The 43,483-nt window shown below is 65.3% G+C and carries 38 protein-coding genes and 1 riboswitch; of the genes, 16 read left to right on the top strand and 22 right to left on the bottom strand.

Annotated elements, in window-relative coordinates; genetic code table 11:
• The 3 genes from AC2FL1_RS17620 to AC2FL1_RS17610 all read right to left on the bottom strand — a co-directional run.
• Positions 1–433, bottom strand: a 433-nt coding sequence (locus AC2FL1_RS17620) for a pyridoxal-phosphate dependent enzyme (protein ID WP_496877795.1), incomplete at its 3' end; no start/stop codon positions are given.
• Positions 433–1,716 (bottom strand): D-amino acid dehydrogenase, encoded by a 1,284-nt coding sequence (locus AC2FL1_RS17615; protein ID WP_496877794.1) that lies wholly within the window; start codon positions 1,714–1,716, stop codon positions 433–435. The genes AC2FL1_RS17615 and AC2FL1_RS17620, both read right to left, overlap by 1 nt.
• Before the next feature lie 98 nt (positions 1,717–1,814).
• Positions 1,815–1,899: riboswitch (glycine riboswitch) on the bottom strand.
• Between the two features lie 49 nt (positions 1,900–1,948).
• Positions 1,949–2,437 carry a MarR family winged helix-turn-helix transcriptional regulator gene (locus tag AC2FL1_RS17610; protein ID WP_496830146.1) on the bottom strand — a complete coding sequence of 163 codons (489 nt, stop codon included), beginning with the start codon at positions 2,435–2,437 and terminating at the stop codon, positions 1,949–1,951.
• Positions 2,438–2,630: 193 nt separating this feature from the next.
• Between AC2FL1_RS17610 and AC2FL1_RS17605 the strand changes: the two genes are divergently transcribed.
• From AC2FL1_RS17605 to AC2FL1_RS17590, 4 genes are all read left to right on the top strand, one after another.
• On the top strand, positions 2,631–3,773 hold the full coding sequence (locus AC2FL1_RS17605) for a M20 metallopeptidase family protein (protein WP_496877798.1): 1,143 nt from the start codon (positions 2,631–2,633) through the stop codon (positions 3,771–3,773).
• 28 nt (positions 3,774–3,801) lie between these two features.
• The gene (locus AC2FL1_RS17600) at positions 3,802–4,854 is read left to right on the top strand and encodes a TRAP transporter substrate-binding protein (RefSeq protein ID WP_496877793.1); all 1,053 of its coding nucleotides are present in this window, start codon (positions 3,802–3,804) and stop codon (positions 4,852–4,854) included.
• 101 nt (positions 4,855–4,955) lie between these two features.
• Positions 4,956–5,411, top strand: coding sequence for a TRAP transporter small permease (locus AC2FL1_RS17595; RefSeq protein ID WP_496877792.1), 456 nt, complete (start codon positions 4,956–4,958; stop codon positions 5,409–5,411).
• Entirely contained in the window at positions 5,408–6,700 is a 1,293-nt protein-coding gene (locus tag AC2FL1_RS17590) for a TRAP transporter large permease (protein WP_496877791.1), read from the top strand. The genes AC2FL1_RS17595 and AC2FL1_RS17590 overlap by 4 nt, the downstream gene beginning before the upstream one ends.
• Before the next feature lie 75 nt (positions 6,701–6,775).
• On the opposite strand, the gene AC2FL1_RS17585 is transcribed toward AC2FL1_RS17590, so the two are convergent.
• Genes AC2FL1_RS17585 through AC2FL1_RS17575 form a run of 3 tightly spaced genes read right to left on the bottom strand, consistent with a single transcriptional unit; the run spans position 6,776 to position 9,052 of the window.
• Positions 6,776–7,735: a glutathione S-transferase family protein gene (locus AC2FL1_RS17585; protein WP_496877790.1), complete on the bottom strand. Its 960-nt coding sequence runs from the start codon at positions 7,733–7,735 to the stop codon at positions 6,776–6,778.
• Between the two features lie 12 nt (positions 7,736–7,747).
• Positions 7,748–8,569, bottom strand: coding sequence for a 4,5-DOPA-extradiol-dioxygenase (gene ygiD, locus AC2FL1_RS17580; RefSeq protein ID WP_496877789.1), 822 nt, complete (start codon positions 8,567–8,569; stop codon positions 7,748–7,750).
• 60 nt (positions 8,570–8,629) lie between these two features.
• Complete coding sequence (locus tag AC2FL1_RS17575) at positions 8,630–9,052, bottom strand: DoxX family protein (RefSeq protein ID WP_496877788.1); 423 nt, start codon at positions 9,050–9,052, stop codon at positions 8,630–8,632.
• Positions 9,053–9,178: 126 nt separating this feature from the next.
• On the opposite strand from AC2FL1_RS17575, the gene AC2FL1_RS17570 reads away from it, so the two are divergent.
• The gene (locus AC2FL1_RS17570; protein WP_496877797.1) at positions 9,179–10,072 is read left to right on the top strand and encodes a LysR family transcriptional regulator; all 894 of its coding nucleotides are present in this window, start codon (positions 9,179–9,181) and stop codon (positions 10,070–10,072) included.
• A gap of 336 nt (positions 10,073–10,408) precedes the next feature.
• On the opposite strand, the gene AC2FL1_RS17565 is transcribed toward AC2FL1_RS17570, so the two are convergent.
• From AC2FL1_RS17565 to AC2FL1_RS17505, 13 genes are all read right to left on the bottom strand, one after another.
• Positions 10,409–10,918 (bottom strand): anthrone oxygenase family protein, encoded by a 510-nt coding sequence (locus tag AC2FL1_RS17565; protein ID WP_234145934.1) that lies wholly within the window; start codon positions 10,916–10,918, stop codon positions 10,409–10,411.
• Positions 10,919–10,986: 68 nt separating this feature from the next.
• Positions 10,987–11,397: a DUF4345 domain-containing protein gene (locus AC2FL1_RS17560; RefSeq protein WP_496830126.1), complete on the bottom strand. Its 411-nt coding sequence runs from the start codon at positions 11,395–11,397 to the stop codon at positions 10,987–10,989.
• A 33-nt stretch (positions 11,398–11,430) separates the two neighbouring features.
• A complete protein-coding gene (locus tag AC2FL1_RS17555) occupies positions 11,431–12,258 on the bottom strand; it encodes an NAD(P)H-binding protein (protein ID WP_496877787.1) in 828 nt (275 codons plus the stop codon).
• A gap of 103 nt (positions 12,259–12,361) precedes the next feature.
• Positions 12,362–13,516 (bottom strand): AraC family transcriptional regulator, encoded by a 1,155-nt coding sequence (locus AC2FL1_RS17550; protein ID WP_496877786.1) that lies wholly within the window; start codon positions 13,514–13,516, stop codon positions 12,362–12,364.
• 30 nt (positions 13,517–13,546) lie between these two features.
• Complete coding sequence (locus tag AC2FL1_RS17545) at positions 13,547–13,843, bottom strand: glyoxalase superfamily protein (RefSeq protein WP_496877796.1); 297 nt, start codon at positions 13,841–13,843, stop codon at positions 13,547–13,549.
• A 58-nt stretch (positions 13,844–13,901) separates the two neighbouring features.
• Positions 13,902–15,290: an MATE family efflux transporter gene (locus tag AC2FL1_RS17540; protein WP_496877785.1), complete on the bottom strand. Its 1,389-nt coding sequence runs from the start codon at positions 15,288–15,290 to the stop codon at positions 13,902–13,904.
• A 451-nt stretch (positions 15,291–15,741) separates the two neighbouring features.
• A complete protein-coding gene (locus tag AC2FL1_RS17535) occupies positions 15,742–16,884 on the bottom strand; it encodes a glycosyltransferase (RefSeq protein WP_496877784.1) in 1,143 nt (380 codons plus the stop codon).
• A complete protein-coding gene (locus tag AC2FL1_RS17530) occupies positions 16,881–18,278 on the bottom strand; it encodes an O-antigen ligase family protein (protein WP_496877783.1) in 1,398 nt (465 codons plus the stop codon). Before AC2FL1_RS17530 ends, AC2FL1_RS17535 begins: the two co-directional genes overlap by 4 nt.
• Complete coding sequence (locus AC2FL1_RS17525) at positions 18,275–20,059, bottom strand: GumC domain-containing protein (RefSeq protein WP_496877782.1); 1,785 nt, start codon at positions 20,057–20,059, stop codon at positions 18,275–18,277. The genes AC2FL1_RS17530 and AC2FL1_RS17525 overlap by 4 nt, the downstream gene beginning before the upstream one ends.
• Positions 20,047–21,015 (bottom strand): sulfotransferase family protein, encoded by a 969-nt coding sequence (locus AC2FL1_RS17520; RefSeq protein WP_496877781.1) that lies wholly within the window; start codon positions 21,013–21,015, stop codon positions 20,047–20,049. The genes AC2FL1_RS17525 and AC2FL1_RS17520 overlap by 13 nt, the downstream gene beginning before the upstream one ends.
• The gene (locus AC2FL1_RS17515; RefSeq protein ID WP_496877780.1) at positions 21,012–22,247 is read right to left on the bottom strand and encodes a glycosyltransferase family 4 protein; all 1,236 of its coding nucleotides are present in this window, start codon (positions 22,245–22,247) and stop codon (positions 21,012–21,014) included. Before AC2FL1_RS17515 ends, AC2FL1_RS17520 begins: the two co-directional genes overlap by 4 nt.
• A complete protein-coding gene (locus AC2FL1_RS17510; RefSeq protein WP_496877779.1) occupies positions 22,244–23,527 on the bottom strand; it encodes a polysaccharide deacetylase family protein in 1,284 nt (427 codons plus the stop codon). Before AC2FL1_RS17510 ends, AC2FL1_RS17515 begins: the two co-directional genes overlap by 4 nt.
• Positions 23,528–23,536: 9 nt before the next feature.
• A complete protein-coding gene (locus AC2FL1_RS17505) occupies positions 23,537–24,739 on the bottom strand; it encodes a sugar transferase (protein ID WP_496830105.1) in 1,203 nt (400 codons plus the stop codon).
• Between the two features lie 233 nt (positions 24,740–24,972).
• Here AC2FL1_RS17505 and AC2FL1_RS17500 point away from each other — a divergent pair, with 233 nt between their 5' ends.
• Both AC2FL1_RS17500 and AC2FL1_RS17495 read left to right on the top strand, forming a co-directional pair.
• Entirely contained in the window at positions 24,973–26,115 is a 1,143-nt protein-coding gene (locus AC2FL1_RS17500; RefSeq protein WP_496877778.1) for a glycosyltransferase, read from the top strand.
• A gap of 42 nt (positions 26,116–26,157) precedes the next feature.
• Complete coding sequence (locus AC2FL1_RS17495; protein ID WP_496877777.1) at positions 26,158–26,853, top strand: hypothetical protein; 696 nt, start codon at positions 26,158–26,160, stop codon at positions 26,851–26,853.
• Here the strand turns inward: AC2FL1_RS17495 and AC2FL1_RS17490 are convergent.
• Together AC2FL1_RS17490 and AC2FL1_RS17485 are read right to left on the bottom strand one after the other, a co-directional pair.
• Entirely contained in the window at positions 26,850–27,899 is a 1,050-nt protein-coding gene (locus tag AC2FL1_RS17490) for a GNAT family N-acetyltransferase (RefSeq protein WP_496877776.1), read from the bottom strand. The genes AC2FL1_RS17495 and AC2FL1_RS17490 overlap by 4 nt on opposite strands.
• Positions 27,896–28,969, bottom strand: coding sequence for a GNAT family N-acetyltransferase (locus AC2FL1_RS17485; RefSeq protein ID WP_496877775.1), 1,074 nt, complete (start codon positions 28,967–28,969; stop codon positions 27,896–27,898). The genes AC2FL1_RS17490 and AC2FL1_RS17485 overlap by 4 nt, the downstream gene beginning before the upstream one ends.
• Before the next feature lie 203 nt (positions 28,970–29,172).
• Between AC2FL1_RS17485 and murJ the strand changes: the two genes are divergently transcribed.
• The 8 genes from murJ (at position 29,173) to AC2FL1_RS17445 (ending at position 40,552) form a co-directional block, all read left to right on the top strand.
• Positions 29,173–30,696, top strand: a complete 1,524-nt coding sequence (murJ, locus tag AC2FL1_RS17480) for a murein biosynthesis integral membrane protein MurJ (protein ID WP_496877774.1) — start codon at positions 29,173–29,175, stop codon at positions 30,694–30,696.
• A gap of 243 nt (positions 30,697–30,939) precedes the next feature.
• Positions 30,940–31,575: a DUF4956 domain-containing protein gene (locus tag AC2FL1_RS17475; protein WP_496877773.1), complete on the top strand. Its 636-nt coding sequence runs from the start codon at positions 30,940–30,942 to the stop codon at positions 31,573–31,575.
• Between the two features lie 5 nt (positions 31,576–31,580).
• Positions 31,581–33,815 carry a hypothetical protein gene (locus tag AC2FL1_RS17470; RefSeq protein ID WP_496877772.1) on the top strand — a complete coding sequence of 745 codons (2,235 nt, stop codon included), beginning with the start codon at positions 31,581–31,583 and terminating at the stop codon, positions 33,813–33,815.
• Positions 33,812–34,408, top strand: coding sequence for a VTC domain-containing protein (locus AC2FL1_RS17465; protein WP_496830089.1), 597 nt, complete (start codon positions 33,812–33,814; stop codon positions 34,406–34,408). Before AC2FL1_RS17470 ends, AC2FL1_RS17465 begins: the two co-directional genes overlap by 4 nt.
• Before the next feature lie 144 nt (positions 34,409–34,552).
• A complete protein-coding gene (locus AC2FL1_RS17460) occupies positions 34,553–35,539 on the top strand; it encodes an efflux RND transporter periplasmic adaptor subunit (protein WP_496877771.1) in 987 nt (328 codons plus the stop codon).
• Positions 35,532–38,738, top strand: coding sequence for an efflux RND transporter permease subunit (locus AC2FL1_RS17455; RefSeq protein WP_496877770.1), 3,207 nt, complete (start codon positions 35,532–35,534; stop codon positions 38,736–38,738). The genes AC2FL1_RS17460 and AC2FL1_RS17455 overlap by 8 nt, the downstream gene beginning before the upstream one ends.
• A 75-nt stretch (positions 38,739–38,813) precedes the next feature.
• Positions 38,814–39,596: a quinoprotein dehydrogenase-associated SoxYZ-like carrier gene (locus AC2FL1_RS17450; protein ID WP_496830084.1), complete on the top strand. Its 783-nt coding sequence runs from the start codon at positions 38,814–38,816 to the stop codon at positions 39,594–39,596.
• Entirely contained in the window at positions 39,596–40,552 is a 957-nt protein-coding gene (locus AC2FL1_RS17445; protein WP_496877769.1) for a quinoprotein relay system zinc metallohydrolase 1, read from the top strand. Before AC2FL1_RS17450 ends, AC2FL1_RS17445 begins: the two co-directional genes overlap by 1 nt.
• An 11-nt stretch (positions 40,553–40,563) precedes the next feature.
• Here AC2FL1_RS17445 and AC2FL1_RS17440 read toward each other — a convergent pair whose 3' ends face one another.
• Positions 40,564–41,151, bottom strand: coding sequence for a PQQ-dependent catabolism-associated CXXCW motif protein (locus tag AC2FL1_RS17440; protein ID WP_496830080.1), 588 nt, complete (start codon positions 41,149–41,151; stop codon positions 40,564–40,566).
• 173 nt (positions 41,152–41,324) lie between these two features.
• On the opposite strand from AC2FL1_RS17440, the gene AC2FL1_RS17435 reads away from it, so the two are divergent.
• Entirely contained in the window at positions 41,325–43,391 is a 2,067-nt protein-coding gene (locus AC2FL1_RS17435) for a 4Fe-4S binding protein (RefSeq protein WP_496877768.1), read from the top strand.
• Positions 43,392–43,483: the final 92 nt, after the last annotated feature.

Below are 43,483 nucleotides of genomic sequence, written 5' to 3'. Positions count from 1 at the left end.
CGAAATCACCACCCGTCGCGGCCTGCACCTCGGCAAAACGCGCCTCGCGCGAGGTCGTCGAGGGCTCACATTCGGTGATCACGCCGCCATAGCGACGCACCGTGTCTTTCTTGGCCTGCGGCGCGGTGCGCGGCATGACCACGTTGCAGGGAATGCCCCGCAGCATGGCCGCGTAGGACAGGCACGAGGCATGGTTGCCGCTGGAATGCGTCGCGACGCCTTTGGCCGCCTGCGACTCGTCCAGCCCGAACACTGCATTTGCAGCCCCGCGCACCTTGAACGCGCCGGGCTCCTGAAAGTTCTCGCATTTGAAGAACAGCTGGCACCCCGCCAACTCGCTCAGATAATCCGACACCCGCACCGGCGTAAGCCGGATATAAGGCGCAATCCGATCATGCGCACAAAGCATGTCATCGTAGGTCGGGATATACATCATACCGCTCCTCGCACTTGCAGCGCAGCCCTTGCACCCGGGATCACCGTGCCTGCACTGTTGACAGTCCGCGACCCCGCGACCTTTTCGGCCACCATTTCGGCGGTAACCGCGGACAGCGTCCAGCCAAGATGCCCGTGCCCGGTATTGTAGAACACCCGGTCGCGGGCGCTCTGCCCCACCTTGGGCATCATGTTCGGCATCATCGGTCGCAGTCCTGCCCATGGGATGGCGTGTTCGGTGCTCACACCGGGGAAGAACCGTTCGCACCACTTCACCAGCGGGCGTACCCGGTCGTCCCGAATGTCGAGGTTGTAGCCGTTGAACTCCGCCGAGCCGGCGATGCGGAAACGGTCCTTGCCCAGGCGGCTGGTCACGACCTTCGCCTCGTCATCGAGCAAGCTGATCCAGGGAGCAGACTGCTGGCTTTCCTCGTCATCGAGGCGAACGGTGATCGAATAGCCTTTGACCGGATAGACGTTCACCCGGTCGCCAAGCTGCTCCGCGATAGCCCGGCTTTCGACACCCGCACAAACGACGATGGCATCGAAGGTTTCGGTCTGACTTTCGTTGTTCCGGCTCCAGGTCAGGCGGACCTCGTTCTTGTCGACCTTCAGCGCGTCGACATCGGTGCCGAAGCGTAAAACCGCCCCACCCCGTTCGATGGATTTGGCAAGACCCGTCGTGTAGCGGTGAATGTCGCCGGTGAAATCGCTTTCGGTGTAGTAACCACCGTAGAAATCCCCGCTGAGCGCCGGTTCGATCTGGCGAACCTCTTCGGGCGCCACCGCGCGGCGCTCCAAACCACCCTCAGCCAGCAGCTTGTTGACCTCGGTCGCGTGGTCGAATTCGGCCTTGTCGGTGTAGATATGCAGGATGCCTCGGTTTTCGCAGTCGAAGTCGAAACCATGCCGCTCGGCCTTCTCACGAAGAAGCCCGCGCGCAGCAATCGCCATACGGGTCGTCTCGACGGTGTTCGCCCGGTATTGCGGGATCGACGCCACGAACTCGGCCATCCAGCTATACTTGTGCCAGCTCGGCTTGGGGTTAACGAGAAGTGGCGCGCCCCGGGTCATCATCCACTTCATGCCCTTGAAGACCGTCGACCAACGATTCCAGGTTTCGGCATTCGATGCCGACAACTGTCCGCCATTGGCGAACGACGTCTGCATCGCGGCATAACGATTGCGATCGAACAAGGTGACATCATAGCCCCTGTCCATCAGGCTTGATGCTGTAGTTACGCCAGTAATTCCGGCGCCGATTACGGCAATTCTGGTCATGGCATCCTCCCGCGACCCAAGGTTTCGTCCTGCCGGATGACAGGTCCAATCCCCTCTGTCGCGAGATGCGGAGGCTCCACAGCGCGCTTCAGATCGCCGCGCTTGTCACAGTCCTTTTGCCTGAGAGGTTCCGGGGGGTTGCTCCTTCGGCGCCGAGTTATCGGCCTCTCCTGTGACAGCTTGGTAGGCTGAAAAAGGTCTAAACCGCATTTAGTTTCACGTCAAGACTATTTTAAAGTGCATCTTTTTGCAGTTCTTTGGCGAGAGCATCTCGGTAGTCTTCCGAGGTCACCCAGGCCCCAAGACGAGCAAGGATTTCGTTGAACGCCCGCATCTCCTGAGCAGAGAGCGGGTCCGTCAGGATCACCTCTAGCCGATCAGACAAACGGCGCGCCACTTGGCGAACCTCCTTGCCCTTTGGCGTTGTGGAGAGCAGGAACACCCGCGCGTCCTCGCTTGAATTTTCTCGCTCGATCAGACCGGCGCCGATCAAATTCTGGATGATTCTCGAGGTCAAACTTCTGTCAAAACCAGTTATTTTCGCGATTTCTGCGAAAGTCGTGCCCGGCCGATCATCGATCAAACGCAACACACGCAGATCGCGGATCCGGCATCCCGTCTCTCTCAGGAAAATCTCGTCGTTTGCCTGGATCGCTTCTTGGGCGACGATGTTCAATCTGTATGTCAGGCGCTCGTTCTTGAAAGTCTTGTCGGTCTGCACGATCCGCTTCTCCTGTAGTCGATACCAAAAAAGTATCACGTCTTACCCTGATTTCCACACGAAATAGTCTTAACAAGAAACCATCTTGCCGGAAAAGTATCTCCGCGCAATATTCTCACATTGAGATAACTTGGAGCCCGCGAAGATGTTTCCCACCTGGTAAGAGACTCACCGCAAAACGTCGCAAGACTGGCTGCAGACCCTGCATCGCCACCCCGAAATCGGCTTCGAGGAAGTGCGGACGGCGGCCTTTGTCGCAGCACGGCTGACCGAGCTCGGTTACAGTGTAGCAACTGGCATCGGCGGCACGGGCGTCGTCGGGACCTTGTATGGTCAAGATGCGTCACCTGCTGCACCCGGACGTTGCATCGCCTTTCGGGCAGAACTTGATGCCCTTCCGATGCAGGAGAAAGCCACGGTCGGCTACGCGTCCGAAGTTCCTGCCCGGTTTCACGGCTGCGGGCATGACGGACACATGGTCACCGCACTGACCGCCGCCGCCTATCTCGCGACGCATCGGGACTTCGACGGCACAATTCGCTTCATCTTTCAGCCTGCCGAGGAACTCCTGACCGGTGCACGCGCGATGATCGCAGACGGCCTGTTCGAGCGGTTCCCCTGCGACGAGATCTACGCCTTGCACAACTCGCCGGACCTTCCCGCCGGTCAGCTCGGCGTGCCGGCGACAGCGGCGCTGTCGTCTGCGGACAACATTGATATCACGATCCAGGCGCAAGGTGCGCACGGGTCGATGCCGCATACCGGGCAGGATGCCGTCGCAGCCGCCGCCCACCTGATCTCGTCCGTTCAGCAGGCCGCTACTCGGAATTTTGATGCACGCCAAACCGGGGTGATGTCCTTTGGTCTGATCAAAGGCGGTACGGCACGCAACATCCTGCCCGATACCGTTCGGATCGAAGGGACCATGCGCACGACGGCGACCGAGGTGCGCGATACGCTGGCCGATTTGCTGCAGGACGCGGTGCGCGCGACCGAGCTTCTCTTTGGCGTTCTCATCGAGATCGACGTGACCAGCATGGTGCCCGTCACGCTGAATAATCCCGTCTGCGTCGCCGCCGCCGTGGCTGCCGCAACGCGGGTCGTTGGAACGGGTCGGGTCACCGAGAACGCCCGCAGTCTCATGGCATCCGAGGACTTCTCCGAACTCTCGGGGCTCGTGCCCGGTGCCTGCTTCTTCATAGGTCAGGGCGGCTATGCCCCTCACCACCCGGAATTCGTCTTCGACCCGGAAATCATCCCTGTCGGAGCCGCCATCTTTGCCGACCTGGCAAAGCACCGCACGAGCGCAACGCTCAACTCTCACCAACTGACCTGAACCAGATATCATCCTAGGGAGGATCCAGATGATCACCTTCACCAAGTCCATGCTCACCTGCGCTGTCGCCGCAACCGCAATGATGGCGGGCACGATGGCAAGTTCCGAGACGCTCACCATGTCGTCCTGGGTGCCGCCGACCCACTTTGTGCACACCGACTTCCTTGTGCCCTTCACCGAGAAGGTCGCCGAAGTCACGGAAGGTCGCGTCAACGTCGTGATCCTGCCCGCGCCGCTGGCTAGCCCGCCGCAGCACTGGGAACTGGCACGCAACGGCGTGGCCGACATCACCTGGGGCAACTTCACCTATGAGCCCGAGCGCTTCGTTTCGATGTGGTTTGCCGAGTTCCCGAATGCCGGGACCAATGCCGAAGCTCAAAGCCGGGCACTGTGGCAAACCTATGACGCCTATCTCGCCGACAACGCTGCTTTCGACGGTGTGAAGATGCTCGCGGTTGGCATGTTCGGCGGCGGCCAACTGCACCATGGCTCCAAGACCGTGACCTCGCCCGAGGATTTGGCCAACGTCAAGTTCCGCATGGGCGGGCCGATCCAGGAGAAACTGTTGACCTCGCTGGGCTCGGTTCCGGTGGCCGCACCCGCTACCAAGGCCTACGAGATGCTGGAAAGCGGCGTCATCGACGGATCGCTTCACACCATGGAATCGGTAGTCAACTTCCGCCTCGAAGACAGTCTCGAGCATCACACCATCTTCCCGAACGGCTTCTATGACGCGACCTTCTTCGTCATCATGAACGGCGCCAAATGGGATGGGTTGGCTGACCAGGACAAAGCCGCGATCGAAGGCATCATCGGCGAAGAACTCTCCGCCGCATGGGGCAAGAACTTCGACCTGCAGAACCCCGCCGCCACCGAAAAGCTGGGCGCGGCCGGTCATGAGATCGTGGAAGCCTCGCCCGAACTGATCGCGGCGGTGGATACCATCTACGACACGATGGTTGCTGACTGGGTGGAGGCCGCCAAGGCCGCTGGCGTTGCCGACCCGCAGGCCATGCTGTCCTTTTACAACGACACGTATGAGGCGCTTGCAACCGAATTCGCAGCGTCTGCATCGAACTAAACCGCGCAACGGGGACCGGTTTGCCGGTCCCCGCCTTTTTGGGAGGAGACAGGATCATGCTGTCCATGACATGGAAAGTCCGCCGGGGAGTTGAAACAGTCATGGCACTGTTCCTTCTGGCAATGGTCGCACTGACCTTCGCAGACGTCATAGGCCGCCGCATCGTCGGCAAGCCGATCTACGGGGCCAATGACATCACAGAGCATCTGATGGCACTGGTTGTTTTTGCCGGCCTTCCGCTGGTGACCGCTGCTGGGGCGCACCTGACAATCGACCTGCTCGACAAGCTTGTGAACAAGCCCTGGATGGCGTGGTGGCGCGTCCTGATCAGTGTGTTGGTGACCACAGTGCTGGCTCTTGTCGCCCGGCTCTTTGTCAAGCACGGACTGAACGCGTCGCGCATCTCGGAAGTCAGCCAGGCTCTCCGTGTCCCACGTGGCCCGCTCTATTTCTACATGGCCGCAAGCTGCGCCCTCTCGGCGCTGGCCGCCCTGGCCATCGCCTTCACCGGGCCGATGGTCGATCCCGAAGACACCCATGAGGAGGAAGCGCTATGATCGTCGGTTCCATTGCAATACTTGCGGCCATTATGCTGGCCTTTCTGCGGGTTCCCCTCGCCTTTTCCCTGCTCGCCGTCTCTGTGGCCGGGATTGGTTTTTCCATCAACTGGAACATCGCGCTGCAACTCTTGCCATTGACGATTTCCGATGCGGTTCTGTCCTACGATCTGGCCGTCGTGCCGATGTTCATCCTGATGGGAAACGTGATCTCCAAGACAGGCATCGCCCACGATCTGTTCCGCGCGGCCTATGCCTTTGTCGGCCATGTGCGCGGAGGGCTGGCGCTCTCGACCATGGTCGCCTGTTCGGGGTTCTCGGCGGTCTGCGGCTCAAGCTACGCCACGGCGGCCACCATGGCCAAGGTCGCCTATCCCAGCATGAAGAAGTACAAGTATTCTGATGAGCTGGCCTCCGGCACCATTGCCGCTGGCGGCACGCTGGGCATCCTGATCCCGCCCTCGATCATCATGGTGGTCTACGGCATCCTGACCCAGACCAATATCGGGGACCTGTTCATCGCCGGTGTGATCCCCGGTCTGCTGGGCCTCGCACTTTATATGGCCGCGATCCGGTTCGTTGCTGGCCGCAATCCCAGCCACGCCCCTCAAGGCGAAAAGACCCCGTGGCCCGAAAAGCTGAAAGCGTTGTCCGGCATTTGGCCTTTCGTTCTGCTCTTCGGTCTCATCATCGGCGGCCTCTATGCCAAGCTCTTCACGCCGACCGAAGCGGCCGGCATGGGCGCGGGCCTTGCGATCCTGATTGCAACCTTTCACGGGCGGCTGACCTGGGCCGTGCTGCGCAGGGTGATCATCGACACGGCCTATACGTCGGTGTCGCTCTACACGGTCCTGTTCGGCGCGCTGATGCTGTCCAAACTGCTGACCTTGTCGGGGCTGGCGGCCGGTGTCTTGGCATTGGTGCAATCCACAGGGTTGGAAGGCTATGCCCTGATCTTCGCGATCATGCTCGTGTTCATGGTGCTGGGCTGCGTGATGGACTCCATGGCGATCATCCTGATCTTCGTGCCGCTTTTCGCGCCCATCGTCGTTGCTCAAGGGTTCGACCTTGTCTGGTTCGGGATCATCGTGATCGTGGTGACCGAGATCGCACTGGTCACGCCACCCGTCGGGATGAACGTGTTCGTGCTCAAGGCGGTCCTGCCCGATGTCCCGGTGGTTCGGATCTTCAAGGGACTTGTCCCCTTCATCGCGGTCGATGTCGTACGCCTTGCCGTGCTGGTCGCCTTCCCCGCAATCACGCTCTGGCTGGGAAGCACCGTCGGATAGAGGCCGACCAGGCACAAAAACGAAGAGCGGCGGGCGAAGGAGATCCTTGCCCGCCGCTTTTTTCGTGCCGCATCTTCAGGGGCGCAGCAGGTCCGCAAGGTGATCCGGCGCCATCGGCACGATCCCCGTGGGATTGAGCGCCTTTATCGAATAGTAGCCTTGCAGGATGTGGTCGATGTCCACTGTCTCTCGCACACCAGACAGGTCGAGCATCCGCGCGAGGTAGCCCGACAGACGCGGGTAATCCCTGACCTGTCGCCGGTTGGTCTTGAACAGGCCATGATAGGCGGCGTCGAACCGGATCAGTGTCACAAAGGCGCGAATGTCCGTTTCAGTCAAGCTGTCCCCGAACAGGTAGTCGCAAGTCAACCGCTCCTCAATCTCGCCCAGCATGGCGAACACACCCTCCAGCGCCTCTTCATAGGCGGGCTGGGATGATGCGAACCCCGCCTTGTAGACGCCGTTGTTGAGCAAGTCGTAGAGGCGCGGATTCAGAGCGTCGATCTCGGCTGCCAGATGCGCGGGATAGAGTCGCAGATCTGAGGGCACGAGATGTTCGAACGCGCGATCGAACATGCGCAGGATATCGGCACTTTCATTGTTTACCATCACGTTCCGCTTGATGTCCCAAAGCACCGGAACCGTTGCACGTCCGGTGAAGTTCGGATCGGCACGGGTGTAGATCTCGTGCATGTAGCGCGCGCCGAAGAGCGGATCCTCGTCAGCGCCGGCAAAACCACCGAAACTCCATCCCTGATCCGTCAGGGTCGGGTTCACCACGGTCACCGGGATCATGTCCTCCAGGCCCTTGAGCTTGCGCGCGATCAGCGTTCGCGACGCCCAAGGACAGATCAGCGCGACATAAAGCCGATAGCGGCCAGGTTCGGCCTTGAACCCTTCCTCGCCTGTCGGGCCGGGCGCACCGTCCGACGTGATCCAGTTGCGAAAGCTGGAGGTCTGGCGCACGAAGCGGCCGTCCTTGTCGGCTTTTTGCACCGGCTGCCAGTTCTCCATCCATTTGCCGTCCACAAGCATGTGCCGGTCTCCTCAGGTTGCGTGAAAGATGAAGGACCGCATCGAGACCGATCCGAGATCGATGGCATCGGTCATGAAGGTCAATTCGTCGCGCGCATCTGACGCGCCGGCGATGGTCAGGGCTGGTAAGTAATGATCCACGGTCGGATGAGCTGCGGTGAGAAGAGCGCCCAGCCCGTCCGCATCCGCGAGCGCGCGGAAATCCCGGTCCACGAGACGATCGGCAAAAAGCGCATCAAACGCCTGCGCGAAATCCTGTGGCGTGCCACCCGGGCGCATGGCGCGCAGGTTGTGGACGACATTACCCGAGCCGAGGATCAGGATGCCCCGGTCCCGCAGGTCCGACAGAGCCCGACCGACCTCGAGTTGGTGTTCCAGCCCCCGTCCCATGTCGATCGAGACCTGAAAGACCGGAACATCCGCATCGGGATAAAGAAACTTCAGGACAGCCCAGGCACCGTGGTCGAGGCCCCAGGTATCATCCCCGGCGGCGCGGTGGCTGCTCAGAAGCGATATCACTTCGCGCGCCAGATCGGGCCGGCCGGGTGCCGGGTACTGCTGTTGAAAAAGCGCCTCGGGGAACCCGTAAAAATCATGGATCGTGCGCGGCATGGCCGAGACATCCACAAGGGTCGTTCCATTGGTCATCCAATGCGCCGAGACGACGAGGATCGCCTTGGGTCGGGGCAGGCTCTGGCCAAGCAGCGCCCAGGATCGGCTGAACGGCCCGTCTTCGATCGCATGCATCGGGCTGCCATGCCCGAGAAAAACGACCGGCATCCGGTCGGAGGGCGCAAATCGATCCTTGAGGTCTTGTAGGCTGTGAATACGCATGATGGGCCGCTTTCGAGTGTGTCCGAGCGGCCCAAGGGCCGCCCGGGAGTGATGGGAAGATCAGGCGAACTGGCCCAGTGCCCGCTGCAGCGCCGGGACTTTCAGGGCGAAGGTACCGCTGCCGAGCGTTGCAATCGCACCCTGCACGACTGCCCAGAAGATCGGGAACTCCCAACCGCCGCCTTCGGACGAGAACAGCCAGCCATTGCCGGCATGAACCCAAGTAGCGCCCAGAAGCACCGGGATCAGTGCCAGTGAGACAAGCCGCGTGCCGATGCCGAGGACCAGGGCGATCCCGCCGATGATCTCGGCAGCGATCGTGAAATAGGCCAGAAGCCCGGGCAGGCCGAGGCTCTCGAAGAAGCCGACGGTTCCGGCGACGGTGAAGACGCTGATCTTCAGCCAGCCATGGGCGAGAAAGAGCGAACCGCTGGTGACGCGAAGTGCGAAGGCAGCATAGTCAGAATTCGTGTGCGTGGTCATATCCGTGTCCTTTTGTTGAAAGCCGCCCGGAGACAGCTTGTCTGTGAAGGAACATAGGCCTTGCAGATAACCCTCAAAATGGCGAATATAGTAAATTACTTTCCACAATTTGTTCGTAATGGCCACATGGACCTTTTTGATCAACTCCGCGCTTTTGTCGCTACCGCACAGTCCGGCTCCTTCACCGGGGCGGCAGCACAGCTGGGCATGTCGAACCGATTGACCTCGAAATATGTGGCCGAACTCGAGCAGCGTCTCGGTGTGCGGCTCTTTCAGCGCACAACCCGCAAAGTTGGCCTGACCCCGGCCGGGTCCGATCTTCTGTCCCGAGCCCCCGCCCTGCTGGACGATCTTGACGAATTGCTCTCCGATATCTCGGACTCCTCGAAGGGGTTGACGGGCGTTGTAAGAATTTCCGCTCCGATCACGTTCGGCGAGGTCTACATCGCGGGAATGCTGGCGCGGTTCTCTGAACTTCACCCCGGGATCATCATCGATCTCAGGCTGAGCGATGCCTTCAGCGATCTTGCCGCAGAGGGGATCGATCTGGCCTTTCGGATTGGACGCTTTGACATAGCCTCTCTCAAGGTCCGACGACTGGGCACGTTCCAGAGCCTGCCTGTCGCCAGTCCGGCCTATGTCGCACGGGCCGGCCTCCCTGAGACCCCAAACGATCTTTCAGAACACAGCTGCATCGTCGATACCAACCGCCGGAATCCCAAGCGTTGGGCCTTCGAACATAATGGCACTCAGGTCGCGGCTCAGATCGAGGGCCGATTTCACGTCAATTCAGCAAGTGCCGCGGTCGATCTGGCACGCCGCGGTCTCGGGGTCGCCTATGTGCCAGGTTTCGCCTTGCGCGGTGCGCTCGATAGCGGCGATTTGGTCAGGCTGTTTGAAAACCATACCGGGGAACGCGGCGACGTCGCTGCCGTCTACCTTGAAGGGCGCACACTGCCTCGAAAGGTGCGCGCGCTGATCGATTTTGCGCTTGCCGATTTTGGAAATGCCGGCGCGTAACGGTCGCCGTGGCCTGGAAAGGGCCCCCGGCGTGGCGGACGTTTCAGTCCGGAGCAGCGGCAGGGCACGGTCATACACCCGTCCCCACGAAATCCGCCTTCATCCGGGCGCGTCAGACCGCGTTGATCCGGCAGGCGGGGCCCGACGGTGACAAGGTCGATGGCTATCGCAAGCTCGTCGACGGTCTGCGTGAGCAAGGGAAACAGGCTTCCGAGAACCGCGTGGTCCGGCTGGCTGGCCCGGCAGGTCTTTCTGCCCATATCGCCAAGAGCATGCCGGAAGCGCGAAGGAAGACCGGGCGGGAGGTCTGGCCGACCCCGCCCTGTCCGATCTGCGTCAGGTCGGCCGTGCCTGGCCTTGTGTCATCCACAGGAGTCCAAAAAGCATGAGAGCCGCACCCAGCGCCGCCGCGCCGGTTCGCACCGAGTTCCAGAAGGTCCAGCGCGGCAGGTAGGTCTGCTGCCAGTACTCCCGCGTCGCGCCCTGCGACAAGTCCATCCCGGCCAGCGCCTCGTTCAGCGGCACGTTGAAGGCGACCGTGACGCCGAAGCAACCGACAAGATAGACCAGCGCGGCGAGCAGGATCAGCGTCGCCGCCGGGCCATCGAGCCCGAACCAGGCATACCCGGCGAGGAAGACAGATATGCCGGCCATGCCGAGGAACAGAGCCATGAACAACCAGCGAAAGACCTCGCGGTTGATGACCTGCATGGCCTCCACGCCGCCGACGCCACCGGTAAGGGCGAGCGAGCGCATGATGAAGTCTGAAAAGGCGAGGAAGACGCCCGCGACCAGCGCATAGGCGAGGATCGCGAATTGCATCAGGACGAAGACGACAGGGGTCATCGGGCAATTCCTTTCTTGGCAATGGATGCGGCGGGACAGATGGCTGTCGCACCGCATCAAGGTGTCGGTCAGCGGGTAGCGAAACCGGTGATTGCGGGATCAGCACTTCGTCGAAACGCGAACAGGCAGAACCCGGCGATCGCGAGTTCCAGGACCAGAGCGCCCAGAATGCCGCCCGAGGGTACCCCGTCGACGACAAGGCCCAGAACACGGCCCGCCGGGAAGGCAAGAAAGACAGTCAGCGCGGCGGTCACGGCGGCTTGCCGCAGCGCCGGTCTCACGATGCCGGCCAGCATCACGGCTCCGAAGGCGGCGAGAGCGGCTCCGGGCGCGCGCAACTCGCTCAGCAGGCTGGGCTCTTGCCCCAGAACGATCCCGTAGCCTGCATAGAAGGCATGCGGTGCAACGAGGATGAAAGCGCCGATGCCCAGAGAAGTGATGCCAGAAACGCCGAGTGCGATTTTTTGAACAGGTGTCATTGGGTTTTCTCCGAATTGGGCTGACGACGAGGCTCAGGCCACGACCATCCACGCGTCCGCCTTGGCAGCGGAACGCGCGAACTCGGCGAAATCGCGGGGCGGACGGCCGAGGGCCTGCATGACGCCGTCGGCGGTGTGGGCGTTGCGGCCGTCGAGCGTCTCGCGGGCGATCGCGGTGAAGACATCGGCGACGAAATCGCCACCCGCGGCCGCGACATTCGCGTGGAAATCCTCGAAGCTTATCGGGATATGGCGGATCCTCTGCCCAGTGGCCTCGCTCAACACCCCGGCCATCTCGGCGAAAGTCATCAACCGGGGACCCGTAACTTCGTAGAGCCGCCCCTTGTGGCCCTCTTCGGTCAACGCCGCGACCGCCACATCGGCAATGTCCTCGATATCGATGATCGGCTCCGCGATATCGCCGCCCGGCATCGGCAATACGCCGGCCAGAACCGGATCGCGCAGATACCCTTCGGAGAAGTTCTGCGCGAACCAGGCGGCACGAACGATGGTGAAGTCCACGCCGGACTGGCGCACGACCTCTTCGCCCAGCCGGGCGTGGTGTTCGCCACGGCCCGAGAGCAGGACCAGATGCTCGACGCCGACGTCTTTCGCTGTCTCGACGAGGGACTCGAGCTTTTCGACCGCGCCGGGGAACGCAAGATCGGGGAAGTAGGTTACATAGGCTGCCCGGGCACCGGTCAGCGCGGGGGCCCAGGTTTCAGGCGCTTCCCAGTCGAAGGGAGTGCCGGAACTGCGAGAGCCGCGGCGGACGGGAAGGCCCTTGGCTTCCAGCTTTGCGGCGACGCGGGATCCGGTCTTGCCGGTGGCACCGATGACGAGGATGGGTTGGTGTTGCATGGGTTTCTCCCTGGTTCGAGTTGACGGACCAAGGGATAGGCAATCGCAGTCGACCCGTATTGACCGGGGTCGCCAACGTCTTGACCGACGCCGCCAGGGCCGGTCAGCGGCCGACGCGTTTCTTGCGGTAGCTCGCAGGTGTCATGCCGACCCAGCGTTTGAAGGCGCGGGTGAAGGAACTCTGTTCGGCGAACCCCGTCAGAAACGCGATCTCGGCCAGCGAGTGCCGATCGTCACGCAAGAGCCCTTCGGCCAGGTCGCGCCGGGTCTCTTCGGTCAGGGTCTGAAAGCTCATGCCGTGCTCGGAAAGCCGCCGGTGGAACGACCGGGCGCTGAGCCCGAGATCGCGCGCAATCTCCGCCATTTTCGGCGCGCCCGCGCTCAGCGCCTGCGCGATGGCCTCCTTTGTCCGCGTAACCAGCGGGACCTCGTCGGCGATCTCAGAGAGTTCGCGTTCGAGATGATCCGCGAGGTAGCGGGAAATGCCCACATCCCCGAGGATGTTCGGCTGCGCCAGCGTCTCGCGGGAAAAAAGGATGGCGTCGAGTTCCGCATCGAACCGGACTGGACCGCCGAACCAGTCCTCATGGGCGGCGACAGACCGTGGCGCGGGATGCCGGATCAGCACCTCGAGCGGCGCAACCGGCACCGGGCTGACCTGCCGGGCAATCGACACGGAACTCGCAAGCGTCGCTTCGTTCGACAACCGCATTCCCAAACGGCGCGCGCCCTCGCGATGCAGGATGAAGAGCGTGCCGCGCGGATCCGGGCGCAGCTCGTACTCCACAACGCTGGTCCAGAGCCGCGCATACCGTTCGACCCGCGCATAAGAAGCGCCCAGCGTCGTTGCCGCCTTGAATGCGAGGCCGAGCGCACCGTATTCATCAAGCCGCATCGACGCGCCTACCCGCAGCGGCAGATCGGTGACATCGACCTCCGCCGCGATCCGTTCCAGCAGGCCATAATAAATGCCGTCCGGGATCATCGCTTTCGGGTCCCATGCGCCTTCAGGATCTATGCCCGCGCCGCGCAGGAACGCCGCGCCGTCGATCGCGTCGCCAGCCGCGGCGACCACCTTGCGCGCGAAGAGAGAGGTTACATAGCCCATGGCGCCCATCCTAAGGTGGATTTGCGGAGGGGCAAAGCACCTAGGACTGGCAGAAAGCTTGGGGTCGTTATCCTGACCGGCAAACCCCGCGATCCTGTCCGACCAGACCGGGATGAGCGGCGACAGCAGGAGCGCGGCCCAGCCGGCCATCGACATCCCCCCAACAGCGAGAAGATCAGGTCATGGTTCATGGCATGCCCTGTCGGTACCGGTGCGGGCACAATCCAGCAAGACGTGAGCTGTGCCGTCCGAGATCCGCTCCTTCGAGCGCCGCCCCGGACCGACCTCAACCCGGATCTGCGTGAGCAGGTTGGAGAAGCGGTCGAAGCCAACGACGTCCACCGCTTCGTCAAGGTCGCACACCAGCCGGACCCTTCCGGGCCGGAGCGCCTGGGACACAAGCACCAATGCGTCGAAAGACTGTGACAGGCAGCACCCGGTCACCCGCCCGCCGCCCCCCGGTCTTTCCGCGGTCAGTGCAGCACCTCGGCATACAAGGTGTTCCAGTCTCGCGTGATCGTTGACAAGTCGCGTGTCATGCCCGCACCTCCCGACCCGTGCTGAAAAGACCCCAGCGCAGGGACTGCGCCCGTGCGATCTGCGCCAGTACGAGTCCCGTCAGCCCGACGAGCAGGACCTCCGCTACCGGTGCCGCGAACCAGATGCCCGGCTCTCCCAACGCGCCCGCCAGCGCAAATGTAAGCGGCACGGCGAAAAGATAGGGTTTGGAAAGCCCCAGTATCGCCGCGCGACCCGCGTCGCCGATAGCCTGGAAATGCATGGCGATCATCATCAGCGGCCCCGCGGCAAAGAACCCGGCCGAAATCACCGGCAAGATGCGCGCGACCTCCGCCACGACTCGCGGATCCGAAACGAAGGCCGATCCGATCGGAGTGGCAAAAGCTGTCATGCCGATCTGTAGCGACAGGCAATAACCGAAAGCCGCGAGGACCGCTGTCCTAAGGCTCGTGTCGCTGCGACGTAAGGCGCCCGCCCCATAATTGTTGCCCGTAATCGTCTGCATCGCATGGGCAAGGCCAAGGAGCGGCAGGAAGGCAAAGGTGATCAGCCGCGTGACGATCCCGTAGGCCGAAACACTCGCATCGTAATCCGGGGCCTCCACCCATTGCAGCGCGGCGATGATCGCCCCCGATCCCAAGGCGAACCCGAGGAAATTGAGGCTTTGCGGCGCGCCGAGCGCGAGAATGTCCCGCCATCCCGACAGCGGCGAATGGTGCCAGAGCGCAGAGGGTCGCAACCCGGTGTCGCCAAAGACCCGGAATGTGAGGATAATGGCTAGCGCCAGGGCCTGTGCAATCGCGGTGCCATAGGCAGAGCCCGCCACACCCATGTCGCAAAGCCCGATCAGGACGTAGTTGAAGCCCATGTTTGCAAGCGACACGAGCAGGCTCATCGCGGCCATGAACATCACCAGCCCTTCATTGCGCAGGGCATCGGAATTGACCGAAAGCACAAAGATCAACGGCGCAGCAAAGACACTGATGCGCAGGTAGATCAGCCCCATCTCGGCCAGATCCTCTGACCCGCCGGCGGCCAAGACCGAGACCGGCTTGCCAAAAGTCAGGAAGAGCGCGATCAGGATCAGACCGATAAAGACAGCGAGCCCGTGCGCCGCCGAGAACGTGGCGCGCGCCGCGTCAACGCGCCAGGCGCCGAACTGCAGGGCAAGGATGCTCGACATGCCCGAGGAGACCAGCGTGGCCAGCGCGACGATCAGCATGTAGAGCGGAAACATCAGCGTGACCGCGGCCAGCGCCTCCGGTCCCGCGAAATGCCCGAGGAAGAGGGCATCGACGACGGCGAGCGCGCCGTTCACGCCCATGACAAAGATGATGGGAAGCGCCGTGCGTGCGTAGATCAGGCCAAGCGGCCCTTCGAGAAATGAGTTGGTCTGGGACGACATGACCCCGTTTTCCTTCCGGCTCAGGTCGCGCAAGGATTGGACGGGGCCCGCATTACCATCCGCGCGACAGGTGCCGAGGATGACGAAGATCGTGTCTGCTACAGAACTTCACCGTGACAAATGTCGGCGGGCGGCAGGCGTCTGTTGCCTGAGAGCCGTGTAGATTGGCCGTCGCACTCTTGTCAAGCGGAACGGTTTCCACGCCCCAAGCGCGCGCCCTGACCACGGTTGACCACCCCCAGTGCAGTCCGGTGGAACGCCAGCGCACCCCAGGCGTCGGCCCCTTGCCTCCTGTCTCGGCCTCTGTTTTGCAAGACGCGCCAAGATCGTTTCGAGCAAGCCAAGGAACACAGGCACCTGTTCAAGAGGTGCCGCGGCCCGCAGATGCCCTCTGGCATCCGCGCGACCTCTGGACACGCCTGACGCGGTTCCGGCGCCCCGATTCCGCGCGCTATCCGCGCACCGGCGCCCATTTGGTCGAACGGACACCCATCGCATAGCGCAGCAGCGCCCAGAAGATCGCCGCGTGCCCCATCACGAACAGCACCGCCACCGACGCGCCCGGAAGCCGCCGGCCCCAGCGGGTCGTCACCGCGGCCAGCGCAACGGCACAAAGCGCGACCTGCGCGCCGAACATCGCCACATAGAACGCGCCCTGATCCAATAGGGCGACATTGGCCAGCAGCAGCAGTGGCAGAAGCCCCGCCACCAGACGGCGCAGCACCTTGTGGCAGAAGAGTTGCACCGCATAGAGCCCGGTCCGGCCCGGATTCATCAGCCCCGCATAATGCATCAATCCACGCCAGCCGCGCTCGGTCGAGCGCACCCGCCGCCCGAATTCTCCGCGCAGGTTCGAGGTCACCGCCTCGCGCGCCACCGCACCCGGCGCATAGGCCAGCCGGTATCCGCGCGCCACCACGCCCAGCGAGATCGCCAGATCGTCGGCCATGTCCGCCGGCACCACCCCGACCAGCCCCCGCCGCACCGCGTAAAGCGTCCCCTGCGCCGAGACCGTGCCCGCGATCCGGTCCTCGGCCTGTTTGAGCGCATTGTCATAGCGCCAGTAAAGCCGTTCGGCCCGCGCCAACAGCCCGTCGCGACCCTTGATCCCCAGTTGTCCGATACTGCCCCCGACCCCGGGGTCGACAAAGGGTGCCAACAGGCGGATCAGCGCATCCTCATCCAGCAGGCTGTTTGCATCCGAAAAGATCACGATCTCCCACTCGGGGATCATCGCCAGCCCGTGATTGAGCGCTGCCGCCTTGCCACCATGCTGCGACAACCCGATCACCTGGATATCAGCGTCACCCTCAGCCGCCGCTGCGGCCTCGGTCAGGGTGGCATCCTCGGACCCGTCCGAAACCACCAGTACCCGCACCCGGTGACCGTCCCGGCGCTGCGCCCTGAGCGAGCGGATCTTGGCGCCGATATCGCGCGCCTCGTTGCGCGCTGCGATCAGAACCGTGGCCGACTGCGTCACCGGCGGGTGCACCGGGCGGTCACGTACCAACCGCGCCAATCCGATCCAGAGCAGGCCATAACCAACCAGCGAAAACAGGATCAGCCCCAGGCAGGTCCAGAACAGCACCGTCATGCCGCCTGCCCCGCATCCACCCGCCAGCCACCCGCCAGCTGTGCCGCGCGCGCGCAGAGCGCGGCGAGGATCCAGGTGTATTTGATGTCCTCGTTGGGCATGAACAGGCTGGCGAACATGAACACCGCCATCGCGACGCCCAGTGCCTGGGCCAGCACCTGTGTCTCGGTCACCGGTTGCAGCCCGGCCTTCAGCGCCGCCCAGGCCGCGCTCAGCAGCGCGCCCAGGAACAGAGCGATGCCCACGATACCGGTTTCCACCGCCACCTCGAGATAGGCGTTGTGAAGCTGGCGCGCCTCGGCCTCGCGCCCGGGATACCAGCGGAAGGCGTCGCTGGCATAATTGACCGGATAGGCCCCCGGCCCCAGCCCGGTCACCGGATGTTCGGCCCAAAGCGCAAGGCCGATCTGGTTATAGCTGAGCCGCCGCAGCAGCGACCGGTCCGATGTATCGCCCTCGCCCAGGAAATCGCCCAGCACGCCGAACCGCTCGACCAGCGTATCGGGCGCGTTCAGCACCGCGACCACCAGTGCCGCCAGCGCCCCCAGCGCCACGACGGGGAACAGCCGGTGATGCCGCATGCGAAAGCCGATCAGCCCGATCCCCATGGCCACGGCAATCGCCCCCGAGCGCGCGCCCATCATCGGTAGCGCCACCAGGCACAGCAGCGAGATCGAAACCCACAACCGCCGCCCGCGCCGGTCATAGAGCGCCATCACCAGCGCCAGCATCAGGCTGACCGCCATCAGATGTGACGAGGTGGTGGGGTTATAGGCCGAGGCCCCGGCGGACCGCACCGCCCCCAGCCAGGCGGCCACATCAGCCTCGTCAGCATAGGGCAAAAGCCGCAGTCCGAACACGGTCTCGAGGATGACAAAGACCGCCGAAATCGCGCCGCTGGCCGCAATCACCAGCACCATACGCCGCAGATGCAGATGCGAGGTGACCGTCAGGCCAAGGATCGGCACCAGCAGCAGGGTCTGCAGGAACCCCTTGGTATGGTCATAGGAATAGGCCTGCCAATCCGAGGCCAGATACGAGACACACAGCCAGATGGCGAACAGCAGGGTGAACATCGCCGTGGGCGACAGCCGCAACCGCCCCTGCATCAGCGGATGGCGCCGCACCGTCAGCAAGAGCGACAGCAGAACCAGCGCGGTGACCGCCTTGAACAGCGAGATTGGCAGTCTCTGATCGACCAGCAGCGCGATCCCGTCGAGCTGGGCCAGCGCCACAAGCAGGTAGGCGCCCAGCACGGTGTTGCCCAGCACGGCAAACCCGCCCAGCGCCGCGGCCAGCAGGCCCGCGGCCATGGCCGGGCCGGACAGCGCGGCCGCGGCGGCCATCACTGCTCCGCCAAAACCCAGCGCCAGCTGCCGCGGCGCCGGGGTCATCCCACGCGCCCCCGGATATCGACATAGGCCACCGCCACCGGCAGAGACCGCGACAGGTTGCGCAACTGGTCGAGATAGTCGCGCAGCTCGGCCGCCGACAGCTCGTCCCGGCCCAGCGTGATCAGCACCGCCGCACTGGGCGGCATGTTGCCCGGTCGTACCGCCCGGCGCAGCAGCCCGGTATGAACCTGGTCGCTATAGGGATAGCTCTGCATCACCCGGCGGCCCACCGCCTCGGCGCGGCGCGGATCCGACACGTCGAGGACCGCCACCATGTCGTCGGTATCCAGCGCATCCCAGTCCAGATAGGGCCGTGACAGCTCGGATGCGGTGGCGCCCTTTTCCTCGGCCGCCGGTGCGCCCGTCAGCTCGGCCGCGCCCAGCGCCGCCGGAGACAGCACCCGCAGCCCGGACACGCCAGACAGATCGGTCTGGGTGCGCAGACGGGTCGCCATGTAATCGCGGCTGAGCACGAGCATCATCGCCAGCAGGAAGCCCGACATCGCCCCCATCACGGTCCGGTTCACCACCTTGGGCTCCTCCGGCAGCACCGGCGGCGTTGCCAGATCGACGATGCGCAGGGTCTCGATGCTTTCGGCCTCGCTGATGCGGACCTCCAACAGGCGCGCGTCGATATCGTTCAGCTGCCCCCGGGTGCGCTCGATTTCCGAGTTCAGCCCCTCGAACCGAGTCTCAAGCTTGGCCAGCGCCGCGATCCGCTGTTCCAGCCGGGCGACGATCTTGTCGCTTTCGACCACGGCGGCGTCCAGTTCCACCTCGCGCAGGCGCGACAGGTTCAGCTCTTCCTTGGTGGTCTGGGTCAGCCCGTCATGCCGGTTGAGCGGCCGGTCCGGCAGAAAGGCACGCAACTGCGCCTGAATGGCCAGCAGGCTGCGGCGGTCGGCATCGCGTTGGGCGGATTCGGCAAACAGGCGGGCCAGCAATTCGCGCCGCTCGGTCTCGATCTCGACCACGCCCGAGGCAGTACGCAGCGCGTTGCGCTCGTCGATCAGGTCGGACAGGCGGCGCTCGGTCGCCAATTTCTGCGTCTCGAGGAAGCTTGCCAACTCGCCGGTGGTGGCGGCCACCTGTTCGCGGCTGCGGGCGCGATAAACGCGCGCCAGCACATTGGCCAGTTCGGCCGCAATCTTCGGATCTTCCCAGGCCACCGAGATTTCCATCACGAACGAGCTTTCGACCATCTTCAGTTCGATCGCGTCCTGGATCTCGGTCACCAGATCCTTTTCACCCGCCGCTGCCCCGGCACTGCCGGAATTGAGCCAACGCAGACCGGCCTCGACATTTTGCTTGGCGTTCTTCGCAAAGGCCAGCAGCGCCGGGATCTGCTGCTCTTCGGGCGCGCCCCCCGCGGCGCCGAACACCTCAAGCCGGGCGCGCTCGGCGATCTCGCGGCTCTTGAGATATTCGATATGGCTGCGGGTGATCACATTAGCGCTGTCCAGCGAGGACGAGCGTACATAGACCTGCGAATAGCGCAGTTCAGCGTCGGTGGGCTGGGCGGTCACCTTGGCCGAGGCGCGGTAGACCGGCGAGAAATTCAGCTTGTAGACCGCATAGGCACAGGACAGCGCCGCGCAGGCCAGCATCAGCAGCAGGATCAGCCGGCGGCTCTGCCGCATCAATTCGGCCACGTGACGGATGGCGGCACCCGCCTCGTTCTGGCGCGGTGCCTCGCCACCCCCCTCGCGCGGGCCGGACGGGTCGGCGGGCCGGTTGCGGGCGGGGCTGGGCAGGTCGTGGATCAACTCTAGTCGCGACATGGCGAGGGGCTCTCCTGCAATGGGGCCGCCGCCTCGGCGCCAAGCGGCGCCGCGAACGAGGGTCCGGAACGAGTGGTTGGCGGCGGCACGAGGCCGCTCCATACCCAGCGGGGAAATTCGGGACGACGCCCGGAGGCGCCGGTACGCAGACGATCAAGCAGCCAGAGCGGCACCAGCGCCGACAGCGCCTCGGCCACCGCGATAGCGGCATGGTCGGCACGGGTCAGCCCGCCCGCCGCACCGGGCGCGGCAAAGCTGCTGTTGGGCGCGTATTCCGGCGCAAGGCCTGGCGCGGGCGGCAAGCCCAGCGCATCGACCATCGCCGCCACCGATGCGGCGCCACCCGCGACGAAGCCGCGATAGTCGAGCACGCTCACCCGCTCGGGGAACTGGCGTGCGAACCGGCGCAGAACCCGCCGGTGATAGGCATTGGACAGCGCCCCGCGCAGCACCGCGGGCAACCGGGCCAGCCCCGTGCGCGGCACCCGGCCATAGGCCCAGAGCCGCGAGCGCACCAGACCGGCGCTGTCACGGTGGATCGCAACAAAGCGCGCATCGGGATAGGCCGCCGCGATCCGGGCCGCTTCGTGTAAGTGATGGGGCGATTTCTCGACCCAGGCCAGCGCACCCTGCTGGCGGGAATGGGCAGTCATCGCCTGGCGAAAGAACACCTCCGGATCGCCTACTCGCTCCAACCGGTGCCTGTCCTCGTCCGTCAGGTCCAGCAGGCGGCCATAGTCGCTGTCCAGAAACGCCGCCACAGCCTGCGCCCGGGCGCTGGCATTGGTCCAGTCCCAGGCATGGGCGAAATGAGAAAAGAACACGCTCTCGTGAATGCCCCTATGGCGCGGATCGGTCACCCCGGCCACATCCGGATGCGCCGCCAGCAGGTTGCCGATCAGCGTGGTGCCCGAACGTTGCAGGCCCAGAACAAAGATGGGGCGCGGTGCGGTCATGGCGTTACCGTGCGGGCGCCCTGCGGCGCCTGCCCCTTGCCGGCAGCGGCGAACAGTTCCAGCTGGCGCCGGGCATTGACCCGCAGGTCGAACTCGCGCTCGACCAGCGCCCGCCCCTGCCAGGCCAGTTTGCTGGCCGCCTCGGGCGCGTCATGCACCTCCGTCAGGGCCGCCGTCAGCCCCGCCACATCGCCCGGCTCGGTCAGCCAGCCGGTCTCGCCGGGCCGGATCAGTTCGGGAATGCCCGAGACATTGGTCGAGATGGCGGGACGGGCATAGGCCAGCGCCTCGATCATCACATTGGGAATGCCCTCGGTCCGGCCATTGGGCCCGATGATCGAGGGCGCGACACATACCGATGCGGCGCGGTAGAACCCGTCGATCTCGCCGAATGGCCGCTGGCCGAGAAAATGCACCCGGTCATCCAGGCCCAGCCCGGCGCTCAGCGCCTCGAGCTTGGCGCGATCCGGCCCGTCGCCCACGATGTCGAGCTGCCAATCCGGCCGGTCGAAACCGGCCAGCGCCTTGAGCAGCACGTCGACGCCCTTGCGCTGTTGCAGCGAGCCGACATAGAGGATGCGAAACCCGTATTCGGGAGGCGGCGAGGCGCTGGGGGTGATCGCCGAGACATCGACGCTGGAATGGATGACGGCCACATCCTGCTGACGGATGCCCGGCACATGCTCGGCCAGGAAGCGGCTGGCATAGGTGCTGACCGCCCGCACCAGCGCGGCATCAGCGAATTTTTGTTCCAACAGACGCTGACTGCGAAAGATGTCATGCGCCCGGCAGCTGATCGAATAGGGCACGCCGGAGACGCGGTGGGCGATCCAGGCGGCGGTGGCGGGATGGCCGGCAAATTCCGCATGGATGTGATCAGCGCCCCAGTTGCGCAGCTCTTGCCCCAGTCGCAGCGCCGCAGGCAGCAATGCCAGCGACTTGGCGGCAAACTTCACTTCGCGCCCCTGATGCAGCGCGATGCTGCCCGCCAGCTGCGCCGCAGCCAGCGGATGCGACGCCAGCGCCGCAAGCGAGCGTGGCGCGAACAGCGGTACATGCCGCGCGCGGCGTCCCGCCTCGGCCCCGAAATCGTGCAAGATCTGATCGGTGCGCCAGGGCGCCAGGTGATACAAGCGCAGGTCCACCCCGGCCTCGAGAAATGTCATCAGGTCGCGCAGGATGAAGGTTTCGGTTGTCTTGGGAAATTCGGTAACGATAACGGCCAGTTTCATGACATCCCCTCCTGCAAGGCGCCCGATCCGGCGCCACGGCCCCGGACACGCGTCCGGGCCAGCAGCCGCACTGCGCGGCGCAGCGCGCCCACTGCGCCCAACACGACAACCCATCCCACGTAACCCTGAAAACAGCGGATCTGCGCCCGCACCGCCAGATCGTCGATCCAGCCGCAGCGGAAGCCCGCGTAATCTTCGCCGATATGAACCCGCGACAAGGTCGCCGCCGGGTCCGATGCGGCGTTGCGCGCCTGCCCCGCCGTGGTCGCAATGAACCCCGCCTCGCGCGCCAAAGCCCGAGCGCGGTCGCTGGTCTGGTTCTGCGGCCAGCAGAACAGCACCGGCGCGCGGCCCATCTCGCGGGTGATCACCGCGCGGCTGGTGGCCAGCACCGCGCGCACACGCGCGTCATAGGCGGCATCGCTTTCCTGACCGGTATCCGACGACCAGCCCCGCGCGGCAAGCGCCGGCGCGCTGACCGGCACGGCGCTGCCCAACGGCACCGGCCGGTTGCGGCGCAGGTACCAGTCGTGCTTGTCCCCCGGCATCCGCGCCCATTGCATCCACGACAACCGCCCCGCATTCTCGGGCGTCAGATGGTCAACCGTCTCGGGTCCCGTTGCGATGCGGCCATGATCGGTGCCATGTGCCTCGATGCGAAACGTGCCTTCGGCCTCGAGCGCGCGCAGCTCGTCCCAGCTGAGGTAACCGTCCCAGCGCAGCGGGCCGTCCTGCCCCATCATCGGGCGCAAGGGCTGCGGCGGCGCGATGAAATCGGTGGACACGAACAGCGCGGCACAGGCGCCGTGGCGGCGCAGGATCGGCGCGGCGGCGACCCAATTGTCCAGATAACCGTCGTCGAAATGCAGCGCCATCCAGTTGCCCGGCACCGGCCGCCCCGCCAGCCGCGCCCGCACCAGCGTCTCGCTGTCGACGATCTGCATCCCCATGCGACGGAACAGGCGCAGCTGCCGGTCGAGCGAGGCCGGCCGGATCGAAATCTCGGAGCGCCAGGGCAACCAGGCCGCGTTATCGCTGACACTGTGATAGGTCAGCACCGGAACCCCCGGCTCCAGCCGCCAGAAGCGCGCCGCCGCGAGGAAACCTGCGCCACCCGCCAGCAGCCCGAGCAGCCCGGCCGCCGGGACCCCGGCCAGCGCCACCAACCCGCCGCCCGCGAGACCGCAGAGCAGCGTCACCGCCAGCATCCGTAGCAACAGGCGCCGGCGCGTGGCACGGCGGGCGGTCGTATGCGGGGTCAGGGACCGGGCATCGGACATCACCGCACCTCAGGTCGACAGAACGGTCTCGTCGAGCAGATAACGCTCGATCCGATACCGCTGATAGGGGGTACTAGCCGCATAAGAGGCATGGCACAGGAAACCCGACTTGCCGACGCCCAGCGGAAAGACCGACTTCACCTCGGCCTTGATCTCGATCCGCAGGTGCCGCCCCGAGGCCAGCTTGCGGTCGACGGTCAGAGCATAGCTTCTGCGGCGCGGCGGCAGAGGGCTGACGAATTGCACGATCTGGTCCGAGATGCCGACCACGCCGGCAGTCACGACCTCGCCCTCCATTTCGAATTGCGCCACCGTATTGCGCGGCCGGTGAAAACCCGAGCGCAGGAAATTGAACTGCATCGCCGGACTGCCTAGGTTCAGCGCCATATCCAGAACGCCGCGCCCGGCCCGGCGTATCACGGTCAGTCCCACATGCAGGACAAATCCCAGCGTCGCCCAGTAATTCATCGGCGCCCGGCAGCAGAGCGAGTTGAACCGCCCGCGCAACCGCTTGCCCGCCGAATGCGGCAGCAGCGCCTGCGACATGCCCACAAGGCCCGGCTTGACGTTGAAACGCAGGCCGAACCCGGCTGCTTCGCGCATGTAGAGATCAAGGAGGTCGGGCCTGACCGGACGCGGTCCGAAAAAGACCATGTCGCCTTTGACGATGTTGATCAGCTGCGGCAGCTCGTCCAGGCGGGATTTGCGCAGGTAAGAACCGATATTGGTTTCCAGCAAGGTACGACGCGGCAGGGTCGTTTGGCTGGTCTGGGCAGCGGCGGCGGACAACAGAGTTCTGAATTTCAAAATCTTGAATGGCTTGCGATCCTTGCCTAATCGCACCCCGGAGTAGAACACCGGTCGCCCGGACGACACTAGAACCAGGACCGAAAGAACCAGCATCGCGGGCGCAACCGCGAACAACGCCAGTCCCGCAAGCACTTGGTTCAACGCCGCGTCGAAGCGCGGGTAACGCGGCACATAACCCGACCTGACATTCGCCGGAGACATCAGCCCGCGCAGCGGGGCCGCATCCGCCGGCGACTTCTCTCCCTGCCCAGGCAGCGGGACCACTGTGCCCTCGCGCAGGGATTGCCCAGTCGATGCCTCGCGTAACACCTTTGCCGGCATTGGAGCGATGGCATCGAACAGCCGCGCCCCCCCGTCGACACCGGCAAGATCTGGGTCGATCTCATAGATGTCTATCTTCATCTGCCAAACCCCTCATACCCGTCTCGCTTGCCCGAAAATGGGCTCCCCCTTCGAAACGGTCACAATGTCGCCACCTTATCGACACATTAACCTTGAACATAACAGGCGGTTGGAAACAGTCTGTTTCCGAGACAGTTCAGCTCGATGGCCCTTATTGTTTTGCCTTAATATGAGAATGTTAGCCGCCTCAGACCGCGACTGTCACCCGAATACAATTCCGGGGCGACACGATTATGGATAATTCCCGTGCGATGCTTCCCCAGCTTGCCATTCTGCTGCCCCATTTGCGGCCCGGTGGCATCGAAACATCGACCGTCGCGCTGATCCGGCAACTACAGGGACACCGATTCCGAATCCGCCTGATCCTGGGCAGCCGCACCGGTGCGCTACTGGATCAGATCCCCGACACGGTCGAGACGATCGACCTGGGCGGGCGGCGTGCCATGGCCTCGCTCTGGGCGCTGCGCGCGGCGCTGGCAGGAACGGACGCGGTCTATTCCGGCACCAATGCGCGCAACATCTCGGCCCTGCTGGCGGCACGGCTGCTTCCGGCCCGCCGCCGCCCGGCGGTGATCATCAGCGAACACAGCTCTCCCGAAGCCTATATGGCGATGGCCCGCCATCCCGGCCCGCGCCGCTGGCTGATGCGGCGGCTCTATCCGCTGGCCGATCTGCTGGTGGCCCCGACCGAGGGGCTGGGCGCCGACTGGCTGGCGGCGCTGGAACTGGACCGGCCGGCGGTGGCGACCCTGCCCAACCCGGTCCTGTCGCCCGAGGCGCTGGCGCTGTCCACGCAAGTGGTACAAGGCGACGGCCCGCCCCGTGATCCGGCGCAAGTGCTGGCGGTCGGTCGCTTGCATCCGGCCAAGGGGCATGCCGACCTGATCCGCGCCTTTGCCCACGCCCTGCGGACCCGGCCCGAGTTGCGGCTGACCATCCTCGGCGAGGGCGAGGCCCGGCCCGAGCTGGAGGCGCTGGTCACGGCGATGGACTTGCAGGACCGGGTCACCCTGCCCGGCTACAGCCCGGACGTGGCGCGGCATATGGCGCGCGCCGGATTATTCGTGCTGCCCTCGCATCGCGAGGGGTTCGGCAATGTGGTGGTCGAGGCACTGGCCCAGGGTACGCCGGTGCTGGCCACAGATTGTGACGGGCCAAGGCGGCTGCTCGGCCAGGCCGGGGCGGCTGGCCGGATCGTTCCCATCGGCGATACCGACGCCATGGCATTGGGCATTACCGAGATGGCGGGCCAAGACGAGGCCCTGAGCGCGGCGCTGGCCGCCGCGCCTGCGCAGGCCGGGTTGTATGCACATGCTGCTGCTGCGCGTATCTTTGCCGACCGGATCGCCCCCCTTGCAGTGCGACCTCCGGAATGACAGCCTTGGGCCACCAGAGCCGAGGCCCCGATGCACCCGTTGTTGAGATCGCTTGTTCCACTGCTGATCGCCGCCGCCACGGCGCACGCGGCCCCGCTGGCGGAGCATCACGCGAGCGCGCCGGAACTGATGGCCCGGCCCGACCTGCGCCTGCAACAGCAGAACGGCACCCTTACCCCCGCCCCCGACCCCGTCGGCACCCGCCAGGTGGTCCGCGCGCAGGCCGGCGCGAAACAGGCGGGCAAGGTGGGCAAGGCGGCGCTGATCCTGCCCTTTGACCCGCTTGGCCCCGGTGCCCGTATCCGGGTCACGGCCGAGCTGTTCCTGCCGACCGGCAACCCGGCGAACTCGATCCACCTGTTCGACCTGGAATGCAAGTTCTGCGGCCAGTCCGGCAATCCCGGGCTGCGGCTCTACCTGCGCCATGGCCGCCTGCGGGTGGACCGCAAGAAGATCGGCGGCGGCCATGCCTGGACCGACGACAGCGCGCCGACGCTGACTACGGGCCTCTGGCACCAGGTCACCTGGGACCTGAGCCTGGGAACCGATGCGGAGCCCGGCAGATCTCAGGTTTATCTGGACGGGCAAAAGGTTCTCGACAACCGGGGCCGCACCCTGCCCGATGTACCCGCCGAGCGCGCCGCCATCGACCGCTTGCAGATCGGCATTACCGCCAATTCCAACCCCGAGACCGTCATCCTCTATCTGGGCGCCGTCACGCTGGAACGCTGGCCCTAGCCGCGCAGATACTCGACCCCGTCGAGCGCCCGGGCCAGCAGCGGACGCAGAACGAACCGGTACATCCGGGGCAGCACCGCGTGGCATTGGGGAAACCCGTCCTTGAACCGCTCGCGTCCCTCGGCCCCGGCATCGCTGCGGGGCACGCGCGGGTCGTCGCGCCCGGCAAGATCCAGCCAGCGCGGCCCGCCCGGCTCGGCGCCGCCCGCCCAGCGCCGGATCGCGTACCAATAGACAAGGTAGGATCGCGGCAGACGCGCGTCGGGATCGGCCCAGCCGTTGGACATGTTGAGCACACGCGGCCCGTCGCGCAACAGGGAGAAAGCCCCGACCGGGGCGCCCTCGGCCTCGACCAGTATCAGCGCGCCGCCATGGAGGGCGATCCAGTCGCGCTGTGCCTCGAGCCCCGGCAGCCCGCGCGTGGTCAGATCGCGGGCGCGGGCGAAGGCCTCGGTCCAGTCACGGACCCGCGCCATCTCGGCCCCGTCCGCGACCGGGCGCAGGGTCAAGCCCAGCTTGTCGAGCTTGCGCAGGTTGCGCCTTGCGTGGGCACTGCAGGCGGCAAAGATCTCCTCGGGTGCGGGCGAAAGGTCGATCAGGCCGGTGCAACTGTGCAGCCGTTGCCGCGCCGGCGGGGCCACCTGCCCACCCAGCCGCGCCAGCAGGCGTTCGACGGTCTCGGCCTCGGCATCCTCCCATCGCGGGTTCATGGCGATGGTGATCAGGCCCGCATTGCGCAGGGCGGGCAGAAGCGCCGCCAACACCGGCTCCAGATCGGCGGGGGCGGCCACCACCGGACCGCGCCGGAACGCGCCCAGCGCCAAACCGCCCGGCACCCGGCTGAGCCGCAGCACACCATAGGCGGCCAACCCGCCCGCGTCGCGCGTGACCAGAACATGCCGATAGCTGTGACGCCCGCCCTCGTCCTGCATGAGGCCCGGCCAGTCGGGGTCCTGCAGATAGCTGTAGCCGGGGCTGGCATCGCAAAAGGTCCTGACCGCTGCGTGCTGTCCGGGCGTCAGATCGCGGCTCAGCACGACCTTCACGACACCACCCCGCGCCGGCCCTTCTGCCAGCCGCTGGCCTTGCGCCGCAACCGCCGGACCCCGCGCGCGGCAAAGAAGGCCGCCAGCGTCGGATCGCCGCGCCGGTGGATCAAGAGCCGTTCCAGCGGGCGCTCGTCGGTCGAGACCTCGCGTACCAATCCGTTGCAGCGGGTAAAGTCAAAGCGTGCCGCTCCCCCCTCGAACGCGTCGTGGACACTTTGCATGACCGAGTTTCGACCCACCGCAAGTTCGGCGTATTCCTCGTTGAAATCATTGGCCATTCCGTAATGAACATTGTCATGCACCATCACGAAGCGCCCCGAGATCGCCACATCGCCCACCTGTCGGGCGGCAAGATAGCAGGCCTCGGGCCCCAGCCGGTCAAAGAGTTTCTCGAGAAACGCCACCCCCTCGGGCGCGGCCCCGTAACCGGTGCCGGTCAGCCCCTTCCACGAGGCGCGCGAGGCCGCCAGATAGGCGTCGAGTGCCGCGCGCCCGTCCCGGTCCGAGCGCAGGTCACGCACCTTCATCTCGGCCAGCTTGCGTTCGCTGCGCCGGAACACCTGCCGGGTCTTGGACTTGAGCCCGGCCAGATAGGTCTCGAAATCGGGATCAGCCGTCACGCTGCAGGCGCTCATGGTGGCCTTGCGCCGTACCGCAAGGCCCGCCAGCCGGGCCGCGCGTTCCAGCATCTCGGCATCCGGGGTCTCCAGCGGCTCCAGCCGCCAGAAGCTGAGCCAGTCGGGCCGCAACAGCGCCGCCAGCGCCGCGTCGGCATCAGGCAGGTCGGGGTGCAGCAGCCATTGCGCCATGCCCGCCCGTCCCTCGCCCATGGCGGCCACCGCGCGGGCCTGCCCGGTGCGGAACATCGGCAAGGCGCCCACCAGCTTCCCCTTGTGGCGCAACAGCGAGACCACCAGCGGGCGGCCCCGGCCATATGTCTCGGCCCAGCTGAGAAGAAAGGCGTGGCTGGCAAAGACGCCGCCACCGCTGGCTTTGGCCAGCGCGTGCCACTCACCTTCGATCGCGGCGAACCCGGCCGGATCGGTAATGCGTTCATACGCGTACATCCGTCCCCCCCGACGGTTTCCGCCCAAACCCACAGCACAATGTGCCGGACGGAACGAATGATTCATGTTGCATGCAAGGCTGGAAAGCATTCAACCTTAATCTCGATGATTTGCACCGAAACACTTTGTTTCCCGGCGGACGCGACCGCCGCCCGTCTGTCCGGGCGCGGCCCGGCCCCCGGCAGAAAGGCCTGACCCCTATCATGTCCGCCGCGCGCCTGCTGGCCAATATCGTGCTGATGACCGGACTGAAGCTGGTGGGGCTCCTGCTCAGCGTTCTGCTGATCGTGCTGCAAACCGCCGCCTTTGGCACCACCCCGGCAGCAGATGCCTATTTCACCGTACGCCGTTTCGTACTGTCGGCCATCGCCATGGCCTTTGAGGCGACCAACCAGCTGGCGGTGCCTGAATTCGTGCGCGAGGTGCAGAGCGGCGGTCATGCCGGCATGCGACGGGCGCTCTTGCGTTTCGGCATCCCCATCGTGGGGTTGCTCAGCCTGATCGCGCTGGCGCTGTGGGTCTTTGCCGAACCCGTGGTGCGGCTGCTGGCGCCGGGTTTCGATGACGACCGGCTGGCACAGGCGGCCGAGCTGTTGGGAGTGGTCGCGCTCTGCCTGCCGCTGACCGGGATCGCCGCGCTTGCGGGCGCTTTCAACTTTGCCCGCCGCCGGTTTGGCCTGACCACGCTGGCGCGGCTGCTGCCACGCGTGACCTTGTTGCCGGTGCTCCTGGTGATGGGCGCGGCGGTGACGCCGCTGTCGCTGTCATGGGCGCTGGTCATCGGGGTCGCGCTGATGGCGCTGATGATCGTGGTTCAGGGCCTGCGCGACCTGCGCCGGATGGACCGTGGCGGTCTTTCGATGCCGCGCCGGTCGACCACGCCGCGCCGGGCTGCCGCCGTCACCATCAACGCCGCCGCACAGATGGCGATGGGCTGGGCCGACGCGGCGCTTGCCTCGCTGACGGGCCTTGGGGGAGTCACCATCATGTTTGTCGCCCAGCGCCTGCTGAGCGCGGCCCCCGGCGCCGTCAATTCGGCCGTGAACTCGGCCTATTACACCGAGTATTCCCATGCCGCCGGGGCCGAGGCCGGCGCCCGCCCCACCATCGCCGCCGCTGTACGGATCAGCCTGTTCCTGACCCTGCCACTGGTGGCTTTCGTGATGATCGCGGCAACACCTCTCATTACCTTTCTGCTGGAACGCGGCGCCTTTACCGCCGAGGACACCGCCGCCACCGCCGATCTGGTGCGTTTCCTGGCGCCACTCTTGCTGGTGAACGCGGTGCTGGCCGCCTTTCTGCCGGCGACACTGGCCGATGACGGGCTGCCGCTGGTGCGGGTGTTCCTGTGGTTCTCGGCGGTGGCTCTGCTGATCCGCTTTGCCGCCGGCCTGCCGCTGGGCGCGCTGTTCGGCCTCAAGGGGGTGGCAAGCTCGATCCTGCTGGCCTCGACCGGGTCGGCGCTGGTGCTGGCACGCGCGCTCCATCGCCGCCACGGCGCGTTGGGCACCTGGCACGACCTGCGCGAGATCGCCCTGATGATCGGCGCCGCGGTGGTTGCGGCGGCGGTCTCGACGCTGGTCTGGCGGCAACTGGACCTGGGCGACCTGGCCCTGCTGTGCGCCCATGCATTGACTGTCGGACTGCTGTTCCTGGCTGGATGCGCCCTGTTGCGCCTGCCTGAAATGCAGGCCCTGCTGGCGCTTTTGCGTCGTAGACGGCGCTAGGGGTACCGGTTTCGGAAACAGACAGTTTCCAACGTGGTCGATTACCGTGGCCACAAGGCAAGTTATTGATTAGGATAATCGTATCCGGTTACCTCGGGGGTTTCGAAGGCACCGGTCGCAAGAAGCGTGATCCAAAGGTGGGGGCCTTGCCGATTTCGCTGGACAACCATGTGACGCGCGTAAGCATGGCGCAGGTTCGGTGTTGCCGCCCTTCAGGATTGCCGCACATCTCGGGAGGGGGATATGGGCGTATTGTCATCCGAACTGGACAAGCTGCTGGCGGTTGCGCTGCTGCTTTGCGCTTCGCTCCTGGTTCGCCAGGCGGTGATCTTTTCAGGCCAGACTTGGATCCGGACCTTTTCGCATACGCTGACATTGCTTCTGTTGCCACTGGTCACCTATTCGCTGACCTCTGTCATCTCGGGCAATATCGCGCTGTCACTGGGCATGGTGGGGGCGCTGTCGATCGTGCGCTTCCGCAACCCTGTGAAATCACCGCTGGAACTGGTGACCTATTTCCTGATGATCTCTTGCGGGATCGCGGCCGCAGTCAGCGTCTCGTGGCTGGTGCTGCTGGTCGGCAGTGCGGTGGGTACGCTGGTGGTGGCAGAACTGTTCAACCGGTGGTCGCGGCGGGTCCGGGGCGTGCCGCTCTACACCACCTCGTTCACCGAGGGCAACGCGCTGCACACGCTTGAGGTATTCTCCGAAACCGAAATGCCCGACCTACTGGGCCATGCCGCGCTGGTCGGGTTCGACAAGACGCCCGAGGGGATCGTCTATCGCTTTGCCAGCCCCTCGCGGCAGGATCTGCTGGCGCTGAGCGGTGAGGTCAACGGCCAGACCGGGATCACCCGCATCGCCTTTGCGGCGGCCTGAACGCCATGTGGCGGCGGCTGCATCTTCTGGTGATGGTGCCCGCCCTGCTGCTGGCTCCGGTTGCAGAGGCGGGCTGCGACTTTCCGACCGGGCAATACCGGACGGAACTGGCGGATATTGCTTCGGTCCGGCGGATCGAAGTGAGCGTCGACAAGGCCCGAAAATGGGCCCGCAACGGATTGCGGATCATTACCTCGGATGGCCAACAGATCGCCGAGAAATACAAGCGGAGTTTTGACGGAACCGTCTCGGTTTTCTACGATTTCGGCCGTTGCGACCACCCGGCCCGACTGCGCCAGAACGGCGATTTCAAGGATCACGTGGAGCTGGACCGGGGACGCCTGCTGCAAAGCCTGAACATCCGCCTGGACGAGGGCAATATCGCTCATGCGGTACGGTTCAAGCTGTTCCTGCAAAAAACCCGCAATTCCGAAAACGAGGTGCTGGCCACCCTGCTGTTGTCGCGGCTGGGATTTCTGGCGCCGCGCACGCGGGTCGTCGATGTGGTGCAGAACGGCACGCCGGTGCGGATGCTGTGGCAGGAATCCGTGGCCAAGGAGTTTCTAGAACACAACCGCCGCCGCGAGGGCCCGATGTTCGAGGGCGACGAGGCGCTGCTGGCGCTGTGGTCGGACCGGGGCGGCTATCTGTACGAGGATCTGGGCCTGGCGCGTGTGGTCAACGGCAAATGGGTCGAACGCGGCGCCGCGTCGTTGGCGATGACGGCGGATGCCTTTACCCGGCTTCAGAGCGCCTATGCCACCTATGGCAACAGCAATGCCCTTGACCCCTCGCAGGCGCTGACCGGATTGCCCTTGCCGGACACGACCAGCGCTGAGGCCGCGCGCATCTGGTGGGATTATGCCGTGCTGATGTTTGCGATGCGCGCCAGCCACGGGCTGCGCCCGCATAACCGTAAATTTTACTGGAACGCCTTTCTGCAAGGCATGGAGCCGATCTATTACGATGGCGAGGCCGAGCCGGGGCGAGCCAACCCGCGCTATCTGCGGGCGCGTGACCGGGCGCTATATGCACCGCATTTTACCGTCGAACGCATGGCCCGACTGCAAGCGGCGGTGGCCGCGCTGGACAGCGCCGACCTGACCGCGCGCTACCGGGCGCTCTGCGACAGCGGTTGCGCACCGGATGCGGCGGCCCATCTGCTGCACCGTCTGGCCGCAAATCTGCCCGCGCTGGTCCTGCCCTCGGAGGGCACCGGGCCTGCCCTCTCCGATCCCTGGCCCGTCTTCCGCACACGCCTCTTCCAGCGACTGACCGAGGCCCGCAGCCGAGACATCGCCGCCGCCGATCCGGCCAGCGGGATCGCAAAGGCGCAGCTCTGTTCCCGCGATGCCTGCGACGCGGAGGTTCTGGACCGCGAAGCCCATGTGGCGGCCCTTTCGGGTGCGTTGCTGGACGGCATGAAACTGACCATGACCCTGACCGCGCAAACATCGGATGGCACGGCCCATACCACCACGCCCCTGACCGGCTGGGGCCTGACCCTGCGCCACAGTCCCGGCCTTGCCATACAGCCGGACCCGCAAGGCCGGCGGCTGGTGCTGACCCAGTCTGCACCCGACGACTGGGCCCTCTTGATGGGCGACCGGCTGGAGGGGGTCGAGATCGCGTTCAGGGGCCTGCCCCTGCCGCCCGCCGCCGCCATGGCCCCGCCAGAACAGCGGTTCAACCCCTATGGGCTGACCGGCTGTCTGACCCTTTTTGGCATGACGCTGTCCCGGGTGAGGATCGCAGCCGAAGGCGGCGGATGCGAAGACGGTGTCAACATCGTCTCCAGCCGGGGGGACATCGCCCTGCTCGAGGTCCACGATGCCGCCTCGGATGCGGTGGACATGGATTTTGCCGATCTGCACGTGACCGAGACACGGATCACCGGCGCGGGCAACGACTGTCTCGATCTCAGCGGCGGCCACTATCGGTTCGACCGGGTATTGGCGGCCAGCTGCGGCGACAAGGCGGTGTCGGTGGGCGAGGCGAGCACGGTCGCCATCGGCGACCTGGAAGCGCGTGCCAGCGCCATCGGCATCTCGTCCAAGGACGGATCCAGCGTGACCGTCGATCGGATCGGGATCGAGGCCACGCTGTTCTGCCACGAGGTCTTTCGCAAGAAACAGGAATTTCCCGGCGCCTACCTGCGCCTTGGTCCCGGCCAATGCAATGGCCCGGCGGGCTGGGTCGACGCCGACTCGGTCCTCGATCCGCGCGGGGACAGCGGATGAGTTTCCGGATCGAAGAAAAGGTGGTTCTGACGGCAAGCGACATGGCCCGCCTGCAAGCCGATTTGCAAGGCCGTGGCATGGTGCCGCTCTATCCCGCGCGGCTGATCCGCTCGGTCTATTTCGACACCACCGGGTTGCAGATGTTCTCGGACTCAGAGGAAGGGGTGCTGCCGCGCAAGAAGGTTCGCTTGCGTCGTTATCCCGAACAGACCGACGCAGGCGCGGTGCTGGAGACCAAGATCTCCTCGGTCGAGGGACGGTTCAAGACAACGCGGCCAGTCGACCCCGCAACCGAGCGGCGACTGCTGCAGCAGGGGTATTTCGACCGCGACTATGGCACCTTGTTTCCGATGGTGGCAGTCAGCTATCGCCGCGCCTATTTCAGTCTGGATGGGCTGCGTATCACCTTTGATCGCGACATCTCCTATGCACGCCCTGACGGACAGCTGGCGCATCGCGAGTCCTGGACCGTTTGCGAGTTGAAGGCCCCCGCCGAGGCGCCACTGGATGCACTGCAGCATGTCCTGCCCGTCCCCAGGAGGCGTTTCTCCAAATTTTGCAACGGGATAAGCGCCGTAATCGCCCGCGCATAACAACCCCGGCGCGACGCTTTGGCGCTGTGTTTTATGCAAAAAACACGGGCCGCCCATTGAAACGCAATCGTTTTTTTGAATATATAGAGATCAAGCGGTTTCGACCCGTCACCCAGATCGGTCGACCGAACCGAAAGGTGCCCTATGAAAGTGATCCTCCCTGCCCTGCTGATGAGCCTTGCCGCGTTGATGGCGGCGCCCGTACTGGCCGATACCACCGCCCGCCGCGTCACCGTCACCGAATGGAAAACGGTCTTTGCCAAGGTCGAACCGCGCGACAGCCTGCCCGCCCGCTCGCGGCTGGGTGGCATCTTGCAGGAAATCTCCGTGGCCGAGGGCAGCGCGGTCACCCGGGGCCAGCAGATCGGCACCACGGTGGACGAGAAGCTGGAGCTGGAACTGCGCGCCATCGACGCGCAACTCAGCGCGCTTGGGTCAGAGCTGAGCAATGCCGAGGCCGAGCTGGCGCGCGGCCAGAACCTGCTGGAACGCGGGGTGACAACCGAACAGAATGTGGACACGCTGCGCACGCGGGTGCAGGTGATCGAGGGCCGCATCGGCACCACAAGCGCGCAGCGCGATGTGCTGCTGCAACGCACTGCCGAAGGCCGTATCCTGGCGCCGATCTCGGGCACGGTGATCGACGTGCCGGTGACCGAAGGCTCGGTCGTGCTGCCGGGCGAGATGATTGCGGTGATCGGCGGCGGTGGCTTCTTCCTGCGCCTTGCGGTGCCCGAGCGGCATGCGGATTTCCTGGCCGAGGGCGACAGCATCGCCATCGCTGGGATCGAGGGGGCCGAGACGGGCACCCTCGCCAAGCTCTATCCCCAGATCGAAAACGGCCGGGTGATCGCCGATGTCGAGGTTGCGGGCCTGTCCTCCGAATTCATCGGGCGCCGGGTGCTGGTGCGCCTGCCGGTGGGCCGGGCCGAGGTGGTGGCGGTGCCGCCCGCGGCGGTCGCCTCGCGCATGGGGCTTGATTTCGTGCGTGTCGCCGGACCGGATGGCGGCGCCAGCGAACGTGTGGTGGTGATCGGAACCCCGGTCGAGGCCGAGGGCGAGGGCGAAAGCCTGATCGAAATCCTGTCCGGCCTCAAGGGTGGCGAAGTGCTGGTGGCCGGACATGAGTGACAAATCGCAGGACACGCCCCTGGGCATCGCGGGCGGGCTGACACGTGGTTTCATCGGCTCGGCCCTGACGCCGCTGATGATCCTGGCGGCCCTTGCCATGGGGCTTGTGGCGCTGATCAGCCTGCCGCGCGAGGAAGAGCCGCAGATCTCGGTGCCGCTGGTCGATATCCATATCCAGGCGCCGGGGCTCAAGGCCGAGGATGCGGTGAAACTGGTCACCGAACCGATGGAGACCATCGTCAAGGCGATCGGCGATGTGGACCATGTCTATTCGCAGACCGGCGACGATTATGCCATGGTCACCGCCCGGTTCCTGGTCGGCACCCCCGCCGATACCGCCATCCTGCGCGTACATGACAAGGTGCGCGCCAATATGGACCGCATCCCGGTGGGCATCGGTGAGCCGCTGATCGTCGGGCGCGGCATCGACGACGTGGCCATCGTCTCGCTGACCCTGTCGCCGCGCGAAGGCGCCGGGGATGTCTCGGCCAACGACCTGACCCGCATCGCGCGCGAGTTGCAGGTGCAGCTGGCCAAGATCGGCGATGTGGGCCTGACCTATCTGGTGGGCGAGGCGCCCGAGGCGATCCGCATCGCGCCCGACCCCGAGCGGCTGGCGCTTTACGGCGTGACGCTGCAACAGCTGGCGGCCAAGGTCGAGGGCGCCAACCGGGCACTGGCCACCGGGCTGGTGCGCGACGGCGGCGAACAGATCGCGCTGGTGGCGGGCGAGACGCTGCACGCGCCCGCCGAGATCGCCAACCTGCTGCTGACCACCCGCGACAACCGGCCCGTCTATGTGCGCGACGTGGCCGATGTGCGCTTTGTCCCCGACACGTCCGAGCGGATCGTGGCCAATGTCACCCGCGACGACAGTGGCGGGATCCGCCGCAGCCCGGCGGTGACGCTGGCGCTGGCCAAGCGCGCGGGCGCCAATGCGGTGGTGGTGGCCGAAGAGATCCTGCACCGGGTGCATCTCTTGGAACATGACCTGATCCCCGACAGTGTCGAGGTCACGGTGACCCGCGACTATGGCGAAACCGCCAATGAAAAGGCCAACGAGCTGCTGTTCCACCTGGGCCTGGCCACCGTGTCCATCGTGGTGCTTGTGCTGTTCTCGATCGGCTGGCGCGAAAGCATCGTTGTCGCGGTGGTGATCCCGGTCACCATCCTACTGACGCTCTTTGCGGCCTGGGTCATGGGCTACACGCTGAACCGTGTGTCGCTCTTTGCGTTGATCTTTTCCATCGGTATTCTCGTCGATGACGCCATCGTCGTGATCGAGAATATCGCCCGCCACTGGGCAATGCCCGACAGCGCCAGCCGCACACAAAAGGCGATCCGCGCGGTGGCCGAGGTGGGCAACCCCACCATCGTCGCCACGCTGACCGTGGTGGCGGCGCTGCTGCCGATGCTGTTCGTCTCGGGGCTAATGGGTCCGTATATGAGCCCGATCCCGGCCAATGCCTCGGCCGCGATGATCTTTTCCTTTTTCGTCGCGGTCATCATCACGCCCTGGCTGATGGTCAAGATCGCGGGCCGCGCGCCCGCCCATGCCCATGACGAGGCCGCCCAGCATGGCGGCGCGCTGGGGCGTCTCTATCGCGCCGTGGCACGTCCGCTGTTGCGCACCAAATCCGGCAGCGGGCTGTTCCTGCTGGTGGCGGCGGTATTGTCATTCGGCTCGCTGGGCGCGCTTTATACCCGCGACGTGACAGTCAAGCTCTTGCCGTTCGACAACAAGTCCGAACTCTCGGTGGTGATCGACCTGCCCGAGGGCGCCTCGGTCGAGGATACCGACGCGGTGGCGCAACAGGTGGCGCGTCGCGTGCTGGAGTTGCCCGAGGTGATCTCGGCCCAGACCCATGCAGGCGATGCCGCGCCTTTCAACTTCAACGGGCTGGTGCGCCATTACTATCTGCGTGCGCGGCCCGAGCTGGGCGATGTGCAGATCAACCTGCTGCCCAAGGATGCGCGCGAGCGCACCAGCCACGACATCGCGCTGGATATCCGCCAGCGGCTCTCCACGCTCGATTTGCCGGAGGGGACGGTGCTGAAAACCGTCGAGCCGCCCCCCGGTCCACCGGTCATCGCCACCCTGCTGGCCGAGGTCTATGGCCCCGATGCCGACAGCCGCCGCGCCGCCGCCACCCGCATCCGCGAGGCGTTTGAAAGCGTGCCATTCGTGGTCGATGTGGATGACAGTTTCGGCACTCAGGCCCGCCGTCTCAGGGCGACGGTCTCGACCGATCAGCTGGAATTCTTCGGCGTACAGGAGGGGGACGTCTTCTCGACGCTGGCGATCCTGAACGCGGGCCAGACGGTGGGCTATTCGCACCGGGGCGAGGGCCGCCGCCCGATCCCCATCGAGGTCGCGCGCGACAGCGCTGACCGGGTGGTGGACGAGCGGTTCCTGTCGACCCCGGTTCCGGCCAATGTGCTGCCCGGCGCGCGCGGCGTGGTCGAGCTGGGCGATGTGGTCGAGTTGCGTGAAGAGCGCGCCTCCTACCCCGTGTTCCGCCATAACGGGCGCGCAGCCGAGATGGTGATGGCCGAACTGGCCGGCGATTTCGAGGCGCCGCTCTATGGCATGCTCGCGGTGGCCGAGGCGCTGGACGCGATGGACTGGCCCGAGGGCACCAAGCCCCAGATCCGTCTGAACGGCCAGCCCGAGGATGAAAGCGTCATCACCCTGCTGTGGGACGGCGAATGGGAGGTCACCTGGATCACCTTCCGCGACATGGGCGCGGCCTTTGGTGTGGCGCTGTTGGGCATCTATATCCTGGTGGTGGCGCAATTCGGCTCGTTCCGGCTGCCGCTGGTGGTGCTGACGCCGGTGCCGCTGACCTTTCTGGGCATCATCATCGGGCATTGGCTGTTCAGCGCGCCCTTTTCGGCGCCCTCGATGATCGGCTTCATCGCGCTGGCGGGGATCATCGTGCGCAACTCGATCCTGCTGGTGGATTTCATCCGCCACGCCAATCCCGACCGCGACAAGATCGAGACGTTGATCGAGGCCGGGGCGATCCGGTTCAAGCCGATCCTGCTGACAGCGGTGGCGGCGATGATCGGGGCGGCGGTGATCCTGACCGACCCGATCTTTCAGGGGCTGGCGCTGTCGCTGTTGTTCGGGCTGCTTAGCTCGACCCTGCTGACGGTGCTGGTGATCCCGGCCATCTACCGCGTGTTCAAGACCTGAGCAGGCGGTATAGAACCAAAGTGCCATTGCCCTTCGCGCCGCCATCTGGCCCAATGCGGCGCGGAGGAGAGAGAGATGTTCAGATACGGGCTTTCCCTGTGCGCCACGCTGCTGGCGGGTGCGGCGTTGGCCGCCGATACGCCGCAGGTGCCGCTTGACGATCCCTTTGCCTCGGGCATGTGGGAGGACCACCAGATCGCGATCCTGGGCGACCCTGCCGATATCCGGTTCGACGACCGGGTGCGCGTGTTTGCGCCCGCCGCCGCCGAGGACGCGTTTCACGTGCCGCTCTTGATCGACGCCACCGCCATCCCCGATGTCGAGGAGATCGTGGTTACCGCCGATTACGGGCCGATCCCCAAGATCCTCAGCTATTTCCCCGGCGAGGCGCAGGCGAAACTGGCGCTGCGCTTCAAGATCGACCAGGCCACCGCCGTGCGCGCCTCGGTCCGCACCAAAAGCGGCAGCTGGCATGTGGGCGGTACCCTGATCGACGCGGCGGGCGGCGGCTGTACCGCTCCGGCCGAGGCCTATGCCTCGGACGACTGGGAGGAGAAGCTGGGTGAAATCCACGGTCGACTCTGGGCCTCCACCGGGCGGGCCCGGTTGATCGTGGATCACCCGATGGATACCGGGCTGGCCGATGGCATTCCGCTGTTCATCATCCGCGATCTCAGCTTTACCAACGACGCCGGACAGGAACTGGCGCGGCTGGCGCTGAGCGAACCGGTGAACGAAGACCCGGCCTTTACCCTCTATTTCGACCCCGCCCGGATGCCGCCGCTGCTGCATGTGAGCGGTCGCGACAATAACGGCAACCAGATCGCGGGCACGCTGACGGGCGAGGAAGTCAACTGATGCCAAGCCGCCGTGCCCTGCTGGCAGGTGCCGCCGCCGGGCTGGGCCTGACCGCCCTGCCCGTCGTCCCGGTCTTTGCCCAGGCAAAGCTGCGCTATGGTCTGGCGCCGATCCCGGTGCTGCCGGGTGTCTGGATGATCGAAGGCGTCACAGACTATTTCGACAAAATCAATGGCGGCGCCATCGTCAATTGCGCGGTGCTTCAGGGGCAATCAGGGCTGATCCTGATCGACAGCGGCCCCTCGCGCCGCTATGGCGAGGCGCTGGCGGCAACCCTGCGCCCGCTGGACCTGCGCGGCGTGTCCGCGGTGGTCAACACGCACCACCATCCGGATCATTTCTTTGGCAACCAGGTCTTTGCCGACCGGCCCATCCTGGCCCTTGGCCAGACTTTGGATGCCGCTCGCCGCGACGGCGACGCCTTCGCCGACAACATGTATCGGCTGCTGGGCGACTGGATGCGCGGCACCGAGCCGGTGCCGCCCAATACCGCGCTCGACGGGGGCGAGGTCACCATCGACGGGCGCCGGTTCACCGCGTTGCCGCTCGGCGGACATACTGAGGCCGATCTGGCGCTGGTCGACGTTGAAACCGGGTTGCTGATCACCGGCGATCTCGCCTTTCTGGACCGCGCGCCCACCACGCCGCATGCGGATCTGGCACGCTGGCAAGAGGCGCTTAACACGCTCGAAGGGCTCGGCGCCCCCGCCGTGCTGCCGGGCCATGGCCCGTTCGACCGCACCGGCGCCGCGCTGCGCCAGACCCGCGCCTATCTGTCCTGGCTGGACGAGACCCTGCATGATGCCGCCCGCACAGGCCTCGATATGGTCGAGGTGATGGACCTGCCGCTGCCAGAGGAGTTCGCTGCCATGGGCGCGCAACCGCAGGAGTTTCACCGCTCGGTCGCCCATCTGTTCCCCGGCGTGGAGCGCGCGGTGCTACCGCGGGCCAACTAGGCCCACGCGGATCAGTCCACAGACACCGGCACCGGTTCGACCGGCTCCAGCGGCCAGCCCAGTTCGCGCCAGCCATCTGTGCCCAGCGGGAACCAGTGTACCTGAAGATACCCCAGCCCGGCGATCCGCTGCGCCGCGTTCCAGCTCATCCAGCAATCGGCCACGCAGAACACCACGATGGCACGGGCCTTGCTGCCGCCGGTCAGCCGCTGCAACTCGCGCTCCAGATAGGCCTGCATGGCAGGTTCAAGCACCCCGCGCCCGACCTCGGGCAGCCAGACCGCGCCAGGCAGGCTCTGTCGCGGTTCGGAAACGAGCCAGGTCCCGTCCAACTCATCATAGCGCGACTGTGCCGCGCCGTAGACATCCAGCGCCACCGCCCCGCGCGCGATCAGCTTACGCGCCCAGAGCGCCGACACCTTGCGCGCGGGCGGTGGAATATCCTCTGGCACGGGCGCCCTGTGGCGGTCGATCCTGAAACCGGTTTCGGTATGGAACAGATCGGGCTTGCGCGCGCGGATAGCGTCAGAGGTCTCTGCGAGGATCACCCCCGATAGCCCGGAAAGGGCTAATGCCAACAGCGCAGTCGCGATCCGCATGCACGATCTCCATTGCCCCCATTCGCGCGATTGGGACCCGGTTCACCCAAGCTGTCAAGCGTTTTGGGCAGAATTATCCAATGGTTGCACTTCCCGCGTCATCCGAAGGGGGTCTCGATCCTAAGACCTTGGTCCAATGTCACGGCCCGAAAACCCAGCCTAGCCTTGGCGCCATGCGCGCGCTTGTGCTCTCATTCTGCCTGATACTGGCAGCCTTCGTGGCCACCGCCGATCCGCTCACCCCGGACGAGCTCGCCGCCTATGTCAAACCGCCGCTGCTGCTGGGCGAACAGATCGACGAGACCGGGGTTTACGCGCTGATCGACGTCTATGGGAAACCGGCGGGCTACTTGTTCGAAACCGAACCGCTGGCTCCCCTGCCCGGCTTTTCCGGTGCACCGGTCAACCTGCTGGTAATGCTCGATGCGTCGGGCAGCTTCATCGAAGTGCGCCTGATCGAGCAGAACGAGCCGATCTTCGTCTCGGGTCTGGGCGTTGCCCCCTTCGAGAAGTTTCTGGAGCAGTATCGCGGTCTCAACATCGCCACGCCGATGGTGGTGGGCACGCCTTATGGCAACAGCGGCGGCGGCGCCTCGGCACTGACCTATCTGGACGGGGTGACCAAGGCCACCGCCTCGATCCGCATCGCCCATGAAACCGTGTTGGCCGCCAGCCTGGCCGTGGCGCGCGAACGCATGCAGGGCATCGCCACCGCGCCGCCGCGCGCGCCCGACCCACGGTATGACGAACCGCTCGACTGGGCAGCGCTGGTCTCCCAGGGCATCGCCACCCGTCACATGGTTACCAACGCCCAGGTGCAAGCCGGTTTCGAGGGCACCCTCTGGGCCGGCGACGACCCCGAGGCGGTGACCGAGCCCGAGGCCCCTCTTATCGATCTCTGGATCCTCGACCTGGGACCGCCCGCAATCGCCCGAGCGGTACTGTCGGCCCAAACATTGGAAGAGTTGCAACAGTTTCAGGTGCTTTCACCCCATGACGAGCCGCTATTGCTGATCGAGACCGCGCGTCACGGACTGGTTGGTGAGGATTTCGTGCGCAACACCGCCCCCGATCTGATCTCGGCGGAACAGGGCGGGCTGCCGGTGGCGCTGCGCGATGCGGATCTCTTCGTCGAACTGGCGCCCGGCCTGCCCGAAGGCCGCGCAATGATCCTGCGGGCCGACCGGCGGCTGGGCTTCGATCCGGCCTCGGACTGGGAGCTGACCCTGCAAGTGCAACGCGCCCATGGCAGTTTCCAGCCGGTGATCGGTGCGCGCAGCTTCAGTTTCACCCATGCCACGCCCGAACGGTTCTTTCTGTCCGAGACCGGCCCCACGGCGCTGCCGCCCTGGCAAGAGGCGCTGCGTGGGCGCGCGTTTGATATCGGTCTGCTCACGATTTTTCTGGGGTTGCTGATCCCCGCGCTGCTGCTGGGACAAAGCCGCCTCGCAGGTCTGCGGTCCTATGTCCCGCTGCGACTGGGTGTGCTGGCGGTCACCTTGGGGTTTGTCGGCTGGTGGGCACAGAGTCAGCTGTCGGTGGTGACGCCGCTGGCGGTGCTGCGGGGTGCTCTGGATGGCGGCAGTCTGGCGTTCTTGCTCTATGATCCGGTCTCGCTGCTGCTTTGGGGCGCGGCGGTGCTGGGCTTCCTGCTTTGGGGGCGCGGATTGTTCTGTGGCTGGCTCTGCCCCTATGGCGCAATGCAGGAATTCGCCCATCACCTGGGCCGCTGGCTGCGCCTACCGCGCCTGCCCCTGCCCGACGCCTGGGACCGGCGATTGAAATGGCTGAAATACGCGGTGCTGGCCGGTCTGGTGGCGGTGGTGCTCTTGGTGCCCGGCGAACTGGAAACCGCGGCCGAAGTGGAGCCGTTCAAGACCGCAATCACCACCTTCTTTTTGCGCGAATGGTATTTCGCGCTTTATGCCGGGGCCTGGATCGTGATTTCCATGGTGACCTTCAAGGGGTTCTGCCGCTATGTCTGCCCGCTGGGCGCGCTGATGGCGATTGGCGGGCTGTTGCGCCTGCGTGGCTGGATCCCGCGCCGCACCGAATGCGGCAGCCCCTGCCAGCTCTGCCGGGTACGCTGCAACTATCGCGCCATCCAGCCCAGTGGAGAAATCGACTATGACGAATGCTTTCAGTGTCTCGACTGCGTGACCATTCACGACTCGCCCAATCAATGCGTGCCGCTGATCTTGGCGCGCCGGCGCTCGATACAGAGCCCCCAAAATCTCTGATGAGATTTTGTTAACAGAGTTTGCCTTTGCAAACTCTGCGATGTTGCTCTTTGAGAAGAGGTCCGCGCGCGCGGCTAGGCGCGCGCGGGTGT

The organism is Ruegeria sp. YKSF070 (assembly GCF_059612725.1).
This window is presented reverse-complemented; position numbering and strand designations above follow the sequence as displayed.

Coding starts and splice junctions, on each gene's coding strand:
- AC2FL1_RS17615 (WP_496877794.1), bottom strand. CDS start 1,716: ATGACCAGAATTGCCGTAATCGGCGCCGGAATTACTGGCGTAACTACA.
- AC2FL1_RS17600 (WP_496877793.1), top strand. CDS start 3,802: ATGATCACCTTCACCAAGTCCATGCTCACCTGCGCTGTCGCCGCAACC.
- AC2FL1_RS17595 (WP_496877792.1), top strand. CDS start 4,956: ATGGCACTGTTCCTTCTGGCAATGGTCGCACTGACCTTCGCAGACGTC.
- AC2FL1_RS17590 (WP_496877791.1), top strand. CDS start 5,408: ATGATCGTCGGTTCCATTGCAATACTTGCGGCCATTATGCTGGCCTTT.
- AC2FL1_RS17585 (WP_496877790.1), bottom strand. CDS start 7,735: ATGCTTGTGGACGGCAAATGGATGGAGAACTGGCAGCCGGTGCAAAAA.
- ygiD (WP_496877789.1), bottom strand. CDS start 8,569: ATGCGTATTCACAGCCTACAAGACCTCAAGGATCGATTTGCGCCCTCC.
- AC2FL1_RS17575 (WP_496877788.1), bottom strand. CDS start 9,052: ATGACCACGCACACGAATTCTGACTATGCTGCCTTCGCACTTCGCGTC.
- AC2FL1_RS17570 (WP_496877797.1), top strand. CDS start 9,179: ATGGACCTTTTTGATCAACTCCGCGCTTTTGTCGCTACCGCACAGTCC.
- AC2FL1_RS17565 (WP_234145934.1), bottom strand. CDS start 10,918: ATGACCCCTGTCGTCTTCGTCCTGATGCAATTCGCGATCCTCGCCTAT.
- AC2FL1_RS17560 (WP_496830126.1), bottom strand. CDS start 11,397: ATGACACCTGTTCAAAAAATCGCACTCGGCGTTTCTGGCATCACTTCT.
- AC2FL1_RS17555 (WP_496877787.1), bottom strand. CDS start 12,258: ATGCAACACCAACCCATCCTCGTCATCGGTGCCACCGGCAAGACCGGA.
- AC2FL1_RS17550 (WP_496877786.1), bottom strand. CDS start 13,516: ATGGCCGGCTGGGCCGCGCTCCTGCTGTCGCCGCTCATCCCGGTCTGG.
- AC2FL1_RS17540 (WP_496877785.1), bottom strand. CDS start 15,290: ATGTCGTCCCAGACCAACTCATTTCTCGAAGGGCCGCTTGGCCTGATC.
- AC2FL1_RS17535 (WP_496877784.1), bottom strand. CDS start 16,884: ATGACGGTGCTGTTCTGGACCTGCCTGGGGCTGATCCTGTTTTCGCTG.
- AC2FL1_RS17530 (WP_496877783.1), bottom strand. CDS start 18,278: ATGACCCCGGCGCCGCGGCAGCTGGCGCTGGGTTTTGGCGGAGCAGTG.
- AC2FL1_RS17525 (WP_496877782.1), bottom strand. CDS start 20,059: ATGTCGCGACTAGAGTTGATCCACGACCTGCCCAGCCCCGCCCGCAAC.
- AC2FL1_RS17520 (WP_496877781.1), bottom strand. CDS start 21,015: ATGACCGCACCGCGCCCCATCTTTGTTCTGGGCCTGCAACGTTCGGGC.
- AC2FL1_RS17515 (WP_496877780.1), bottom strand. CDS start 22,247: ATGAAACTGGCCGTTATCGTTACCGAATTTCCCAAGACAACCGAAACC.
- AC2FL1_RS17510 (WP_496877779.1), bottom strand. CDS start 23,527: ATGTCCGATGCCCGGTCCCTGACCCCGCATACGACCGCCCGCCGTGCC.
- AC2FL1_RS17505 (WP_496830105.1), bottom strand. CDS start 24,739: ATGAAGATAGACATCTATGAGATCGACCCAGATCTTGCCGGTGTCGAC.
- AC2FL1_RS17500 (WP_496877778.1), top strand. CDS start 24,973: ATGGATAATTCCCGTGCGATGCTTCCCCAGCTTGCCATTCTGCTGCCC.
- AC2FL1_RS17485 (WP_496877775.1), bottom strand. CDS start 28,969: ATGTACGCGTATGAACGCATTACCGATCCGGCCGGGTTCGCCGCGATC.
- murJ (WP_496877774.1), top strand. CDS start 29,173: ATGTCCGCCGCGCGCCTGCTGGCCAATATCGTGCTGATGACCGGACTG.
- AC2FL1_RS17475 (WP_496877773.1), top strand. CDS start 30,940: ATGGGCGTATTGTCATCCGAACTGGACAAGCTGCTGGCGGTTGCGCTG.
- AC2FL1_RS17470 (WP_496877772.1), top strand. CDS start 31,581: ATGTGGCGGCGGCTGCATCTTCTGGTGATGGTGCCCGCCCTGCTGCTG.
- AC2FL1_RS17465 (WP_496830089.1), top strand. CDS start 33,812: ATGAGTTTCCGGATCGAAGAAAAGGTGGTTCTGACGGCAAGCGACATG.
- AC2FL1_RS17460 (WP_496877771.1), top strand. CDS start 34,553: ATGAAAGTGATCCTCCCTGCCCTGCTGATGAGCCTTGCCGCGTTGATG.
- AC2FL1_RS17455 (WP_496877770.1), top strand. CDS start 35,532: ATGAGTGACAAATCGCAGGACACGCCCCTGGGCATCGCGGGCGGGCTG.
- AC2FL1_RS17450 (WP_496830084.1), top strand. CDS start 38,814: ATGTTCAGATACGGGCTTTCCCTGTGCGCCACGCTGCTGGCGGGTGCG.
- AC2FL1_RS17445 (WP_496877769.1), top strand. CDS start 39,596: ATGCCAAGCCGCCGTGCCCTGCTGGCAGGTGCCGCCGCCGGGCTGGGC.
- AC2FL1_RS17440 (WP_496830080.1), bottom strand. CDS start 41,151: ATGCGGATCGCGACTGCGCTGTTGGCATTAGCCCTTTCCGGGCTATCG.
- AC2FL1_RS17435 (WP_496877768.1), top strand. CDS start 41,325: ATGCGCGCGCTTGTGCTCTCATTCTGCCTGATACTGGCAGCCTTCGTG.